Here is a 56,133-nt window from a genome sequence, read left to right as displayed (position 1 = left end):
CGGCCGGATGGGATCGCCACCCGGCTCCGGACCGTCCGGCGGCTGACCGCTGCGGTAGCGCAGCAACGCTTCCAGGCAGTAATACTGGAACCACAGCCCCGTGAACACGAACACCAGCACGTACAACCAGATCGCGCCGGCAGCCAGCAGCGGGAAGAAGATCACTGACAATGCCCCGCCCAGCCACAACAGCGTGGGTGCGGCGCCCATGGCGCCGGCGATGGTGCCGATCACCAGCAAAGGCCAACGGTGCAGGCGCAACACTGCGCGGCGCTCGTCGGCGCTGGCGTAGTCGGCCAAGGTGTCGTAAGCCATCACACGATAGGTCAGCCAGCCCCATAGCAAAGGGTGGATAACGAAGGTCAGCGGCGGGATCAGCGACACCGGCAAGGTCACCAGCCAGCCGACCACGAACACCGCGAAGCACCACAGCGAAGTCCACAGGCTGCCCCACCAGCTGCCACCCCGGCGCAACTCCAGCATCGGGTAATGGCGGGCGCCGATATGGCGGGCGATGGCGGGAATGGTGAACAGGCCGACGAAGACCAGCGCCGTCAAAATCATCAGCGGCAGCAGCGCCCACATCGCCAGCATGGGCACGATCACCGTCTTGAGGGTACCCATGCCGAACCAGTTCAACACGGTGCCAGCGATGCCGAACATGCTGTGGACCACGAAGTAGTCCTGCAGCCAGTCGATCATCGGCTGCAGCCCCAGCCACAGGCATACCGTCCAGATGCCGACCGAGAACACGAAAGGAAGCACCGTCAGCAACAGCATGCGGATGTGCAACTGCGACAGCAGCGCACGTCCGAAGGAAGACAGCAGGAGCCGCATCAGCGCGCCTTCTTGCGCGAGAATTCGACCAGGCGCTTGATGCCCAGCCATTGCTGCATCCAGAAACCGCGCCCGTAATCGCGGCCCTTCCCGGCTGGCGGCGGCAACTGGTCGCGCACACCGGTATGGGCGAAACCTTCCCCGAAATGCGCGGTGCCGAACAGCATGTCCCACACGGGAAACAGCACGGAGAAATTATGCCCGCCCAGCGAATTGCGGCCGTGGCTTTCGTGGCCGATACCGATGGCATGGTGCAGCCGGTGGAAGCGCGGCGACACCAGCAGGCGGTCGCCGATGCGGCCGAAATGGATGCGCACGTTGGCATGCTGCAGGCTTTGCAGCATGCGCGACAGCGACACCAGCAGGATGTATTGCGAAGGCTCGACGCCGATCAGCAGCGCCACCAGGCCGAGGAAGATGTCATGTACCAGGTCGTCCAGCACATGGTTGCGGTCGTCGCTCCACAGGTTCATGTTCTGCTGGCTGTGGTGCAGGCTATGCAGCGCCCACATCCAGCGCACGTTGTGCTGGGCCCAGTGGTACGCGTATTCGCACAGGTCCAGCACCACTAGGTAGAGCAGGAAGCTGACCAGCGCGCGGTCGGTCACGCCCGGCCAGATCTGGTCGATGTTAAAGGTGCCCCAGCCTTCCAGGTGCAGCAGCTCGGCCGCGTACGATAGCGCGGGGTCGAGCAGCAGGAAAGCGATGATGGGGATCACGCCCAGGCGCTGCAGCATGGTGTAGATGAAATCGTTCCAGCGTGCGTAGGGATCGGTGATCTTGTGCACCGGGATCATCGATTCCAGCGGGCGCAGGATGAGGAAGAGAATCACCAGCTCGCAGATCCCGACCAGCACCCACTCGGTGCCGGTGAACGCTTCTTCGACGAACTCCCCCATGCCGATGAAAAACACCAGCGGCTGTACGATGGTTTCGAACAGCCAGCCCTGGACGGTGGCAAAGAGGTCTGAAATGGTCTGGATCATGAGTCTGTCTTTACGTATCGTGCCGTGAGGCCTTGCTCACGCCCCCGTTTCGATCAGGGACGCCGTTGCGTGTTCCCCGCCCCTGCAAACAAATGCCGGTAAGCCGGATGGTCGCGCAGCGTGGCAAAGCAAAATCCCTTCTGCTCCAGCCCCGTGACCAGCGGCTCCAGCACGGCCGGCGCCCAGGCATCCTGGCGCGACCAGATGCCCATGTGCGCCAGGAAGATATCGCCGTCCTTCAGGCCGTTCAGCGCCTTCTTCAGCAGCATATCGTTGGGAAACTTGTCGCTGGGCAGTTCATCGCCGGAAAAACCGGCCGGCGCCCACGCCACGTGCGCATAACCGCATGCCTGGCCGGCCTTGAGCAGATTCGGAGTGAGCTTGCCGCCCGGCGCCCGCCACAGCGGATCGAGCTTGCGGCCGGTCAGCGCCTCGAAGCGCTTGTCCACGCGCTGCATTTCTTCGCAATACTGCGCGGGCGTCCACTGCTGCTTGCGGCCGGCCTGGGCGCCGAACTGCGGGCGCACCTCAATTTTACCGTCCGGCAAGTCGCGCACCACGTAGACGTGGTCGAAGGTATGCGTACCGAAGGCATGCCCCTCTTCGGCCAGCCGCTTCCAAAGCGGCTGCCAGCCGGGATCCAGGGAATAGTCGCCGTGGATGGTCTTCTCGTTGGCTAGGAAAAAGGTCGCCTTGATATGGTGACGCAGCAGCGTCTGCTCGATCAGTTCGGCCTGCGACTGGCTGCCGGTATCGAAAGTCAGGTAAATCGTGCCTTTGCAAGCGGCGGCCGTGGCCGATGCCTGGGCCGGTTGCTGCGCTTGTGCAAAGGCCTGGCCAGCCGCCAGGATGGCGCCCAGAACCAGGCCGTTGAGTTGTCTTTTGGGAAAAGGATATTTCATCGAGCCATCGCACTCAAGCCATGCGCTCAGACATCGGGCGCACGGTTATACAGGTAGATGCCATGCGGAGAACGTCCGACCGGGATCACCTTGGTGACCGAACGGCTGGCCAGGTCGATCACCGCCACCTTCTTGATCCAGCGCAGGGTCACCCACATGGTCTTGCCATCGTCGGTGACTTCCATGCAGTCCGGGCCGCCCGGCACCTTGATGGTGCCGACGTTTTCCAGCGTCTGCATGTCGACCACGTTGATGGTGTTGGAAACGCGGTTGGAGACATAGACAAAGCGCTTGTCGCCCTGGGCGCGGAAGTTGTGGGCGCCGGCGCCGGTCTTGATCTGCTTGACCAGTTTCTGGGTACGCCAGTCGATCACTTGCACATAGTCGCTGCCCATGATGCCTACCAGCAAGTATTTATTGTCGGGCGTCATCATGATGCCCGCCGGCAGCTTGCCGACCGGAAGCGTCCATTTCACCTGCTGGGTAGCCAGGTCGATGGCGCTGATCTCATCGCTCCCCTGCTGGGTAATAAAGGCCGTGGTGCTGGCACTGTCGAAAGCAATGTGGCTGGGCGTCCTGGCCAGCGGAATGCGCTTGGACAGCTTGAGGTCGGTGCCGTCATAGCTGTAGACGTCGACGCGGTCCAGGCGCAGGCCGGTGGCGACGAACCATTTCTGGTCCGGTGAGAAACCGATCTGGTAAGGGTCGACGATATTGCGCAGGCGGCGCTGGACTTCGCCGGTCTTGGGATCGAGGAACAACAGCTGGTTACCGGTGGCGCTGGCGACGATCAGGGACTTGTTGTCCGGCGTGGCCATCAGGTGGTGCGGCTCCTTGCCGACCGAAAAGGTGGAAATTTCCTTGTGGGTGGTCTGGTCCAGCAGCGAAACCGAAGCATCGCCGGAATTGAGCACCACGACCACGTTCGCCTGGGCGGAAGCCGCCAGGATGGCCGAAAGGCATGCTGCGCGGAGAAAAACAGAAAAAAGTTGACTAAATCGACGCAACATGACGAACTTTACACAAAAAAGCCTGATCTCATCGTGCGGAAGGCACGTCCAGCCACCTTAACGCATGCAAATACGATCCGGCTGACAGAGGGCTGACGCATTCTGAAAAAAATCCCGGTTTTGGTTTACACTGCCTGCCGTTCCGGTCGACTCCCGCAGCCGGAGCGGCAGGCAGCGCCCAGCAAGCCAAGGAAAAAGGGCTGCCCGCTCCGGCCGAATCGACCGCAATCCCCTCCATCCAGAAAGGAACACGATGTCTACAGTCACCACAGCTTCCGGGCTGCAATACGAAGAAATCACCGCCGGTTCGGGCGATGAAGCCAAGGCCGGCAGCCACGTCACCGTGCACTACACCGGCTGGCTGCAAAATGCCGACGGCAGCGCCGGCAGCAAATTCGACTCCAGCAAGGACCGCAACGACCCGTTCGCGTTCCCGCTGGGCGCCGGCCACGTGATCAAGGGCTGGGATGAAGGCGTGCAAGGCATGAAGATCGGCGGCGTACGCAAGCTGATCATCCCGGCCGACCTGGGCTACGGCGCGCGCGGCGCGGGCGGCGTGATCCCCCCCAACGCCACGCTGATCTTCGAAGTCGAACTGCTGACCGTCTGAGCTGCCCGGAGGAGACGACGATGAGCACCCTGCAAGAGCAATTCGAAGCTGCTGTCGCGCAGTCCAAAAACCTGCCCGAACGCCCCGACAACATGACGCTCCTGAAGATGTACGGCCTGTACAAGCAAGGCAGCAACGGCGATGTGACCGGTGAACGTCCCGGCATGACCGACTTCGTGGCACGCGCCAAATACGATGCGTGGGCCGCGATCAAGGGCACTGCCCAAGCCGACGCGCAGCAGCAATACATTGACCTGTTCAACGACTTGAACGGTTGACTTACGCACTCCCGCCCTCACGGCGGGAGACGGCGAAGCAAACAAAACGGGCGCGCCTGCCATGCAAGCGCGCCCGTTTTCCATTCCAGCCCGGTTGAATGCCTATCGGGCCTTGACGACATCCGGATTGAGCAGGTTGGGCGGCGTCTGCCCCGACAAGGCGGCGATCAGGTTGTCCGCCGCGCAATTGGCCATGGCAAGGCGGGTCGGCGTCGAAGCGCTGGCGATGTGGGGCGTGAGCACCACGTTGGTCAGCGACAGGAATTCCGGCTTGAAGGCCGGCTCATTCTCGAACACGTCGACGCCGGCAGCAGCGATACGACCGGCGCGCAGCGCTTCGATCAGTGCCGCATCGTCGACGATGCCGCCGCGGGCAATATTGGTCAGCGTCGCAGTCGGCTTCATCAGCGCCAGTTCCGCCGCGCCGATGGTGTGGTGGGTTTCCTTGGAATACGGCAGCACCAGCACCACGTGGTCGGCGCGTTTCAACAGTTCTTCCTTACCGACATATTGCGCGTTGTTGGCATGTGCTTCCTGCTCGGGCTTCAGGCGCGAGCGGTTGTGGTACAGCACCTGCATGTCGAACCCCAGCGAACGGCGTGCGATGGCCTGGCCGATGCGGCCCATGCCGATGATACCCAGCGTCGCGCCATGCACATCCGGACCGACGAAGCTGTCGTAGCTCCACTTCTTCCATTGGCCGGCGCGCAGGAAATGCTCGGACTCGGTGATGCGGCGTGCGGTTGCCATCATCAGCGCCCAGCCGAAGTCGGCGGTGGTTTCATTGAGCACGTCGGGCGTATTGGTCGCCATCACGCCGGCCTGGGTGGCGGCGGCGATGTCGATGTTGTTGTAGCCCACCGCCATGTTGCACACCGCTTTCAACTGCGGATTGGCGGCGAACAACGCAGCCGTCGCCGGCTCGCTGGGCGTGGTGAACAACCCGTCTTTTCCCTTTGCCTTGGCCAGCAGTTCGTCGGCACTGAAGATGCGGTCTTCCTGGTTCGATTCGACATCGAAATGCTGCTCCAGGCGCGCCAGGACTTCAGGAAAAATGGCGCGTGATACGAAGATCTTTTGTTTCATTGCTGTCTCTCTGCTGGTTCGTGGTAGTTCGGTTCAGGCCGGATGGTGTACCGGGCCCTAAATGAAAAAGATAAAGGTCATGACGATAAACAACGGCACCAGGATGCCGCAGGACCACGCCATGTAACCGAAGAAGGACGGCATGCGGATGCCGCGCTCTTCGGCAATGGCCTTGACCATCATATTGGGCGCATTGCCGATGTAGCTGTTGGCGCCCATGAAGACAGCCCCTGCGGAAATCGCCGCCAGCGTCGACGCCATCGCCCCCATCAGCTCACGTGCATCGCCGGAGGCAGTGTTGAAGAACACCAGATAGGTAGGCGCGTTGTCGAGGAAGGACGAGAGCAAGCCCGTCATCCAGAAATACATGGCGTCGTTCGGCCGGCCATCCGGGCCGGTCACCGCGCGCACCACCGCCGCGAAGGCCCCCTGCTCGCCGGCGCGCAGCATGGCAATGACCGGCACGATGGTCAGGAAGATGGCGGCGAACAGCTTGGCCACCTCCAGCATCGGTCCCCAGCTGAATTCGTTGCCGGCGCGGGCCGCCGCCGGCGTCAGTTTCAGCGACAACAGGATCACCGCGACCAGCGCCACATCGCGCACCAGATTCTGCAATTCCAGCGGTGTCCCCATCACATCGAAGGCCACGCCCGGCGACCAGACCCCGCTCATGAGCACCAGCGCCACGATGACGGCCAGCAGCACGAAATTGAACTTGCCTTCAAAGCGGATGGGCGAATCCGGCGTCGGATCGGAGCCGGCCGGCTTGCGCTCCTCCCGGTTCAGGAAGTAATGGCGGTCAAGGAAGTAAAAGATGGCCAGCAACGCCACGCACAGAAATGCCATCGATGGAAAAACATGGTGCGCAGTCCAGAAAAAATCGACGCCCTTGAGGAAACCCAGGAACAGCGGCGGATCCCCCAGCGGCGTCAGCGAACCACCGGCATTGGCCACCAGAAAGATGAAGAACACGATCACATGCACCACATGCCTGCGATTGTCATTGGCGCGGATCAACGGGCGGATCAGCAACATCGAGGCGCCGGTAGTGCCCATGACGCTGGCCAGCACCGTGCCCAATGCCAGCAACCCGGTATTGAGCGCAGGGGTGCCATGCAGGTTGCCGCGCACGCAGATGCCGCCGGCCACGGCAAACAAGGCGGCCAACAGGATGATGAAGGGAAGATACTCGGCCAGCAGTGCATGTATTGTCACCGCCAACGCCGCATGCGCGCCCGCCGCGGCGGCGAAAGGCAGCAAGAAGGCCAGCCCCCAGCCGGCAGCGATCTTGCCGAAATGGTGGTGCCACAATGCCGGCGCCAACAGCGGCAGCAATGCGATCGACAACAGTACGCCGGCAAACGGCAATGCCCATGTCACCGACAAGCTTGCGCCGTTTAATTCAGCGGCCTCACATGTTATTGGAAAAATGGCGGCCGCAGCCGCCACAGTCACAAAAGCTCTAATCTGCAAATTCCGGCCCCAGCGCGTTGACAAATGTCGAAAATGGAAACCGGCCTGATGTCATTCGACGGAAACCGGCGGAGTCACACTATATCAGGCACGACATCTGTAACGACCAAAATTGTCACGGCTCAAAAATTTTTCAACTATGGTCGCCAGATGTGAAAGATTTCGCCCAGAGTATGGGCTTCCGGCCATGCCAACGACAGAATGAAGCCAGCGCCCCCAACGAATACGAGCAACGCGAGGAAGGGACGAATTGTGTGTTGCAACGCAGTTTCCAGCCAGTGGCGCGTTACCTTATAGCGAAATCGCCGATACAGTCCGGCAGCCAACACGCCATCGAAGAGCAGCTCGGCAAATAACAGCGGTGCCGCACCCACCAAATTGAACGCCGCGTAAAACAATGCTCCACATGCAGCCAGCAAGGCAACAGCGAGCGCCAGCAATACCAGCGGCGCACCCAACTCGCCGACATCAACAGAGGAAATAGCATCACTGCCGCTGCTCCCCAACACAGATCCTCCTGCATCAATACCGGTATCGGGCATTAGCCCGGCGCCCCCATCCATGGAGCCGAATTCCACATTGGCGCTAGCGCCTCCTCCATCGAAATTTCCTCCAGCCCCAACAAAAGCAGGGTCTGTTGGCGCACGCCGAACTACGGTCGCGCTGGCACCAGCAACATCTAATGCCAAATCGATGGTGCTGTCACCTAGTGCCGCATCATTGTCGACAGCCCATCGCGACAGCCTCAACCAAGCCCAAAGCATGAGCAAGAAAAAAAGATAAGCTAACACGCAAGCGATGGCGTAACGCCATCCCATGTTGAGCATCCCGGCGCGTAACATTGACACCGAAGACAAGAAGCCGATACCCGCAGTGAGCGTCACTAGCAGCAGCATCAACAAGCGTGGGAAACCTCTGTATTCAATCCGACGGCGCAGCCGCTCTACCCGCAGGCGACGAAACAATTGCGGTTTCTTCAAGTGATTGTTCCGTCCAGAGTAACCAAGACTTCTTCTCAGCCCTTGATCTCAAACACCTGCCGCAGGTAATTCACATAAGCCAGGTCGTCGCACATGTTCTTGGACGGCGTATCGGACAGCTTGGCGACCGGCTGGTCGTTGCAGCGAACCATCTTCATGACCACCTGCAACGGCGTATAGCCAAGGTCGTTGGTGAGATTCGTGCCGACGCCGAAGGCCACACGCGCACGGTCCTTGAAGCGCAGGTAAAGCGCGCGCACCTTGTCGAAATCCAGGCTATCGGAAAACACCAGCACCTTGCCGGCGGGGTCGACGCGGTTGTCGCGGTAGTGCTGGATCAGGCGCTCGCCCCATTCGAACGGGTCGCCCGAATCATGGCGGGCGCCGTCGAAGAGTTTGCAGAAATACATGTCGTAGTCGCGCAGGAAAGCGTCCATGCCATACACGTCGGACAGCGTGATGCCGAGGTCGCCCCGGTATTCGCGCGCCCATATCTCGAAAGCAAAGGTCTGCGAATCGCGCAGGCGCGGGCCCAGCGCCTGGCAGGCTTGCAGGTATTCATGCGCCATGGTGCCAAGAGGCGTCAAGTCGTGCTGCATGGCGAACATGACGTTGGAGGTGCCCGCAAAGTGCGTGCCCATGGTCTGCTTCATTTCGGCGATGACTTCGGCATGCCAGCTGCGCGAGAAGCGGCGGCGCGTGCCGTAGTCGGCGATGTTGCAGCCGGCCAGTTCGGGATCGTCGGTGATCAGCGAGATCTTCTTGCGCAGGCGCTCGCGGCCTTCGGCCAGGTCGGGCGAGCGCTGGGTGCTGCGGAAATAGACTTCGTTGACGATGGCCAGCACCGGCACTTCGAACATGATGGTGTGCAGCCACGGCCCTTTGACGCTGATCTCGATTTCGCCATTGCCCGATGCTGCCGGCTGCACCGTGATGTATTTCTCGTTGAGGTGGAACAGGTCGAGGAAATCGACAAAGTCGCTCTTGATGAAACGCAGGCTGCGCAGGTAATTCAGTTCCTCTTCCTTGAAGCGCAACCGGCACATGGCGGCGATCTCGGCGCGGATCTCATCCACATAGGGAGTCAGGTCGACGTTTTCGTTGCGGCACTTGAAACGGTATTCGACCTGGGCGCCGGGGAAATGATGCAGCACCACCTGCATCATCGTGAATTTGTACAGATCGGTATCGAGTAAGGAGGTGATGATCATGAAATTCCGATGCGGCCGCCGCCGCATGCTGAGGTGTTGATGATCGGCGTGGCCTGCGACAGGTTCCGAGAACCGCCAACCGAGTCCGGGATGAGCCAGATTACGCCGTGGCCGCTATCTTAACCCGGATCGAAAGAACCAATTCCCCGCAACGCATGGGGCTTTTGCTTGCGCGATGCCTATTTCATGGCCGAAGTGGGGCGACGGCTGCGCACATAGACGGCATTGGGCATGTAGGGTGCGCCGTCGAGATAGCGCCAATTGCTCATGGTGCTGTGGCCATCTTTCTGGGATACCTGGCCGACGAAGGCCCCCATCGAGGCCTGCTGGTCGAGCGCGCGGAAGGCGATCGGCCCCAGCGGCGACTCCAGTTGCAAACCGCGCAGCGCGTCGACCAGCGCTTCGCCGTCGGCGGCATCGGATTTCTTCAGGCCGGCGGCGATGGCCATCATCGTGGTGTAGCCGAATATCGACGACAGCTGCGGACGCTGGTTGAACTTCTTCAGGTAAGCCTCAAGGAAGCGCTGGTGCTCGGGCGTTGCAATCTGATCCCAGGGGTAGCCGATCGCAATCCAGTCGCGGATGGCTTCGCTCTGCGCCGGGTCCAGGCTCTGGGCGCCAGCCGAAGCCATGGACACCACGCGCGTACCAGCAAACAGTTGCTGGCGGTTGCCGGCCTGGACGAACTTTTGCAGGTCGTCGCCGAAAGTGGCATTGAAGATGGCATCCGGACGGGCCTGGCGAATCGCCCGCACCACATCGTCGGCCTTGATCTTGCCCAGCGCCGGCCACTGGTCGTTGACGAACTCGACATCCGGGCGCGCCTGCTTGAGCAACAGCTTGAAGCTGGCCACGGCGCTTTGGCCGTATTCATAGTTGGGCGCCACCACCGCCCAGCGGCGGCCCGGCATGCGGGCGGCCTGCTCGGCCAGCATCGCGGCTTGCATGTAGGTGGAAGGCCGTACCCGGAAGGTGTAGCGATTACCCTTGTCGAGCGTAATGGCATCCGACAAGGCATCGCCGACCACGAGCACTGTCTTGCCACGCGCAGCCTCGCGCGCGACCGCCAGCGCAACATTGGACAACATGGTGCCGGTCAGCACCGCAACGTGCTGGTCGCGCACCAGTTCGCGCGCGTTGCGGGCGGCCTGGTCGGCATCGCCGTTGTCGTCGCGCACCACCAGTTCCAGCGGCCGGCCGCGTACGCCGCCGCCGGCATTGATTTCTTCCAGCGCCAGCGCCAGGCCGTTGCGGTAAGCCTGGCCGACCGTCGACAGGCTGTTGTGGCTGTTGATTTCACCAATGCGGATGGCGTCAGCGGCGCGTGCTGCCGGGGCGAGGCTCAAGGCAACGGCAGCAGCCAGGCCAGCCAGCAGGGAGGGAAATCGGAAACGATATGCTTGTTTGGGCTGTTCAGCGTTCACGCCGGGACATCCTTTTCTTGAATCAGGCGGTTCATCAGCGTACTGCCCCGCCCTGCCTGCACGCGTCGGCAACCCGGCCCAAAGGGCCTGATGGCGGCGTGCGACTGGCATTGGCGGCGGCTTTTTCTATCGCTGCATTATTTATTTACTTATACGTAATCTGTATAAGCCTCATTTGTGGGAAAAATCGAATTACCTTAAAATACAAGGCTTTGCAGCAGGCTGCGCAAGGGATTTTCGGCCGTCGGAAACGACATCGAAACAGCGATAACCGGCAGAGAATCAGCATAGCGCCAGCCAGCCGCAGAATGATTTTAACCGTGCCATATTGCCATCAATTGCGGCGCAGTTAGCCATCGGTTTTAAGAATATTTACAGATAGGACAGTTATGACCCACGTTGTCACCGATTCCTGCATCCGTTGCCGCTATACGGATTGCGTGGATGTTTGCCCGGTAGATTGTTTCCGCGAAGGCCCCAATTTCCTCGCGATTGATCCGGACGAATGCATCGACTGCGCAGTATGCGTCGCAGAATGCCCGGTCAACGCAATTTACGCGGAAGAAGACGTTCCTGCCGACCAGCAGCAATTTATTGCGCTCAACGCCGACCTCTCCCGCAACTGGCCTTCCATCACCAAGACCAAGGCCCCGCTGGCCGAGGCTGAAGAGTGGAAGGACAAGACCGACAAGCTGCAATACCTGCAGCGCTGATCGTCACCACGCTTCAGGACGCGAAACTGGTCCCTAACAGCTTCAGCATTGCGGTTGCGCATCCAGCCAGGCTCTTCACCGCCAGCCAGATGCGCAACCGCTTGCATTTTGCTTTCAGATAATTGAACAGGAATATCAGGAAAATCATGGAAAACAACGTCAAGGGTGCAGTTGCCCAAGGCCCCATCGAAACCGATGCCATCATCATCGGCGCCGGCCCGGTCGGCCTCTTTCAGGTGTTCGAACTCGGTTTGCTGGAAATCAAGGCGCACGTGATCGATTCGCTGCCGGTGGTGGGCGGCCAGTGCGTTGAACTGTATCCGGACAAGCCGATCTATGACATCCCGGCCGTGCCTGTGTGCACCGGCCAGGAACTGACCGACAACCTGTTGAAGCAGATCGAGCCGTTCGAGCCGACCTTCCACCTGGGCCAGGAAGTGACCGTGGTGCAAAAGCGCGAAGACGGCCGTTTCGATGTCGAAACTTCCACCGGCACCCAGTTCATCACCAAGACCATCTTCATCGCCGCCGGCGTCGGTTCGTTCCAGCCGCGCACGCTGAAGGTCGATGGCATCGAGCAATTCGACGGCTCGCAGGTGTTCTACCGCGTCAAGGATCCCTCGAAGTTCGAAGGCAAGAACATCGTCATCTGCGGCGGCGGCGACTCCGCGCTGGACTGGGCGCTGAACTTCGTCGGCAAGGCCGAATCGGTGATCCTGCTGCACCGTCGCGAAGAATTCCGCGCCGCCCCGGCATCCGTGGCCAAGATGAAGGAGCTGTGCGAACAGTATGAGATGCAGTTCCTGGTCGGCCAGGTCACCGGCACCGAAATCAAGGACGGCAAGCTGGCCGAGGTCAAGGTCACCGGCGCCGACGGCGTCACCCGCCGCCTGCCGCTGGACATGCTGCTGGTGTTCTTCGGCCTGTCGCCCAAGCTGGGCCCGATCGCCGAGTGGGGCCTGGACATCGAGCGCAAGCAACTGAAGGTGGTCGACACCGAGAAATTCGAGACCAACGTGCCGGGCATCTTCGCCGTGGGCGACATCAACACCTATCCGGGCAAGAAGAAGCTGATCCTGTCTGGCTTCCACGAAGCCGCGCTGGCCGCTTTCGGCGCCGCGCCTTATATCTTCCCGGAAAAGAAGATCCATATGCAGTACACCACCACCTCGCCCAAGCTGCACAAGATTCTGGGCGTGGAAACTCCGGTGTTCGACTAAACAGGATCGGCTGTACCAAGCCTTTTCGATATTACCCAACAGCAAAAAAATCTCTCAAGCCCCTGCCATGCAGGGGCTTTTTTCATTTCCGCGCCGTGAATCTATCGCAGCACGCCAAACTTTCATCCGATTTTTCTGTATTTGGTCTTACCAGCATAAAAGCCCCAAGATAAAGCATGCTATCCTACTGCGTCGCAACATGAACAAGTTGACAACGATGCAACTTCACGCATTTCGTCATCCTAAAACCATCGCCAAACGTTTGTTGCACATGCTTGCTCCCGCGCAATCCGCCACCAACGGGGTCATGAGCTCCGCCGGATGGCGAGGCCAGCCAGCGCTTGTATAAAGGTCAGCTATGCTTTATCAACTGCATGAATTCAACCGCGCGTTTCTGAACCCGATGATGCAATGGGCGGAAACCTCAGCAAAACTGTTTTCCGATCCAGTCTCCCCGCTCGCCCACACTCCCTTCTCGCAGCGCATCGCTGCCGGTTACGAGCTGCTGTACCGCCTGTCCAAGGAATACGAAAAGCCGCAGTTCAACATCCATGAAGTGGAAGTCGACGGCAAGCCCACCGGCATCGTCGAGGAAGTCGTCGAGAACAAGCCCTTCTGTCGCCTGATCCATTTCAAGAAGGATCTGAGCGCACGCCAGGTCGCCGCCCTCAAGCAGCCCACCGTGCTGCTGGTGGCGCCGCTGTCCGGCCACCATTCCACCCTGCTGCGCGAAACCGTGCGCACGCTGCTTCAGCAGCATGACGTCTATATCACCGACTGGGCCGATGCCCGCATGGTCCCGGTCGAACAAGGCGACTTCCACCTGCACGACTACGTCTACTACGTGCAGGACTTCATCCGCCTGCTGGGTCCGGACGTGCACGTGATCTCGGTGTGCCAGCCGACCGTGCCGGTGCTGGCGGCCATTGCGCTCATGGCCAGCGACAACGATCCCAAGCTGCCCAAGACCATGACCATGATGGGCGGCCCGATCGACGCCCGCAAATCGCCCACCGCCGTCAACGACCTGGCCACCGAAAAACCCTATTCGTGGTTTGAAAATACCGTCATCTACAGCGTGCCGGCCAACTATCCCGGCTTCGGCCGCAAGGTCTATCCGGGCTTCCTGCAGCACGCCGGCTTCGTGGCGATGAACCCGCGCCGCCACGCGCAAAGCCACTGGGACTTCTACATGCACCTGCGCGACGGCGACGACGCCTCGGCCGAGGAGCACCGCAGGTTCTACGACGAGTACAACGCCGTGCTGGATATGCCGGCCGAGTTCTACCTCGAGACCATCAAGATCGTGTTCCAGGATTTCGACCTCGCGCGCGGCACCTGGAAGATCGAAGGCAAGCCGGTGCGTCCGCAAGACATCAAGTCGGTGGCGTTGTTTACCATCGAAGGCGAACTGGACGACATCTCCGGCTCAGGCCAGACCGAGGTGGCGCACGCGCTGTGCAGCGGCATCCCCAAGGCGGACAAGCAGCATTTCACCGTGCCCAAGGCCGGCCACTACGGGATTTTCTCGGGCCGCCGCTGGCGCGAAATCGTCTGTCCCAAGATCGCCGAGTTCATCCGCAGCAAGGCCTGATCCGGCAGATCCGCAAGTACGGCATGGAAGAGCCGGCGTCCGCTGTCATGGCGGCGCCGGCTCTTTTTTTGTGCGGCAAACCTGCTCAATGCGCGTGCAGGCCATGCGCGCGGCGATCCCTGGCGCGGCGATAATCCTTCCACGCCTGCGCCGCCACACCGATAGCCAGCATCGACGCAATCGCGGCCAGATCTGCCATCAGGCCCGACCAATTCCCCGGCCGCCCACCTGTGGCGAGATACAGGAGAATATCGGCCAGCAGCGAGATCATCGTCCCCGAGACAAAACACACCAACCCGTTCCGGCCAACCGTCACCACCAGCGGCAGGCGCTCGGCCAATTGCAGGATCCAGCCCTGGCGGACCATCATCGCAACCAGCCACAACACCGCCATGAAACTGCCCACGCGCAGCGACGACAGGTTCTGCTTGAAGACCGGACCCGGATCGAACTCGACGAATATGCGCACGCACAGGAAAACGACCGCCACCGCCGCGGCGATGCGGGTCAGCTTGCGCCGACGCAGCACGGCGTCGGCATCCTCGCGCTGGTAGCTCTTCAGCGGATGCAGGCGGCATACCACCCCGATCACGAACAGCAGTTGCCAGGCGAAGGGATTGAAGGTCCAGCCGGTGGGCGACACCGTAGGCAGCAGCCGCGCCAGCAACGGCGCCACGCCCCACAACGCCAGGCTGGCCGCCACTGCCAGCCAGGGCCGGCGGCGCACCGCAGGCACGATCACCGGAGAGGCCAGCGCAAACAGCATGTACATCGGCAGGATGCTCGACAAATAGGGCTGGCGCGCCAGCCGGATCATCTCTACGCCGATCTGCAGAGGTTCGTGAATAAAGGTGCCGATATCGGTGTATTCGATCGTAGGCGCGTGCAGCCGCAAGGCGGTGAATAACAGGCCCATGGCCAGCATCAGCGCCACGGTCAGCAGGAAGGAACGGTAGAGCTGCCAGCCGCGCTGCAGGAACCGCCAACGTGCGGCTTCATTGCCTTTCTCGTCGGCGATGGCGGTATAGGCGGCTGCAGTGGCGTAGCCGGCCAGGAAGACGAATACCTCGGTGGCATCGAAGATGGCGAAGCGCTGCAAGGTGAACTGGCCCAGCATGCTGCCCGAAATGTGGTCCACCACGATCATCAGCAGCACCACGCCGCGGAAGAAGTCGACTTCAAGGGAACGTCCACCTGCCATCGGGCGTGGGAACTTGATCATGATGCGCTCTCGCCGGGCCGTGCTGATGTGGTTGGGAGACGGATGCCGTGCCGCGCATCCGGATACTGAAAGTGGATAGCCTCGGCACGTCGAAGTTCAGCCAAATAACCAACCGTTCTAAGCCGGATGGATGATCTTGGCGCAGGCAGCGTCTGCCAGACGGCATGACTTCGCGCCGATTTCCCCGGATAATGTGGCCTTTGAGTTGTTTGCCGAACTGCCTCAACGTGCCGCCATCCGCCACCACACCGTCTGCCCTGCCCGGTCTCGCCGACCGGATCGAAGACCTGCTGCCGCAAACCCAGTGCACCAAATGCGGCTACCCGGCCTGCCGCCCCTATGCCGAAGCGATCGCCGATGGCCGCGCCGCCTATAACCAGTGTCCGCCCGGCGGCGCCGAGGGCATTGCCCGGCTGGCGCAATTGCTGGGCCAACCCATCCTCCCGCTCAATCCGGCCAATGGCCGGGAACAGCCGCGCCTGCTGGCGGTGATCGACGAACAGGCCTGCATCGGTTGCACGCTGTGTATCCAGGCCTGCCCGGTAGATGCCATCGTCGGTGCGGCCAAGCAGATGCATACCGTGGTTGATGACCTCTGCACCGGCTGCGAACTATGCGTGGCGCCCTGCCCGGTCGACTGCATCGCCATGGAAGAAGCCACGCCGGGACGCACTGGCTGGCAAGCCTGGACACAAGAACAGGCCAACGCCGCACGTGCGCGCCACGATTTGCGCAGCGTCCGCCTCAAACGCGATAAGGCGGAGAATGACGCCCGCCTCGCGGCCAAGGCCGCCGCCAAGCTCAAGGAAGTGGAAGCCGCCGAAACCGGCACGCCCGAGCAGCAAGCCGAGCAGGCCCGCAAAAAGGCCATCATCCAGGCGGCGATGGAGCGCGCCCGCTTGAAAAAACTGCAAGCTGAACAGGAAAAAGCGGCCAAACCCTGAGCCCTTGCGTGCGGCTCTATTTCCCTTTTCCCATTTCCTTTTCTCGCCGACAAACGATACAAGAAAAACGACATCCATGAACCCGACCAAACGCCGCGAAATATTCGAACGCCTGCGCCAGGCCAATCCAACGCCAACCACCGAGCTGGAATACACCACACCGTTCGAGCTGCTGATCGCGGTCTTGTTGTCGGCCCAGGCCACCGATGTCTCGGTCAACAAGGCCACGCGCAAGCTCTACCCGGTGGCCAACACGCCCCAGAAAATCTACAAGCTCGGCGTGGACAAGCTGATCCCCTATATCCAGACCATCGGCCTGTTCCGTACCAAAGCCAAGAACGTGATCGAAACCTGCCGCATCCTGATCGAGCAGCATGGCGGCGAAGTGCCGCAAACGCGTGAGGAGCTGGAAGCCTTACCGGGGGTAGGACGCAAAACCGCCAATGTGGTCTTGAATACCGCCTTCGGCCACCCGACCATTGCGGTCGATACGCATATCTTCCGCGTCTCCAACCGCACCGGCCTGGCGCCGGGCAAGGATGTGGACGAGGTGGAGCGCAAATTGATGAAGTTCGTGGCGCCGGAGTTCATGCAGGACGCCCACCACTGGCTGATCCTGCATGGCCGCTACACCTGCATCGCGCGCAAGCCGCAATGCTGGAACTGCGTGATCGCCGACCTGTGCGAGTTCAAGCAGAAGACGCCGCTGCCGCAAAAGGGCGTATAAGAACGGCGGAAAGGCATGCTGCGCCTCTCAGCGCACCGCCGTCCCGCTATTGATCTGCAGTACCGGCACCCAGCGCATGTCCTGTACCTCATACATGGTGAATATCGGGTTGAGCAGGTCGCCTTCATCGTTGAAGGCGATAGTACCGCTCACACCATTGAAACGCAGCTTGTGCATCTCTTGCACGATGGCGGCCGACTCCGTGCTGTTGGCCTGGCGGATGGCATTGACCAGCGCCTGCGCGGCGTCATAGGCGAAGGTGGCATACAGGTCGATATCGGTATCGAAATTCTGCCCGTAGCGCTGGCGGAAAGATTTCCAGCCCGGCATTTTGTCCAGCGATGGCCCCGGCTCCAGCACCAGCGCGCCATTGCCATCGGCCCCGGCTTGCATCAGGAAGGGCAAGCCTACCGTCCCGGCCGAGGCCATGAGCCGGCTATTGATCTTCAGGCGCTTGATGGCCTTGGCGAGCAGCCCGGCCTGCCAGTCAAGGCCGCCGAAGAAGATGAGGTCGGGGTTGCGCTTGCGGATTTCGATCAGCGGCGCGTTGAAATCCGAGGTCTTGTCGCTCACCGAATAACTGCCGATCACTTTAATGCCCTGGTCGCGCGCAGTCCGGGCGACCTGTTCGGCCAGCCCCTGGCCGAACGGCGTGCGGTCGTCGATGGTGGCCAGCGTCTTCACGCCCAGCTTTTGTACCGCATATTCGGCTGAGAACTGGCCTACGGCATCGTTGTTGGCAATCGTGCGAAACACCCCCGGATATGCCTGGGCCGTGAACTTGCGGCTCATGGTCGCGGGCGATATCTGCACTATGCCCGCGGCGTGATACACCGGAGCCGCCGCCAGGCTGGCGCCGCTGTTCCAGTGGCCGACCACGCCGACCACATGCTGGCTCACCAGATAGCGCGCGACGTATTCGGCGGTGGCGGGATCGGCGCGGTCATCCTGCGCCAACAGCTTGAAACGGTAATTCTTGCCGGCGATGCGCACGCCGCGACGGTTGGCTTCGTCCAGCGCCAGCTGCACCGCGTTCTGCATGCTTTTACCTACGCCGGCGGATGGCCCCGACAAAGGACCGGCAAAACCGACCGGCAGTATGGCGCCCTCGTCGGCAGCGGCATCGCCCACTACCGCCGGCGCACGATCAGCCGCCTTCCTTTCCGCAACCGGCTTGGCCTGCCCCCCGAGCGCCACGAACACGCCGGCGGCCGCCAGCAGAACAATGGCGGCGCAACGAAAATGAAAGCGGCGTAGCAAACGGAGGTGCGCTAAGAAGCTGCCTGCAGGACGCATGCGATTTCCCCTCTCTGTGCCCGGCCTCCCTGCTGGCAACATGTACCGAGTCGGCCGGGTTCTGCTTATAAGTAGAACGCATTTCAGCAATCAAACAGGGAACGTTCACACCCTCGATGATTGAGGCAATGCGCTCTTTGGGCTCCCCGCAAGAATATTACTTCAAGACAACCCCGCCGTGGCGATCCAAAATGACCTCCATCAGATTCCCTTGGCGCATGCCTGTCCTGAAACCGACCGCGATGCGGCGTAAAATAGAGGTTTGAACTTTCGTTTCCCTGCACCATGTTCACGCCCTCCCAGCACGATGTCCGCCGCTTTTTCTGCGATGCTTACCGCAAGCATCGGGGCCACGAAGTCCTGACCCCGATCGAAGCGATCGCACGCGACTGGATCATCCAGCATCCGGAATATGAAGAAGCGCTGGGCGATGTCGAACAGGCAATCGCCACCGACTATTCGGTGGAACGCGGCCAGTCCAATCCTTTCCTGCACTTGTCGATGCACCTGTCGATTACCGAACAGATTTCCATCGACCAACCGCCTGGCATCCGTGCCGCGTTCCAGATGCTGGCACAGCGCCGCGGCTCCGAACATGAGGCACATCACGAAATCATGGAATGCCTGGGCGAGATGATCTGGAATTCCCAACGCAATGGCCTGCCGCCGGATGGCGCGGCCTATATCGACAGCATCAAACGCCGCGCGCAAAACTGACTTCCGGCGCCACCAGACGAAAAAGCCACGCAACAGCGTGGCTTTTTCATTGCGCCGGCAATTGCGCCGCTTACTTGTGCACCACCAGCGTACCCGGCAGGCTATGCAGGTAGGCGGCGATATTCTGGATATCCTGATCGGTCAGCGGCTTGGCCTGCGCCGACATGATGGCGTTGGTGCGGCCATTCATGGCGGTGTCGCCGCGGCGATACGCCACCAGGGCATGCTTGAGGTAATCCGCATGCTGGCCGGCCAGCTTGGGGTAGGAAGGATCGATCGGCGAGTTGTAGTCCTTGCCGTGGCAGGAAGCGCAGTTGTACTTCTCGACCAGTGCACGGCCGGCGGCCAAGTCGGCGGCCTGGGCAGGCAAAGCAACGGCGGACAATACGGCCAACGCCGCGGCCATATGGGTAAGAATATTTTTCATCTCGTGCGTCCCCTCACTTCTGCTGCGAATAGTAGGCGGCCAGGTCGGCGATATCCTGGTCCGACAGGCTGGCGGCGATGCCCCGCATCGACGGATGCTTGCGTTCGCCCTTCTGGTAGGCGCGCAGCGCGTTTTCGAGGTATTTGGGGGATTGGCCGCCCAGCATGGGTACCTGGTAGACCTCAGGGAACGAGGCTTTGTAGCCGGGGATGCCGTGGCATCCGATGCACATGGACACTTTATTTTCAGCAGCCTTGGCATTACCGACGATGTCTGCCGCAGACGCACTGCCGACAACGCCACTCAAGGCAAGAAGCACGAGGTGTTTTTTCATGTTCGCAGGGTAAGTAAATTGGACTTAAAACCTGCTCACGACCTCGCCCGGGGTTGTCCAAATGTTCTTTCAGGCGGTCTGCGTCGTTGCAAAGCCTCCCCGGGCCAACCGGCCCGGCTGCGTTTTGCGCCTTGCACCCCATCCTGAAATGACATTAGCCCAACTCCCGGCGAGATCGTGAACAGGTTCCGAAACGAATCTTTTGCAGCCAGTGGCATTTTTCTTACTGATTCAGTTGCACTGGTTCGGCAGGTTTGGCTGTTTTACTGTGGCTCAACCGTTCTTTCGGCTTAAGCGTGTCTCTCCACTCCCCCTGCTTACGCAAAAAACCGTTTGATTCTAACCTAATAAACTCGGCATAGTCATCCCTTCCCGGGTGCCCCGAAAATCGGCCGCAACAGCCCGCCTGGTGCAGGCTTGCAGGAAATACCCCAATATATGCACTGCAATATGACGGGTATAGCCTTGGTAATCAATCAATACTCATCCATGCCGCCGCAATCCCTCGGGATGGACGTTGCGCTCGCTGTCACGGGCGCTCTCACCGGGCCATTCGGCCTGCGTTTGCGTGTCGTTGCCGATATCGATGGGAGTCGCGCTGCCGCCGTCCCCGCCGTTGTCCCTGTCTTCATCCTCGCCACTGCCTTCCTCATCGTGCACCGCCGCATCGACGCCCGCCCCAGCGCGTTCAGGAAAAATGAAGAATGCCGGCGCAGTGACGAAGCGGCGCAACACTTCCCGCTGGACGAAACGCCGCATGCGGCGCGGCACATCACGCGCGCGCAAGGCCAGCGTCAATGCGCAGGCGAACGCCACGCCCACACCCAAGAACGCACTGATGGCAACGCCGCCGGCAGCCAGCCAGAATTCCGGCGTGGCCAGCGATTGCCAACCGAGGCTGAATGCCGCTGCCGCCAACGTGCCGGCAGCCAGCGTCACCTGGCGCACGTCCAGCGGCAGGCCGAAGAACTCCGCCAGCACCGGCGTCATCCCCAGCAGCAGACCCAGCACCATGCTGCCGGAGATGGTTGCGACATTGCGCTCCAGCCAGGCTGCGCAACGCTCGGCGCGCAAGGGGCCGAGCGCATGCACCAGGCGGCGCTGGTTGGACATGATTTCGCGCACGCGGCGCAAGGCGAACCAGTTGTCGGCGAACCCCGCCGCCAGGCTCGACAGCCACAGCAGTACGCCGGTCAGCGCGGCATAGAGCGGCGTGGGGCCGACCAGCGACAGGGAAACCAGCTCGGCATGCGCCTGTTCGGTTCTCATCGGCACCACGCCGAACAGGAACCAGCCGGCAGTGCAAACCAGAGCCACCACCGGCGCCACCGCCAGCAGGTTGCCGAAAATGGCCGCCGATTGCGAACGCAGCAGCAAGCCCGCTTCCGCGATCAGGCCACGCATGCCGTCGGCGTCCAGCTCGCCCATATGCGAAGCCAGCATCGGCGCCGCCACAGCCGGCTGGCGCGTGGCCAGCACACCGCCCACGGCGGCAATCAGCAGGAAGCTCGCCGCATAGTTGAGCGACGCCAGCGCACCCTCGAAGAAATGCGCCGACCCCAGCCTGGCCACCCCGATCTGCAGCAGCGCCGTGCCGGCCAATACCGCACCGCCCAGCAAGCCGCCCTTCAATACCTTGCGGTAGCCGGCAGCATCGCGCGCGATGGCCTGTTCGCCGTGATTGGCATTGCGCTCGACCATCTTGCGCGCCAGCAGCGCGAAGCTGCGGCGCATCAAGCCGCGCACCGAACCACGGTTGTGGTGCGCGGAAATCAGGTCGGCCAATAACAACTGCACACGCCCCGCTCCCGGTTCGCCGGGAACGGCCGCGCGCACATCGATCAGGCGGCCGATGCGTTGCAGATGCGCACGCATGCGCTCGATGCGGTACACCAGGCTGACCGAGACGCCGTATTCGTCCAGGTGAGCATAAATGCGGTCAGTCTGCGCATGGCACACCGCCACCAGCATGCGCACGCTGCGCAATGCGGCCTGATCGTAAGGGTTGGTGCGCAACCATGCCTCTATCTCGCGCCGCAACGCCAGGAAAGGCGTGGCGCGCATGGGCATCTTGGGTTCCAGGCGCTGGCGGAAGGCCGGGCTAATGCCGTCGGCGATCACCGTCGTGGTGAGGTAGGTAATCGCCTCTTCGATCTGCTGCCAGTACATGTGCGAAATGCCGTCATCGGCAAACAGCTTCCATAGCCGCACCAGCAGCTCATTGTCCAGCTCGAGCAACCAGTTGGCATCGTCCGGATCGGGAAACAGCGCGGTGAAAAGCGAAGACAGGTCGGTTGGGGAAAGGTGGCGCGGCAGGACCATGCGCGCCAGGCGTTCGACCAGTTCGCCGAAGAAGCCTGGCTCATGCGGCAGGCCGGTGGTGGAAAACAGCTCCGGACCGTTGGCCTCGCGCAGGGTCTTTTGCATCGCATTCTGCACGTTGCGGCGCACGTCGCGGTGCTGGTCGAGCCAGTCCAGCATGGTCGCCAACCGCTGGCTGCGGACCTTGTTCCAGGCCTGCCGGTCCAGCAGGGACACTGCCGGCCGGTGGCGCAGCCACTCGGCGACGTCGATCAGCCAGTTGGCGCGCTCATGCCAGGCCGATGCGGGATCGACGCGGCGCATCAAACTGTCGAGTTGCCGCCCGACATCATGGCGGGCCATGTAGCGGGCTTGCATGCCGTGCCGCAGGCGTCTCCACACCACCAGCATTTTGAAGAACAGGAATTTCATGTGTCTTGTCAGCGTTATGCATGCGGAATCCCATACATAAGGGCGAATCCGCGAATTTCAACCCGACTGAGCCAGCCGGGGTTTTCCCTTATACTCGTTTAAATTGACAAGCCGATGTCTTGCGCCGCAGCACCATGCGCAGGAAGTTGGCGGCACAGAACGACATCACCAAGGACCGCGCCCATGCACGACCATTCCGCACGCCCGGAACGCTTCACCGGCTCCGACACCTACGTCGCCACCGACGACCTCAAACTGGCCGTCAACGCCGCGCTTACGCTGCAGCGCCCGCTGCTCATCAAGGGCGAGCCCGGTACCGGCAAGACCATGCTGGCCGAGGAAGTGGCCGCGGCGCTGGATCGCCCGCTGCTGCAATGGCACATCAAGTCGACCACCAAGGCGCAGCAGGGCTTATATGAATACGACGCGGTCTCGCGCCTGCGCGATTCGCAACTGGGCGACGAGCGGGTCAAGGACATCCACAACTACATCGTCAAGGGTGTACTGTGGCAGGCGTTCACTTCGCCCGAACCGGTGGTGCTGCTCATCGACGAGATCGACAAAGCCGACATAGAGTTCCCCAACGACCTGCTGCGCGAAATCGACCGGATGGAGTTTTACGTCTACGAGACGCGCGAAATGGTGAAGGCAAGGCACCGGCCGCTGGTGGTGATCACCTCCAACAACGAGAAGGAATTGCCTGACGCCTTCCTGCGCCGCTGCTTTTTCCACTACATCAAGTTCCCCGACAAGGACACCATGCAGCAGATCGTCGACGTGCACTTCCCGCACCTCAAGCGCGAGCTGCTGGCGCAGGCGCTGCAAAGCTTCTACGAAGTGCGCGACGTGCCCGGCCTGAAGAAGAAACCTTCGACCTCGGAACTGATCGACTGGCTCAAGCTGCTAATGGCCGAAGATATCCCGCCCGAGGCGCTGCACAGCAAGGATGGAAAGGCCGCCGTGCCGCCGCTGCACGGCGCGCTGCTCAAGAACGAGCAGGACGTTCACCTGTTTGAGCGGCTGGTGTTCATGTCGCGCAACAACCGCTAGCTTTCTACCTGCCCCGGAGACGCCATGCAATTCCTCTCGCCGATCACGCTCAAAGGCCATTTCGTCAATGTCGAACCGCTTTCCCTTGAGCACCACGATGCGCTGATCGCCGCAGTCTCCGACGGCAAGCTGTGGAAGCTCTGGTACACCTCCGTCCCCAAGCCGGAGAACATGCGCGCCGAGATCGAGCGCCGCCTGCACCTGCAGCAGCAAGGCAGCATGCTGCCCTTCGTGATCCGGCGCAACGACACCGGCGCGCTGTGCGGCATGACCACTTACATGAACGCAGACGCCGCCAACCGCCGCGTCGAAATCGGTTCCACCTGGTACGCTGCCAGCGCCCAGCGCACCAGCATCAATACCGAATGCAAGCTGATGATGCTCACGCACGCCTTCGAAGACATGCACTGCATCGCCGTCGAATTCCGCACCCACTGGATGAACCAGCAGTCGCGCACTGCCATCGCCCGCCTGGGGGCCAAGCAGGATGGCATCTTGCGCAACCACCAGCGCATGCCGGACGGCTCGCTGCGCGACACCGTGGTGTTCTCCATCATCGAATCCGAGTGGCCCGCCGTGCGGCGCCACTTGCAGTACAAGCTGGGGCGCTGAACGCCCGAACCTGTTCAAAGTCTCGGCGGGAGTTGGGCCGATGTCATTTCAGGATGGGATGCAAGGCGCAAAACGCAGACGGGCCGGTGGCCCGGCGAGGCTTTGTAACGCAGCAGACCGCCTGAAAGGGCATTGGGACAACCCCGACGAGATTTTGAACAGGTTCGTATATCCATGCTGATCGATTTTTTCTTCACCGTGAAAGACGCCGGCGTGCCGGCTTCGATCAAGGAATTCCTCACCCTGCTGGAAGCGATGGACAAGCAGGTCATCGCACCCTCGATGGATGAGTTCTACTATCTTTCGCGCCTCACGCTGGTCAAGGACGAGGCCAACTTCGACAAGTTCGACCGCGCCTTCGGCGCCTACTTCAAAGGTATCGACACCATCTTTGAGAAGAAGCCCGAGATTCCGCTGGAGTGGCTGCTGAAGAAACTGGAGCGCGAACTGACGCCCGAACAGAAAGCGGCTATCGAGAAGTTCGGCTACGACAAGCTGATGGATCGCCTGAAGCAACTGCTGGAAGAACAGAAGGAGCGCCACGAAGGCGGCAGCAAGTGGATCGGCACCGGCGGCGTCTCGCCCTTCGGGCATGGCGGCTACAACCCGGAAGGTATCCGCATCGGCGGGGTCGGCAAGAACCGCAGTGCGGTCAAGGTATGGGATGCGCGCGAATACAAGGACTATGACGGCGAGCGCGAACTGGGTACGCGCAATATCAAGGTGGCCTTGCGCCGCCTGCGCAAGTTCGCCCGCGAAGGGCTGGAAGAAGAACTGGCGCTGGACGACACCATCCGCGCCACCGCCAGCAATGCCGGCTATCTCGATATCCGCATGCAGCCGGAGCGCAAGAACAACATCAAGGTACTGATGCTGTTCGACGTCGGCGGCTCGATGGACGACCACATCGCGCGCACCGAGGAGCTGTTCTCGGCCTCGCGCACCGAGTTCAAGAACATGGAGTTCTTCTACTTCCACAACTGCGTCTACGACTATCTGTGGAAGAACAACCGCCGCCGCCACGCCGAACGCTTCCCGACCTGGGATGTCTTGCGCAAATACACGCCGGACACCAAGCTGATCTTCGTCGGCGACGCCACCATGAGCCCTTACGAAGTGGTGCAGCCGGGCGGCTCGGTGGAATACAACAACGCCGAGGCGGGTGCAGTCTGGCTACAGCGCTTCACGGCCACCTTCCCGCACTTCGCCTGGCTCAATCCCGAGCCGGAAGGCTTGTGGCAATACCGGCAATCGATCGCGCTGATCCGGCAACTGATGAATGAGCGCATGTTCCCGCTCACCATCGATGGACTGGAGCGGGCGATGCGGTTGTTAAGCAAGTAGAAATGCCCTCCTCAAGCCGTTCAGGCTGCCACCGGCGTATAACCGGCATCGGCAATCGCCTCGGAAAAATCCTGTGCCGGAAAGGCGCTGTCGATGACGACGCGTTTGTCGGCCACGGCGATTTCAACCCTGGCGTTGGCGTCCACATCCTTGACGGCCTTGGTGATGACGCTGGCGCAATGGTTGCAGGTCATATCGTTGACGGTAAAAACGGTACTCATGGCGAAATCCTTTCAGTAAGTGGATAGTATGTCTGCAAGCTTAAACCTTCCCACAATGGCAAGGTCAAGCTCCCATTTTTCGCATCCGTGCGACAATCCTGCTTGACCTTACCATCATGGGAAGGATGATGATGGCATCGTGACCACCATCCTTCCGGAGCTTCCACCATGACAAGCACCTCCCCCACCGCTATTGCCCGCGAGTTCAGCCTCGACATCGAAGGCATGAGCTGCGCATCCTGCGTCAACCGCGTTGAAAAAGCCTTGCGCGCTGTCCCCGGCGTAACCGACGCCGCCGTCAACCTGGCCACCGAACGCGCCACCGCGCAAGCCGCTTCGAACGTCGATGTCGCCCAACTGGCGGCGGCGGTCGAGAAAGCCGGCTACCGCGTCAAGGCCAGCCACGCCGAACTCGACATTGCCGGCATGACCTGCGCCTCGTGCGTCACGCGTGTGGAAAAGGCCTTGAAGAAAGTACCGGGCGTGTCTGCCGTCAGCGTCAACCTCGCCACCGAAACCGCCAGTATCTCGATGCTGGGCGACATCCCCCTGCCAAGCCTGATCGCCACCGTCGAAAAGGCCGGCTACCAGGCCAGCGCGCATGCGCAGCCAGGTGACGCGACACAGAAAAAGAAAACACCCGCCCTGCCCTCCTGGTGGCCGGTGGCACTGTCGGCAGCCTTGTCGCTGCCGCTGGTGCTGCCCATGCTGCTGATGCCCTTCGGTATCCGGCTGGAACTGCCGCCGATGTGGCAATGGCTGCTGGCCACGCCAGTGCAGTTCTGGCTCGGCTGGCGCTTCTACCGTGCCGGCTGGGGCGCGCTGCGCGCGCTGTCGGGCAACATGGACTTGCTGGTGGCGCTGGGCACCAGCGCGGCTTACGGCCTGTCGCTGTACCAATGGCTGGGTACACAAGCCATGCCCGATCACCCGATGGCGGCACCCCATCTCTACTTCGAAAGTTCAGCGGTGGTGATCACGCTGGTGCTCCTGGGGAAATGGCTGGAAACGCGCGCCAAGCGCCAGACCGCCGATGCCATCGCCGCGCTCAACGCATTGCGGCCGGACCGCGCGCGCGTGCGCCGCGACGGGCGCGATGTCGACGTGGCGCTGGCGGAAGTACGGGTCGGCGACCTGGTAGTGCTGCGCGCCGGCGAACGGGTGCCGGTCGACGGCGTGGTGCGCGAAGGCCGCAGCCACCTGGACGAAGCCATGCTGACCGGCGAAAGCCGTCCACAAGATAAGGAACTCGGCGACAAAGTGTCCGCCGGCGCCATCAATGCCGATGGCGTGCTGCTGGTCGAAACCACCGCCGTCGGCGCCGAGACCGTGCTGGCGCAGATTGTGCGCATGGTGGAACAAGCCCAAGCGGCCAAGGCCCCGATCCAACGGCTGGTGGACCAGGTCAGCGCCGTCTTCGTACCGGCCGTGCTGGTGATTGCGCTGGTCACATTGGTGGGCTGGGGCTTGTATGCAGGTGACTGGGAACAGGCACTGCTCAATGCCGTGGCGGTACTGGTGATCGCCTGCCCTTGCGCGCTGGGCTTGGCTACACCGACCGCAATCATGGCCGGCACCGGCGTAGCCGCGCGCCACGGCATCCTGATCAAGGACGCGCAGGCACTGGAGATCGCGCATCGCATCAATGTCATCGCCTTCGACAAGACCGGCACGCTGACCGTCGGCCGTCCGCGCCTGACCGAACTGCATGCAGCACACGAAGGGCAAGCGTCGCAAGACCGGATGCTGGCGCTGGCCGCCGCGCTGCAGGCCAGTAGCGAACATCCGCTGGGCCGTGCCGTGCTCGACGCTGCGGCTGTGCGGGATGGCCTGCCGCAAACGCAAGCTACCGAAGTACGCAGCGTGGCTGGACGCGGTATCGAAGGCAATATCGATGACCACCAATATTGCCTGGGCAGCAGCCGCTGGATGCAGGAACTGCAAGCGCCAATGCAAGCGCTGGAACTGCGCGCCAATGAACTGCAACAGCAAGGCCGCACCCTGTCCTGGCTGGCGCGCAGGGATGGCGAGCGCGCCGAGATCATCGGTCTGCTGGCGTTCGGCGACGAGGTCAAGCCGGGCGCTGCCGACGCCGTACGCAGCCTGCAACGACTGGGCATCGCCACCGTCATGCTGACCGGCGACAACCGCGGCGCCGCGCAGCAAGTAGCGGCGCAGCTCGGCATCGACGATTTCCGCGCAGAGGTGCTGCCGGCCGACAAGGCGCAGGCAGTCGATGCGCTGCGCGCGCAGAATGGCAGCGACGGCAAGCCCGCGGTGGTGGCAATGGTCGGCGACGGCATCAACGATGCGCCGGCACTGGCCGCTGCCGATGTCGGCATCGCCATGTCCACCGGTACCGATGTCGCCATGCAGGCGGCCGGCATCACGCTGATGCACGGCGACCCGGGCCTGGCTGCCGACGCCATCGACATCTCGCGCCGCACCTACAGCAAGATCCGCCAGAACCTGTTCTGGGCCTTTATCTACAACCTGGTCGGCATTCCGCTGGCAGCCTTCGGCCTGCTCAACCCGATGCTGGCCGGCGCGGCGATGGCGTTCTCCAGCGTCAGCGTGGTCAGCAACGCACTGCTGCTTCGCCGCTGGAAAGCCCATCAAGCAAAACACGGAGTGAAAGCATGAACATCGGAGAAGCGGCCGCCGCCTCGGGCGTATCGGCCAAGATGATCCGCCATTACGAGGAGACCGGCCTGATCCCCAAGGCCGGACGCACCGACGCCGGCTACCGCGTCTACAGCGAACGCGACGTGCACCTGCTGCGCTTCATTCGCCAGTCGCGCCTGCTCGGCTTTTCAATGAAGCAGATCGCCGACCTGATCGGCCTGTGGCTGGACCAGTCGCGTTCCAGCCGCAAGGTCAAGCAACTGGCCGAGGCGCATATCGGCGAGCTCGACCAGCGCATCCGCGAACTGCAGGCGATGAAATCGACGCTGGAAACACTGGCGCACAATTGCCACGGCGACAACCGGCCCGACTGCCCCATCCTTGATGCGCTGGGCGCCGGGGACGGATGCTGCGCGCACACGTCCAAGGCCGCCGCATGAAGCCGCTACGCTGGGGCATCATCGGCTGCGGCGCCGTCACCGAACGCAAGAGCGGTCCCGCTTACCAGAAAACAGCCGGCTTCGAATTGGCGGCCGTCATGCGGCGCGACGCGGCGCTCGCGGCCGACTATGCGCACCGCCACGACGTGCCGCGCTGGTTCGACGACGCCGACGCGCTGATCGCCGATGCCGATATCGATGCCGTCTACATCGCCACGCCACCCGACACGCACCTGCACTACGCGCTGAAGGTCGCCGCCGCCGGCAAGCCCTGTTGCGTCGAAAAGCCGATGGCGCCCAGCCACGCCGAATGCCTGGCCATGGTCGAGGCGTTCGAGCGGGCCGGATTGCCGCTGTTCGTCGCCTACTACCGGCGCTCGCTACCGCGCTTCGAACAGGTTCGGAAATGGCTTGCAGATGGCCGCATCGGCACGCCGCGCCATCTCCATTGGCAACTGGCGCGCACGCCGGCCGCGGATGACCTCAACGGCACTTACCGCTGGCGCACCGACGCGCGCATTGCGCCTGGCGGTTATTTCGACGACCTGGCCAGCCACGGCCTGAACCTGTTTTCCCATTTCTTCGGCGAAGTCGTGCAAGCTTCCGGCAGCGCTACCAACCAGCAGGGCCTGTACAGTGCATGCGATGCAGTTGTCGCCAGCTGGCTCTACGCATCGGGAGTGACCGGCAGCGGGAGCTGGCACTTCGGCAACTTCGAACGCGCCGACCGGGTGGAAATCACCGGTAGCGCAGGCAAGATCGATTTCTCGGTATTCGAAGAGCAGCCGCTTCAATTGACGACGGCTGATGGTATCGAACGCATGGATATTCCCAATCCGGAAAACATCCAGTTGCATCACGTTGCCAACATGCGCTCACACCTCGCCGGCGGTGCGCGCCATCCGTCCTGCGGCGACAGCGCCGCGCACACGGCGTGGATGATGGATCGCATCCTGGGCAAGACAGCAGGCTGACGGCAATGGCTGGCGTGCCGTGCCTTGCATGAGGAAATTTCATCCCGGCCTGCCTTTTTTACATTGTCCCGGTACGGCACTGCTGCGATGATTCACCTGAGGTCTGCAGTATCTACAGAGAGTATCGCCGCATCCATCGGAGAACGCCTGCCATGCCGCAAAGCAACCACCTGAGTTTCATCGACACCGACAAGTTGCGCATCGCCTTTGAAGAAAGCGGCCCGGCCGATGCGCCCGCCGTGGTACTGGTGCATGGCTGGCCGGACGATGTGCGCACCTGGGACCACTTCCTCAAACCCTTGCGCGCGGCGGGCTATCGCGTCATCCGTCCGTTCCTGCGCGGCTATGGGCCGACGCGCTTCCTGTCCGCGGACACCCCGCGCAGCGGCCAGCTGGCCGCGCTGGGTTCCGACCTGATGGCCTTCGTCGACGCCCTGGGGCTGCAGCGCTATGCGCTGATCGGCCACGACTGGGGGGCACGCGCCGCCTATATCGCCGCGTCGCAGACACCGGACCGCATCAGCCATTGCATCACCCTCTCGGTCGGCTGGGGCACTAATACCGCGGATCAGAAATTGTCGCTGCAGCAGTCGCGCAATTACTGGTACCACTGGTTCTTTGCCACGCCGCGCGGGGCCGAGGAACTGAAACAGGACCGCCGCGGCTTTGCGCGCTTCATGTGGAATACCTGGTCGCCGTCGTGGTCCTTTGCCGACAGCGAGTTCTCCAACACCGCGGCCTCCTTCGACAATCCCGACTGGGCCGATATCTGCCTGCACTCCTACCGCCACCGCTGGGGCTTTGCCGAAGGCGATCCGGCCTATGCCGGGCTGGAGGCCAAACTGGCGCAGACACCCGCGATCATGGTGCCTACCCTGATGCTGCATGGCGGCGAGGATGGCGCCAACCATCCCTCGACCTCGGAAGGCAAGGACAAACTGTTCGGAAACGGCTACCGCCGTGTGGTGATCGATGGCGCCGGACATTTCCCGCAACGGGAAAAGCCGGATGAGGTAATCGCGGAAGTGATGGCTTGGCTGGCGCGCTGATACTCGCCTGAACAGCATGGAGGTACGAAGGAGGCGCAACGCCGCCCTCGTCCCGCCATGCCCTCCGGTCAGTGGCAGCCGCCGCCGTGGCTGCCGAGATTGGCGGGCTTCACATCGTCGGGCAGATTCGCCAATCCCTGCAGGATGCCGCAGTCGCGCGACGGCTGGTCGGCGTCGCATTGCGCGCGCAGCACGTGCAATTGCCCCTGCAAGGCTTTCAATTGCTCAATGCGCTGGGCCACGTGGCCGATGTGCTTGTCCAGCAACGCATTCACCTCACCGCAATTCTGCTCGGGCGCGTCGCGCAGGCGCAGCAGCTCGCGCACTTCATCCAGCGTCATGTCCAGCGAACGGCAGTGGCGGATGAATTGCAGCCGCTCGACATGGCGCGCGCCATACAGCCGGTAATTGGCCTGCGAGCGGGTCGGCTCGGGCAGCAGGGTTTCCTTCTCGTAATAGCGGATGGTTTCGACCGGGCAATCGGCCAGCGTTGCCAGTTCGCCAATTTTCAGTGTATCCATGATGCGCTTGACCTTGTAGTTACTTCAGGGTTTTTAATATACCTTGTAAACAAATCCGCTGCACTGGAGAAAAGGACAAACCGATGGCCGAACACAAGCATGGACACCCCCACAGCCATGACCATGATCATGCGCATCATGCTCACGACCACCATTCCCATGATGCCCAACAAGGCCATGCGCATGCCGATGTGAACGGCAGCTGCTGCGGCGGCCATGTGCATGAGGCGCTGCAAACGGCAATGCCGGCGGCCCAGCGCCTGGCGGGCGACACCGAAGAGGCGGTGTTCTTCATCCAGAAGATGGACTGCCCCACCGAAGAAAAGCTGATCCGCGAGCGGCTGGGGCAGATGAATGGCGTCGGTGCGCTGGAGTTCAACCTGATCCAGCGCGAACTGACGGTACAGCACCAGTTGCCGTCCATTGCCCCCATCGTCGACACCCTGAAGGCATTGGACATGCTGCCTGCCGTCAAGTCCGATTCGCTGGATGCCTCCGCACAGGCAGACGCCATCGACCAGGCCGCGGCCTACCGCATCCCGGCGCGCCGCTGGATCCTGCTGGGGCTGGCCGGCTTGGCCGCGCTGGGTTCGGAAATCATGGCCTGGACCAGCGGCGACGAGCGTTCGCTGCCGGTGATCGCGCTGGCCCTGCTGGGCATTGCGCTGGGCGGGCTGGGTACGCTGAAGAAGGGCTGGATCGCACTGCGCAATTTCTCGCTCAACATGAATTTCCTGATGTCGCTGGCGGTCATCGGCGCGGCCGTGATCGGCCAGTGGCCGGAGGCGGCGGTGGTGATCGTGCTGTTCACACTGGCCGAGATGATCGAGGCGCTGTCGCTGGACCGCGCACGCAATGCCATCGCCGGCCTGATGGCGATGGCGCCCGACCTCGCCACCGTGCGCGGCGCCGACGGCAGCTGGACCAGCACACCTGCGCGCGAGGTGGCGGTGGACGCCATCGTCCGCGTGGCGCCGGGCGAACGCGTGCCGCTGGATGGCGTGATCACCGAAGGCGCAACCAGCATCAACCAGGCGCCAATCACCGGCGAAAGCATTCCGGTCGCCAAGCAGCCGGGCGATGCAGTGTTCGCCGGCACCATCAACGAGCATGGTTCATTCTTGCTGCGCGTCACCGCCGCCCAGGGCGATTCCACACTGTCGCGTATCGTCAAGAGCGTGCAGCAGGCGCAAGGCCAGCGCGCACCGACGCAGCGCTTCGTCGACCGCTTCGCGCAAGTCTATATCCCGGCCGTGGTCGCCATGGCGGTGCTGGTGGCGGTACTGCCGCCGCTGCTGATGGGCGCCGACTTCCATCCCTGGCTGTACAAGGCGCTGGTGCTGCTGGTGATTGCCTGCCCCTGCGCGCTGGTGATCTCCACCCCGGTCACCATCGTCAGCGGACTGGCGGCGGCGGCGCGGCACGGCATCCTGATCAAGGGCGGCGTCTATCTCGAACAGGGCCGCAAGCTGCGCGCGCTGGCGCTGGACAAGACCGGCACCATCACCTTCGGCAAGCCGGTGGTGACCGACGTGCCATCGCTCGCCCCTTCTGCCAACCAGGAGGTCTTGCTGCAACTGGCGATCTCGCTGGCCACCCGCTCTGACCACCCGGTCTCGCGCGCCATCGCCGCGCAGGAAGGCGCCGCTGCGCTGGAGGTGAGCGACTTCGAAGCGCTGGCCGGACGCGGTGTACGGGGACGCATCGGCGGCGAACTCTATCATCTGGGCAACCACCGCCTGGTGCATGAGCTGGGCATGTGCAGCCCGGAGCTGGAGGCACGCCTGCAAGCCTTCGAGAAGCAAGGCAAGACCACCACCCTGCTGTGCCGTGGCGCACAGCCCGAACTGCTGGTGGCGGTCGCCGACACGGTACGCCCAACCAGCCGTGAGGCGGTCGCCGAGTTGCGGCAACTGGGCGTGCACGTGGTCATGCTGACCGGCGACAACGCGCATACCGCGCAAGCCATCGCCGCCCAGACCGGCATCGACGACGCCCGTGGAGACCAACTGCCGGATGACAAGCTCAAGGCCGTCGAAGCGCTGGGTACGCAATATGGCGAAGTCGGCATGGTCGGCGACGGCATCAACGATGCGCCGGCGCTGGCACGCGCCCAGATCGGTTTCGCCATGGGTGCGGCCGGCACCGACACGGCGCTGGAAACCGCCGATGTTGCGCTGATGGACGACGACCTGCGCAAGATCCCCGACTTCATCCGCTTAAGCAGCAAGGCGCATCGGGTGCTGGTGCAGAACATCACCATCGCGCTGGGCATCAAGGCAGTGTTCCTGGCGCTCGCGCTGGCCGGCATGAGCTCGCTGTGGATGGCGGTGTTCGCCGACATGGGCGCCAGCCTGATCGTGGTGTTCAACGGCCTGCGGCTGGTGCGCGGAGTGCCGTCGCGGGTCGGGTAAGCGCCTGGTGCTATACTTGCCGCCATGATCCTGCGCGCGAAAATTTTCCTGCTGTGGCTGCTGGCGCTGGCGATCCCCGTCCAGGGGTTCGCCGCCGCGCTGCAGGCATGCGCGCCGGCCATTGCGCAAACGGCGGCTGCCGGACACGGCGCGCAAGCGGCGCATGGCTTGCAACAGGACGCACAGGCGACGGCACACCAGCATGGCCATCATGCGCAAGCCGAGCCGGTCGCCGAGACGATCACCGATGCAGCGCCCGCGCACGACACCCACCACGCGCAGCACAAGAATGCTTCCTGCAGCTACTGCGCCGCCTGCACCACGGGCGCGGTACTGCCGCTGGCGCTGGACGCTCTCCCCGCCCTCGATCTTCCCTCGCGCGAATTCATCGCGCTGCCGGCCACCGGCTTCGTCGGCTACCTGCCGGAAAATCCCGACCGGCCTCCCTCCTTCCTCTGATGCCTGATCGCGCACGCTAGAGCGTGCGCCCACCCCGCCCGGGTACACCCGCGGCGGATGACGATCATCATCAGAAGAGGATTCCATGACTCCCCTAGTTTCACGCCCCCTGCGGGCGAGCGCGCTGGCCGCCTGTGCGTTGCTGGCCGGCTGCGCCTCATTCTCCGAGGATGGCGGTTTCGGCCAGGTGCAAGGCATTGCCGCGCAAAAGCTTGGCAAAGAAGCCGCCTGGAACCGCACGCCCGAGGATGCCCGCCGTGCCGAAGCGCGCGTCGCACAGCTGCTGCACGCCGACGGCCACAGCCAGGCCCGCCTGGCCAGCGCCGACGACGCGGTGCAGATCGCACTGTTCAACAATCCTGAACTGCAGGCCTCCTTCGCCGATCTCGGCATTGCCGAGGCCGACCTGGTGCAGGCCGGCCGCTTGCCCAACCCGGGCTTCTCGTTCGCCCGAACGCATTCCGGCGGCGATATCAAGATCGAGCGCAGCCTGTCGCTGGCATTAATGCAGCTCTTCACCATGCCGGCGGCCTCCCGCATCGAGGCGCGCCGCTTCGACCAGGTGCGCCTGCTGCTGGCCGACAAGCTGCTGCGCACCGCCGCGCAAACGCGTCAGGCCTATTACCGGGCAGTGGCGTCGCAACAGGGCCTGGCCTATCAGGAGCAAGTGAACCAGGCCGCCGAGGCCTCGCATGAGCTGGCCGCCAAGATGGCCAAACACGGCAATGTCAGCAAACTCGATGCCGCGCGCGAGCAACTGTTCTATGCAGACACCCAGACCGGCCTTGCCCGCGCGCGGCGCGACGCGCTGCAGGACAAGGAAGTGCTGGCGCGCCTGCTGGGCATTGCCCCCGCCTTCACGTTGCCGGAACGGTTGCCCGACCTGCCTGTGCGGATCGAAGAAGCGGCCGATATCGAACGCCAAGCCATGGACCAGCGTCTCGACATACAAGCCGCCCGGCTGGAAGTGGCCGGCCTGCAGGATTCGCTGGGCCTGACGCGCGCCACCCGCTTCATCAACGTGCTCGACCTCGGCGCACTGCGCACGTCGGAGACCGGCAAGGCGCCCGAGATCGGCTACCAGGTCGATATCGAGATCCCGCTGTTCGACTGGGGCCAGGCGCGCGTAGCCCGGGCCGAGGCCATCTACATGCAAAGCGCCCACAAGCTGGCCGCCACCGCGCTCGATGCCCGCTCGCAGGTGCGCCTGGCCTGGCGCGAACGGCAGGACGCCTTTGTGCTGGCGCGCCGTTACCGCGACGCCATCGTGCCATTGCGCCGCCAGGTATCCGATGAAAACCTGCTGCGCTACAACGGCATGCTCATCAGCGTATTCGAGCTGCTGGCCGATGCCCGCGAGCAGGCCGCCACGGTCAATGCCGCCATCGAGGCCGAGCGCGATTTCTGGATCGCCGACGCCGGACTGCAACTGGCGCTGGGCGGTCCGGCCACGACCGACAACCGACAAGGAAAACAACCATGAGCGATACCAACATCAGCCGCCGCACCTTCCTGCAAGGCTCGGCCTTGGCGGTGAGCGCATCGGCCGTCAGCCGCGTGGGAGCGGCCAGCCTGCCTGAAGCGCCGCTGCAGCAAAGCGCGCAGACCCAGCCACCGCTGGCGCCCAGCAATGGCCGTCCCTACCAGCCGGTGGTGACACTGAACGGCTGGAGCCTGCCCTGGCGCATGAAGAATGGCGTCAAGGAATTCCACCTGGTGGCCGAACCGGTGGTGCGCGAGATCGCGCCCGGCATGAAGGCCAACCTGTGGGGCTACAACGGCCAGAGCCCCGGCCCCACCATCGAGGTGGTCGAGGGCGACCGGGTGCGTATCTTCGTCACCAACAAGCTGCCCGAAGCGACCTCCGTGCATTGGCACGGCCAGCGCCTGCCCAACGGCATGGATGGCGTGGCCGGACTGAACCAGCCGGGCATCCCGCCGGGCAAGACCTTCGTCTATGAATTCACCGCACGCCGTGCCGGCACCTTCATGTACCACCCGCACGCCGACGAGATGGTGCAGATGGCGATGGGCATGATGGGCTTCTGGGTGACGCATCCGAAAGACCCGAACTTCATGCGCGTGGACCGCGACTTCGTGTTCCTGCTCAACGCCTACGACATCGAGCCGGGCGCGGCCACGCCCAAGGTCAACACCATGCTCGACTTCAACCTGTGGACCTGGAACAGCCGCGCCTTCCCCGGCATCGATCCGCTGGTGGTGCGGCAGAACGATCGCGTACGCATCCGTGTTGGCAACCTGACCATGACCAACCACCCGATCCACCTGCACGGCCATGAATTCACCGTCACCGGCACCGACGGCGGCTGGACGCCACCGGCCTCACGCTGGCCGGAGGTATCGGCCGACATCGCCGTGGGCCAGATGCGCGCCATCGAGTTCGACGCCACCGAGGAAGGCGACTGGGCCCTGCATTGCCACAAGGCGCACCACACGATGAACGCCATGGGCCACAGCGTGCCGACCATGATCGGGGTCGACCAATCCGGCGTCGCCGCAAAGATCGGCAAGCTGATTCCTGACTACATGGTCATGGGCGACAAGGGCGGTTCGATGGATGGCATGGAAATGCCGCTGCCCGAGAACACGCTGCCGATGATGGCCGGCAATGGCCCGTATGGCGCCATCGAGATGGGCGGCATGTTCAGCACCGTCAAGGTGCGCAAGAACCTGGCGCGCGGCGATTATCGCGATCCCGGCTGGTACCGGGCGCCAGCCGGCAGCGTGGCCTACGAATGGAAAGGCGGCCAGCCGCCGCCTCCATACCACGCGCCGGAAGCAAAAACCGGCCACGGGCACTGAACCCCTCCCCATGACATGCATTGAACCGACACTCACTGAAAGGAAATACGATGAAACTCCTGAACACCACCACCGCCCGCCTGCTGGCAGCAACGCTGCTGGCAACCGCAACCCTGCCCTCGCTGGCTGCCGGCATGCAAGGCATGAACCACGCCCCGCACCAGCATGACGCCGACGATGCCGCCATCGGCCGTCCCGGCAAACCCGGGTCGCCTGCGCGCATCGTCAAGGTCGACATGACCGACGGCATGCGCTTCTCGCCCGCCAGCGTGCAGGTGAAACAAGGCGAAACCATCCGCTTTGTGGTCACCAACAGCGGCAAGCTGCGGCACGAGCTGGTGCTGGGCAGTGCCGACGACCTCAAGGCCCATTACGCGGCGATGCTGAAGAACCCCGACATGGAACATGCCGACGCCAACCAGATCACGCTGGACGGCGGCAAGCGCGGCGAGCTGCTGTGGCAGTTCGACCGTGCCGGCACCGTGCAATTCGGCTGCCTGCAACCCGGCCATTACGATGCCGGCATGAAGGGCAGCGTGACGGTTGCCGCCGCCCGTTCGCGCTGATCGAATCCCAAGCCCAACGGAGAAGACATGCAACGACGACACTTCAACCTGGCCGCATTGGCGGCGCTGGCCCTGCCCGCCCTGGCGCACGCGCAGCCATCCCGGCCGCGCATTGAGGTCTACAAGGATGCCAACTGCGGTTGCTGCAGCCAGTGGGTGACACACCTGCAGGCATCCGGCTTCGATGTCGCCAGCAGCGACGTTGACGACACCGGCGTCTACCGCCGCCGCTTCGGCATGCCCGAACGGCTGGCTTCCTGCCACAGCGCGCAGGTGGCAGGCTATGCGATCGAAGGCCATGTGCCGGCGGCCGATATCCGGCGCCTGCTCAAGGACAAGCCACGCGCCATCGGCCTGGCCGTAGCAGGCATGCCTGCCGGTTCGCCCGGCATGGAAGACCCGCGCAACCCGAAGGCGCGCGCAGCCTATGACGTGCTGCTGGTCGGCAAGGATGGCGCGACCTCGGTCTATCACCGCTATCCCGCCGTGACCGGATGAGCGGAAAACGCTTCCATTCACTCTATTTTCCAATCGAAAGGACAAGATGAAAACTCCCGCTACCGCCCTCACCCGCCTCCTCCTCGGCGCCGCGCTGGCGCTGCCCATGCTGGCTGCTCTGGCGCAGACCTCTCCACCGCCGCAAGTCGAAGGCGAGATCCGCAAAGTCGACGTTGCCGCCGGCAAGCTCACCATCCGCCATGGCGAGATCCCCAATCTGCAGATGCCCCGCATGACCATGGTCTTCAAGGCCTCCCCCGAATTGCTTGGCAAGGCGAAAGAAGGAGAAAAAGTGCTCTTCACCGCCGACCGGGTCGATGGTGCGCTGACCGTCATTTCGTTGGAAGAACGACAATAGGCGAAAAGACTCCGGCGCAGGTTGCCGTCTATAAATTTCGTCGTCAGCAAGACAATCGGGGGTTACCGTTAGCGTTATCATCTGACGCTTGGAACCTGCTCACTCGTGCCGGGAATTGTGCGAGAGCGTGAACAGGTTCTTATTCCAAAAACAGGTTCGCGGCGTTCCAGACGCCACAGGAAACCAGAGGAGAACGGTATGCCCCAACCCATCAGCACAACCCCTTCAGCCTATGGCTATCCCCTGCTGATCAAACAATTGCTGCACAGCTCGCTGGCCACTGCCGCGGACCAGGAAATCGTGTACGGCGAGCGCCGCCACAGCTATGCCGAGTTCTACCGCCGCGTACAGCGGCTGGCCAATGCCTTGAAGGAAATCGGCCTGCGCCCGGGCGATACGGTCGCCGTCATGGACTGGGACAGCCACCGCTACCTGGAATGCTTTTTCGCCGTCCCCATGATGGGCTGCGTGCTGCAGACGGTGAACGTGCGCCTGTCGCCGGAGCAGATCGCCTATACGCTCAACCACGCCCAGGCCGACGTGCTGCTGGTCAATTCCGACTTCATGCCGGTGTTGAAGCAGATCCGCGGCGAACTCAGCACGCTCACCCGCTGCGTGCTGATCACCGACGACGGCACCCCGCCGCCCAACGGCCCGGGCTTCGCCGGCGAATACGAGGCGCTGCTGGCGCAAGCCGAAGCCGCATACGAGTTTCCGGACTTCGACGAAAACACGCGCGCCACCACCTTCTACACCACCGGCACTACCGGCCTGCCCAAGGGCGTCTATTTCAGCCACCGCCAGCTGGTGCTGCACACGCTGGGCGCGACCGCCGGCCTGGCGCTGGCGCCGCAGCAGGGCCGCCTGCATCGCGACGACGTCTACATGCCGCTCACGCCGATGTTCCACGTGCATGCCTGGGGCCTGCCCTACGTGGCAACCATGGCCGGGCTCAAGCAGGTCTATCCGGGCCGCTATGTGCCGGACAACATCTGCCGGCTGATCGTGCGCGAGAAAGTCACCTTCTCGCACTGCGTGCCGACCATCCTGCAGATGGTGCTGGGCTGCGAGGCCGCGAAGGAGGCCGACCTGTCCGGCTGGAAGATGATCATCGGCGGTTCGGCCATGACCAGCAGCCTGGCCCAGGCCGCGCGCGAACGCGGCATCGATGTCTTCACCGGCTACGGCATGTCGGAAACCTGCCCCATCCTGACGCTGGCCCATGTGCCCACCGATGAGCTCGGCGGCGAGACCGATGCCGCCCTGCGCGTCAAGACCGGCCGGCCGTTGCCGCTGGTGGATATCCGCACGGTAGACGAAGACCTGCGCGACTGCCCGCGCGACGGCCACAGCACTGGCGAAGTAGTGGTGCGCGCGCCCTGGCTGACGCAAGGCTACCTGCACCAGCCCGAAGCCTCGGAAGACCTGTGGCGCGGCGGCTGGCTGCATACTCAGGACATCGGCAACATCGACCCGCGCGGCTACCTGCAGGTAACCGACCGCATCAAGGACGTGATCAAGACCGGCGGCGAGTGGGTATCGTCATTGCAGATCGAAGAGATCATCGCGCGCCATCCGGGCGTGGCGGAAAATGCGGTGATCGGGATACAGGACGGCAAATGGGGCGAACGTCCGGTAGCGCTGGTGGTGCTGAAGAAGGACGCCGCCGGCAAGGTAACCGAAGAAGACATCCGCAACCACGTGACGGCCGCCTCCGAAAGCGGCCAGATCTCGCGCTACGGTGTGCCGGACCGGGTTCAGTTTGTCGCGGAACTGGTGCGCACCAGCGTGGGCAAGCTCAACAAGCGGGTGATGCGGGAACAGTATCCAGGGGCATAAGGTCTTTCGATCCGCGCCAAGGGGGCCTGGTGCAATAAAAAACGCCGTCCGGCTATCAAACCGAACGGCGTTTTTTCATGGCAAGGCGGCAGAAAACGATCAGTTGAAGATCACCGTCTTGTGCCCGTTCAACAGGATGCGATGCTCGGTGAACCACTTCACCGCACGCGCCAGCACGACCGATTCGATATCGCGGCCGATCGCCGTCAGCGTGTCCGGGCCCATGGAATGGTCCACGCGCTCGACGCCCTGCTCGATGATCGGGCCTTCGTCCAGATCGCTGGTGACAAAGTGGGCGGTGGCGCCGATCAGCTTCACGCCGCGGTCATGTGCCTGGTAATACGGCTTGGCGCCCTTGAAGCTGGGCAGGAAGGAATGGTGGATGTTGATGGCGCGGCCGCGCAGGGCTTCGCACATCTCGGGCGACAGGATCTGCATGTAACGCGCCAGCACCACCAGGTCGATCCGGTTGGCGTTGACGATTTCCATGATGCGCTCTTCCTGCGCACGCTTGTCCTCCGCCGACGCGCCGGTGGCCAGCGGCAGATGGTGGAAGGGAATGTTGTAACTGGCGGCCAACTGGTAGAAATCGGTGTGGTTGGACACGATGGCGGGGATCTCCACCGGCAGCAAGCCGCTCTTGTAGCGGAACAGCAGGTCGTTCAGGCAATGGCCGATCTTGGACACCATCAGCATGACGCGCGGTTTCTTGGCCGCGTCATGCAATTGCCAGTTCATCTGCAACGCGTCGCCCAGCACGCCGAAATCGGTGTGCAGCTGGGCGTCGCTCATCGCAGCGTCTTCCGACGAGAAATGTACGCGCATGAAAAACAGCTTCGACTGGCCGTCGCCGAACTGGGCGGAGTCGATGATGTTGCAGCCGTGGTCGGCCAAAAAGCCCGAGACGCGATGCACGATGCCGCGCTGGTCCAGGCAGGACAGGGTGAGGATGTATTCCGGGTGAGCCATGAGAATGAACTAAAAAACGCCAACGTCCAGCCGCGCGGATGATCCGGCAAGCCGCTGCCGGCGGATTCCCTGCCAGCAAAAAGACGAAAGGCGCTATTGTCGCATGGCGAACCCATGCAGACAAAATCCCACCCGGTTTTATGGCAATGCAAGGGCGAATGCCCCGGTTTCCTGGGTCATTCGCACCAAACATTTCAAAAAAGAAACAAAAATGACGCCGCCCAGGCGACGCCCGACTTCCCGCCGGCAAAAGCGGGCAGCCCAGCACCAGTCGGCGCTCTCAGGCAGTCTTGACCGCAGCCTGCAGCAATTCCTTCTGTTCCTGGCCGCCGACCTGGAGGTCGCCCGACAGTTGGCCGCCCTCTTCGATGACCAGCTTGCCGTAGCGGATCTTGCCGGTGACCTTGCCGCTGGCGTAGATCACCAGTTTCTGGCGCACCGTCAGGTCGCCATCGAATTCGCCGCGGATCTCGGCCAAGTCGATTTCTGCCGAACCCTTGAAAGCACCGCGTTCGGCAATTTGCACCACACGGCAATTGATGGTGGCCTGTACACGGCCCTCGACGACCAGCGTGTCGCAATCTTCGATCTCGCCCTTGACCTTGATGTTGGGGCCGACGGTAAGCTTGCTGCCGGTTTCCTCGCTGGCGGGCGCCGTATTGCTGACCGAGGAAGGATATTGGCCAGGCTTCTGCACGTTGGAGACGGTGCTGCCCGATGGTTGGGCGACGGCGCTGCCGGCATTGCTGAAGGGGGAATTGGTCGAATTGGTTTCACGTTTGCCGAAGAGGGATTCTGAGCGAAGCATGTGATCTCCTGAAATTGAAAGAGCGTGCAAAACGGGAAGCACGAAAGAAACAAGGCGGCGCGCATATGGATCGAATAATTCGCATGCAGATGCTGTGCTGATTCGAAAGACCTTCTGGTCGGGTCCGGATAGCAGATGCGCGCCGCGGCACAAACAGGTTCATGAATTTGCAGGACGCCGGCGATATGTCGGAAATGCTTGCCATGCAAGAAACCTGTGCGGTTCGGCAAAGTACTTTTTCGAAAGTTCACGAGAATTTTGTAACAGCAAAACGCTGTTTCCACATTCGCGAAAAACATCATCGCGAACGCCAACCTCGCTGATGTTCCGCGATGCTCGAAAAGGTAAAAATGGAGTGAAGTCCAGACGCTTCACAAAGGTGCCGCTGCCGAAATTTGCGCGATAGACGCAGCACAAATTATTTATATTTCGGTGCGTCTTGTAACTAAAAAAGATGTAACAGTTGGCGGGAAAAATCGTCGCCTGCAGGCGACACCTCATGTGCGGAAACACGCATCTCTACTGACGTTGCGGATGATCGTAATTTTTCTCTTCTGTACATGGAGGCGACAAGTCTGCAATGGTGGATCAATAAAAATGGAGACAGCCTTTGGGCAAGGCTGCAATATTCACACGGCAAAAAACATCTCGTAGTTCAGCGCAGTCTGTGCTCATCCATAAGTACCGCAGCACCGTCCTTCGAGCTTGATTTCCATACCGATCACAAGCCGTGAACCGACGGCCAGGCGTCCTGGATTTTGTGACACGTTGTAAGCGGTGAAAGTGAATGTCATACGGCCTGCGCGCGCAGCCAAACCGCTTTATCATGCAACGATTGCGTAGCCGCCCCTCTTTCCGGCACCGGCTTGCGCCGCAACGCCAACGCTATCTCCCGGACCACACCATGAGCAATCACCAGATCCCTCCACCGGAGTCGCTGGACTCTTTCGGTTCCAACATCTTCCCCGCCGAAGGCACTTCGCATGCTGCGCGCGCCCTGGCGGCGGTGATCGCAACGATCAGCTGGTTCGCCTTCGTTGCGCAGACCGACATCACCTTCAATCGCCTGCTGTCGCATGGCGGCGGCTTGCTCGATGGGCTGGACCGGCTCTCCATGTACCTGACCAACCTCACCATCCTGATGGGAGCGTTGTGCTTCACTTCGCTGGCGCTGTCACTGAAGACGCCGGTCAGCCGCTTCTTTCGCCAGCCCTCGGTGATATCGGCCGTGGTGGCCTACCTGACTTTCGTCGGGATCGCCTATAACCTGCTGCTGCGCCAGCTGTGGGCGCCCACCGGGTTTCGCTCGCTGGTCAATGAGAGCTTGCACACGGTGGTGCCGCTCCTTGCGATCGTCTATTGGATTTTCTTTGTACCGGTATTCCAGGCTTCGCTGAAGAAATCCCTGCTGTGGCTGGTCTATCCGTTGGGCTACCTGGTCATCACGCTGTGGCGCGGCGCCCTGTCGGGCTTCTATCCCTACCCCTTCATCAACGTCAGTACGTTGGGATATCCGCGCGTGATCCTCAACTCCAGCCTGCTGTTTGCAGGTTTCCTGGCGTTGATGGCCTTGTTTATCGTGGTCAACCGTTCCGGCAAGCCGGCCTTCCTTCGCAAATGAAGAAAGCCTCGCGTGCCTGTACGAACGCCGGGATGGCGTTCAGATCAGCGGTTCCGTGAGCGCCAGTAGCAACATGAACAGTATGCAAGCGCTGAAACCGGCGGTAATGACGATGTATTGAAAAGTCTTGAGCAGCATGGATTCCCCAAAAAAATCGATGCTTGCCATCAGTGCCGGACACTGAACCAGGAGCCTGGCGGCCCCTGCACAAGACTGCGTTCCCACGCGGCCTCGCCCTCATCGGCGTCCGTTAATGCCTATGCAAGTCACGGGATTTTAATTGACTTGTCACATCAAATTATGGCAGCGACGCTATATTTACCTCATTTTTCGCCGCTCCGCCTGTCCGTCTTGAAATCGCGCTCCCAAAACCTGTCGGTCTGCAAATAGTCTTGGATGCCGTGTCTTTGAAAAGACACATTCTTGTCATACGGCCGCGCTATCCTCCTCCCGTTCCGCGCCTTCATCCACAACAATATCCGACAGGAAACATCCATGAGCATCCACGACGAGTCCGCCCATGGCGGCAGCATTCCGTCCGATCCTGACCAGCAGGACACCACGACTTCCGCAGCCCCGCAGAACAATAGCCGCCGCCGTTTCCTGGGCGGCATGGCCGCCCTCGGCGCCGGCAGCGCCTTGACCGCCTGCGCCACCGATGGCCAAAACGGCAGCGTGCCATACCCGAACGGCAACCCGGCTGACGCCGCCGCGCTGGACAAGGCCCTGCGCGACAACGTCAAGACCATTGTCGTGATCTACGCCGAAAACCGCAGTTTCAACAACCTGTTTGGCGACTTCCCCGGCGTCGAAAAGCCGCTGTCCGCGCTCAAGCCCGCCGACTATACCCAGCGCGACCGCGACGGCAGCGTATTGAAGCAATTGCCGCCGGTCTGGAGCGGCGTGGTCGGCCAGGAGCAGGTCATCGAAGGCGTGACCTACGAGGCCGGCAAGCAATACCAGAACAATCTCCCCAACGCGCCCTTCGCGCTCAAGGGCCCGCAAGGCGAAGCGCTGCCGCTGGGCCTGGTCACACGCGACCTGTGGCACGTGTTCTACCAGAACCAGATGCAGATCAACGGCGGCAAGAACGACGGCTTCGTCGCCTGGGCCGATTCCGGCGGCCTGGTGATGGGCCACTACGCCGATACCCGCTACAACCTGCGCCTGTGGGATATCGCGCGCGAATTCGTGTTGTGCGATAACTTCTTCCAGGGTGCTTTCGGCGGTTCCTTCCTGAACCACCACTACCTGATCGCTGCGACCGCCCCTTACTATCCGAATGTAATGAGCTCGGTCTCACGCACCCAGGTGGCCAAGACCGTCAACAATGATCCGCTGGGCACTGAACTTGTACCTTCCGAAGGCAGCCCGGCCGGCGCCATGCAAGGCGCCCCCAAGTTCGGCCCGAGCGCGCTCACTCCCGACGGCTACGCGGTCAACACCATGGCCCCGCCGTACTGGCCGACCTGGACGCGCGACCGCAACAATCCGGCCTATTCCGAGCCGAACCAGCCCAGCGTGCTGGTACCTCAGACGCACGAACACATCGGCGACAAGCTCAACAAGAAAGGCATCGACTGGGCCTGGTACGCCGGCGCCTGGCAAGCCACGCTGGATGAATTCAAGGATTCCAAGGGTATCCCCAAGATCCCCAACTTCCAGTACCACCACCAGCCGTTCAATTACTTCAAGAGCCTCGGCCCGGAAAATCCGGCCGAGCGCAACAAGCGCCTGCGCGATGGCGGCCTGGGCGACGAAGCCCGCACCAACCGCTTCCTGGCCGATGCCGAAGCCGGCCGCCTGCCGGCGGTGACTTTCTACAAACCGCAGGGCAACCTCAACATGCACGCCGGTTATGCCGACGTCACCTCCGGCGACCGACACATTGCGCACATCGTCAAGAGCCTGCAATCCAGCCCGCAATGGAAGAACATGGTGGTGGTCATCACCGTCGATGAAAACGGCGGCTGGTGGGATCACGTGGCGCCGCCCAAAGGCGATCGCTGGGGTCCCGGCACGCGCGTCCCGGCGCTCGTGGTGTCGCCGTTCGCACGCAAAGGCAGCGTCGACCATACTGTGTACGACACCGCCTCCATCCTGCGCCTGGTCACCCGTACCTTCGGCCTGGAAAAACTGGATGGGCTGAAACAGCGTGACGACGCCATGATCGCGCGCGGCCAGAAGCCCATGGGCGACCTGACCAACGCGTTGCAGTTCAAGGCCTGATCGATCTTCTGCGCCTCCAATAAAAACGCCGCCGCGAAAATATCGCGGCGGCGTTTTTTATTGCCGTCGGCATGACGGGATCCGCCAGACTCCTGCGCCATTATACCAGCCAGGGCGGCGCAGTCTCGCGCAAATCGAGCTTCTTCGGGATCAGCTTGAGATTGAGGAAGGTATCGGCGATCTGCTGCTGTTCATCCAGAATGGCATTGGTGATGGCGACGGTACCGAAGTTATAGCGCCCCACCGCGACCTCCAGCACGCTTTTCGGCAAGCCCAGCACGCTGGCCAGTTCCCCTGCGAATTCTCCCGGCTTGGCCTTGGCCCAGTCGTCGATCCTGCCCAGTTCTTCCAGCGCGATCTTGAAGATGTCGGGATTGTTCCTGGCAAACTCGCGCGATGAAAAGTAGTACGCGCGGTTCTTCACTACCCCATCGGCATCAGCCAGGATGCGCGCCTGCAGAGTCTGTTGCGCCGCCGCCAGGTAAGGCTCCCAGATCACCCAGGCATCCACCGAACCCCGTTCGAAGGCCGCACGCGCATCGGCCGGCGCCAGCCATACCGGCGTCACGTCCGTGTATTGGAGGCCATGCTTTTCCAGCAGCTTGACCAGGAAGTAATGCACGTTCGAGCCCTTGTTGAGCGCGATGCGCTTGCCCTTGAGATCAACCGGCTTGTTCAGCGCCGACTCCTTCGGCACCAGCACCGCCTCGACGAAGGGACGCGGCACCGTCGCAGCCACATACACCAGCGGCGTACCGGCCGCCTGCGAGAAAATCGGCGGCGCCTCGCCGACGTCGCCAAAATCGATCGAGCCCGCGCCCAATGCTTCCAGCTGCACCGGACCGGCGCTGAACTCGACCCACTTCACCGTCGCCCCCAGCGGCGCGAGGCGCTTCTCCAGCGCGCCGCGTGCACGGATGATGCTCAGTACCCCCTTCTGATACCCCACCCGCAACTCACGTGCGGCAGCACGCGCCGGATGCGGCGCCAGCGCGGCCGCCGCACCGGCGGCTCCCAGCGCGATGCCTGCCTTGAGCAGTCGCCGTCTGCGGCTTTTTTCAATGTACGCGATCGTTTCCTGTCTTTTGCTTTCTGCCTGGCTCATGCCTTCTCCGTCAAACCATATCTGGGGATCCGAGCGTAGCCAGCATCGTGAAGAATGCGAACGAATACTTCCGCCGCTGTATAGAAGGAAAGCGGATATGCAATGCGGACACGGCACAACACCAACGTACAAGAGGCGCTCAATTTATATCACATTGTGATATATTTTCTTTTTTCCCCAATCTGCACACCGGTCTTTCCAAAAAATGAATGGGCAAGGCCGGCCCGGCCCCATCCGCAATGAAACACAAACGCGACTACACGGCGGACAACCGCCTGCTCTATCTCTCCCCTATCGCGCTATGCATCGGCGCGCTCAGCACCGGCGCGGCATGGATGCTGCTCAAGCTGATTGCCCTGTTCACCAACCTGTTCTACTTCCAGCGCTTCTCCTTTGCCGGCGCCTCGCCGGCCACGCATACGTTGGGCTGGATCGCCATCTTCCTGCCGATCGCCGGCGGCCTGATCGTCGGCCTGATGGCACGCTACGGCAGCGAAAAGATCCGCGGCCACGGCATCCCCGAAGCAATCGAGGCCATCCTGTTCGGCAAGAGCCGCATGTCGCCCAAGGTCGCCATATTGAAACCGCTGTCTTCGGGTATCGTCATCGGCAGCGGCGGTCCGTTCGGCGCCGAAGGCCCCATCATCATGACCGGCGGTTCGATAGGCTCGCTCCTGGCGCAGTTCCTGCACCTGACCGCCGCCGAACGCAAGACCCTGCTGGTGGCCGGCGCCTGCGCCGGCATGACGGCCATCTTCGGCACACCGGTAGCGGCGCTGCTGCTGGCAGTCGAACTGCTGCTGTTCGAACTGAAACCGCGCAGCCTGCTGCCGGTGGCGCTGGCCTGCGCGGTAGCCGGCTTCCTGCGGCCGTGGATAATCGATGCCGGCCCGCTGTTCGCGATGCAGATCGCCGCACCGGGCGCCCTGGCCTTCGCCTCGTGCATCGCCGCCGGGCTGGCCAGCGGCGTGCTGGCTGTCGTGCTGACGCTGGCCTTGTACCGGGTGGAAGACTGGTTCCACCGACTCACGCTGCACTGGATGTGGTGGCCGGCCATCGGCGGCGTGGCGGTCGGCATCGGCGGATGGCTGCAACCGCGCGCACTGGGTGTCGGTTACGACGTGATCTCGGATCTGCTGCATCACCACATGCTGCTGTCGGCGGCCTTGTCGTTGCTCGCAGTCAAAGCCGTCATCTGGCTGATCGCGCTCGGTTCCGGCACATCCGGCGGCGTGCTGGCGCCGTTGCTGATGATGGGCGCCGGGCTCGGCCTGGTACTCTCCCCCTGGCTGCCCGGCGCCTCGCCCGAATTGTGGGCGCTGGTGTGCATGGCCGGCGTACTGGGCAGCGTGCTCGGCGCGCCGCTGACGGCTATCGTCTTCGCCTTCGGCCTGACGCATGCCAGCGAAGCGCTGCTGCCGCTGATGACGACCGTTGCCGTCGCCTACGGCGTCAACGTGCTGCTGATGAAACGCTCCATCATGACCGAGAAGATCGCACGCCGCGGCCTGCATGTGCATCGCGAATACGGCATCGATCCGCTCGAACGCCAGCATGTGGATGACCTGATGACGCGCGCGCCGCAAAGCATCGACATCGGCATGCGCGCGGCCGACGCGCTGGCGCTGTGCCGCAGCGGCAGCCATACGCACCGCTACTATCCCGTGGCCGACAGGGGCCGGCTGGCCGGCATGCTGTCCTTGCGTACCCTGGAACAGGCCGATCCCGGGCAGCCCTGCCGCGAACTGCTGATGCCGCCCACAGATACCGGCGAACCGTTCCTGCTGCCGCAGATGAGCGCGCGTATCGCCGCCGGTGCGATGGCGCGCCTGCAAGCCGGACGCCTGCCGGTGGTAGCCGACCGCAAGCACATGAAACTGGTCGGCATCCTGTCGCTGTCAGACCTGGCGCGCGCCAGCAGCACACATGCCGAAGAAGAGTCGGTGAGGGAAAAACTGCTGGGATTCTGAACGGGCAGAACGCGAGTCAGTGCATGCTGCCGTCGATGAACTCCTTGGACCATTGCAGTCCCGCGGTGCGCGCGCAATTGAAATCGGGATAGACATTGTCGCGGTCGCGCCAGAGCGCCATCGGCGGACGTCCCCATTTGTTGATCTGCACGGACAAGCGCCAGCCGTCGGCCAATTGGAGGCCCACGATACTGATATCGAAGTTCCGATACTGCGCGGCGTAGGTAAGCGAATGTATTTTCTTGTTTTCCATGGGCAACTTTCGCGACCTTGCATTATACGGTGCAAAAATCGCGAACGGATATGGGCGAAAACGGGGTGGAAAAGATAATTTCCGCGCTCTTGTCAGGCATGCATCGAAAACGCCGTCGAGGTTGCAAAGCCGTCAGCGCCGGCCCTGCCGGAAAATCGGCACAGCGGTTTTTCCCCTGTGATGCAAGACCGCATGGCTCGCGCCCCGGTACTGCCGTTGCTCATGGCAAAAACAGGTATTGCATATGCATATTGTTAAATGTCATTGGCGTAACTTTTAGGCACACGGTATAGTCGCTCCCAGAGTTGATTCACAGAGCGGCGCCACTTTTCAGATAGAACTGGGCGCCGCGAATCGCTCTCCATCGCCTGTTTCCCGCCTCGCCTCACTCCCGTTTCACCCCCATTGCCGGCAGGTATTTTCACCGCCGCCGACACCGTCCGCGCATTTTTGATAGCATGCCGGCATGGATACCTCGAACACCCCCGAATTGAGCGCCCTGGCCGATACGGCGGGGTTGGGCTTGTCCGCCGTCGTCGCCGGACTGCGCACTTCGCGCGAAGTCACCAACAAGATCCGCTACCGCGGCGAAATCCGCGAACTGCCCTCGCGCGAGGCGATGCAAAAGCTGTTGCAAAATTTGCAAGCGGCGCTGTTCCCCACCCATTACGGCCACACCGACCTGTCCGACGAGACGATCGACTATTTCGTTGGCAGCCAGCTCAATGCCGCACTGTGCGTATTGAAGGAACAGGTGCGCCGCGGACTCTATTTCGCCTCCGACGAACAGCAGGATGAAGTGGAACTGCGCACCCGCGCGGCTGTCATCACACGCGATTTCGCGCACCAGTTGCCGGCCATCCGCGACCTCCTGGTCAGCGACATCCAAGCCGCCTATCATGGCGACCCGGCCGCCTCCAGCATTTCGGAAATCCTGCTGTGCTATCCCGGCACCACCGCCATCATCTACCACCGTCTGGCGCATGCGCTGCACAAGCTGGGCACGCCGTTGCTGGCCCGCCTGGTGGCTGACATCGCTCATTCGGCAACCGGCATCGATATCCATCCTGCCGCACAGATCGGTCCCAGCTTCTTCATCGATCACGGCACCGGCGTGGTGATCGGCGAGACCACCATCATCGGCCGCAACGTGCGCCTGTACCAGGCCGTCACCCTGGGCGCCAAACGCTTCCCGTCGGAGCCCGACGGTTCTCTGGTGAAAGGCATCCCGCGCCATCCCATCGTCGAAGACGACGTGGTGGTCTATGCCGGCGCTACCGTGCTGGGCCGCATCACCATCGGCCAGGGGTCGGTCATCGGCGGCAATGTCTGGCTCACGCACAGCGTGCCGCCGGGCAGCAATGTCTCGCAGGCAGAAATGCTGAGCGAGTGCTCCAAACTATAAAAATGAAATTGCGGCCGGCGCTCAGCCGGCCAGCGGGAAGCAGCGCTGCAGGAAGAACAGGCCGCCCAGCAGTGCCAGCCCGAGGAAGAAGATCGCGCCGATGAGTTTCCTCTCGGTCGGCTGCAGCGGTTCGATGGCGATAGGGCCGAGTTCCTGATGAAGGTAGTGGTCAGTCATGCTGGCTCCGGATGTCGTGGCGCCCGCCGCCAAGGTATGGGGCAAGCTATGCGCCATCCTAGCCAAGATCCCTGCCCGCAGGAACGAAGCGATCCGCGCATGCATATCCGCCACGCGCATAAGCGCGATATCCCGCCCTACCAGAGTCCGTTCATCAATGTTCGGTCGTGGCCGTGGCGGGTGCTGCTTGCGCCTGCACCGGTTCGCGGCCGCAGGCCAGTGCCGCCAGCGCCAGCGCGGATGCGGCCAGGCTGTATAGCCACAGCGACGACATCACCGGCAGCAGCAAGCCCGCCATGATCGGCCCCAGCCCGGCGCCGATATCGCGCCAGATGGCCCGGCCGGCCAATGCATGAACCCGCTCGGCCGGCGGCGTGCGTGCCGCGACGATGGGTGGCAACAGCGGCAACTGCAAGGCGCGCAGCACCACGATCAGCCCGGCGGACAGCCACAGCGCACCGCCGCCGAAACCGACCAGCGCCGCGCAAGTCGCCAGCGACAGCACCACCAGCACCCGCACCGCGCCGAAACGTTCGGCCAGCCAGCCGCCCAGCGGGCTCAATACGATCTCGCCGAAATAGCGCAAGGCCATCAGCACGCCGGCAATCAGCTCGGCATGTTCGGAAAACGATTGCTTGCTCATGTACGACAGGCCGACGATGAACAGCCCGTCCAGCGTCAGGCCCTCCAGGAAAGACCACCAGTCCAGCGCATTGGGCATCTTCCAGCGCCGCGCCGGTGGTTCCGGATAGGCGTGGGCCGGCAGGCGGCGCGCAGCCAGCAAGCCGAGCGTGGCGCTCAGCGCCACCAGCGCGAACACCATGCGCGGCCCGTAATGGCTGGCCAGCAGCGCCGCCAGCGGCAACCATAGCATCGGGCCGATGGCGATCACGCCACGCGAGCGGCCGGAGCGGCGTGCCGCGCCGATCGGGTTGGCCGTCGACATGGCCTGGGTCGAGAGGTTAAGTCCGGCAAATGCCATGCCCCACAGCAGGCGCAACGGCAGCAAGGCCCAGAAGCCGTTGGCCACCGTGTAACCGAGTGCGCACAGGATCGCGGCGCAAACCGCCAGCATGCAAGTTGGGCGGTCGCCGCGTTGGGCATAGAAACGCGCCACCCAGCGATAACCGGCGATGCGCACCAGGCGGTTGGCCGCCAGCAGCAACCCGACTTCGGCCAGCGTCACATGGAACTGCTCCGCATACATCGGCAGCAGCAGGTAGAGCACGATATCGCAGGGCAAGGCGGCCGACAGCGAGAATGCAGCGTGGCGCGAATCGAGATCGGCCTGGCGAAGTTCGGGAGAGGTCATGGATGCCATGATGCGGCGCGCGGCGGTGGCCTGACAAACGATATTAATTCCATCCATGCGTGATAAAATCTGACGCATGGCCGACCTCACCCTCCCGCTCAACGCCATCCGCGCCTTCCTCGCGGCCGCGCGCCACCAGAGTTTCACGCTGGCGGCGCAGGAACTCAACGTCACCCACGGCGCCGTCAGCCGCCAGATCAAGAACCTTGAAGATTACCTCGGCATGCCGCTGTTCGAGCGCCGCATCCGCCAGGTGGCGCTGACCGAGCGCGGCCGCCAGTTCTTCGAAGAAGCCAGCCCGGCGCTGGAGATGCTGGCCGCCGCCGCGCGCCGCGTGATGAAAGATGCGCCGACGCGCTCGGTGAGCATCAACGTTCGCCCCTCCTTCGCGGTGCGCTGGCTGATCCCGCACCTCTCGGAGTTCGTCGAGCGCTATCCAGGCATCGAACCGCAAGTAGTGACCAGCGTGGCCACCGTGGGCCGCGCGCCCTCGCCGTTCGACATCGCCATCAGGCGCGGTGAAACCAACTGGCCGGAAACGTTGAAGATGCAGCGCTTCCTCGAAGACGAACTGCTGCTGGTGGCCTCGCCCGCACTGCTGAAGAATACGCCGCTGCCCGACATGCGCGCCATCGCCGGCCACACGCTGCTGCTCTCGCGCAGCAGGAACCGCGACTGGGACGACTGGAAAAAATATGCCGGCCTGAAGCGCTCGCGCGCACAGGCCATGCTGCATTTCGACCACCTGCACTTCGTGCTGCAGGCAGCGGTGGATGGCCTGGGGCTGGCGCTGTCGCCGGTCTCGCTGGCCGACAACGACCTGCGCTCCGGACGACTGGTATGCCCGCTGCCGGAAATGCGCATGCCGCTGGCGCCCTACTATCTCGGCATCAGCCAGCAGGCCGGCGCCGAAGCGCAACTGTTCGCCAAGTGGCTCAGCGGTGCGACCGCCACGGTGTAAGCGCATCCGACAAGCGCCGCATCGCCAGGTCGAACAGGTAAGCAATCAAACCGATCAGCACGATCCCCATCACCACCACATCGGTGCGCAGGAAGTTCGACGCATTGAGCACCAGTTGGCCCAGCCCTGCCGTAGCCGCCACCATCTCCGCCGCCACCAGCGTGGTCCAGCCGAAACCGATGGCAATGCGCAGGCCGGTCAGGATGTCCGGCAATGCCGCGGGCAGGATCACGTGGCGCAGCAGTTGCCAGCGGCTGGCGCCCATCGACAGCGCGGCATGCAATTGCTCGCTCTGCACCCCGGCCACGCCCGCCCGAGTGGACACCGCAATGGGTGCAAAGCAGGCCAGGTAAATCAACAGAAACTTGGCGGTCTCATCGATGCCGAACCAAATCACGATCAGCGGCAGGTAAGCCAGCGGCGGCAGCGGCCGGTAGAACTCCAGCAAGGGATCGACGATACCGCGCGCCACCCGGTTGGTGCCCATCAGCAGCCCCACCGGGACTGCTGTCACGGCCGCCAGCAGGAAGGCGCCGAACACCCGCCACAAGCTCCATGCGATGTGCTGCAGCAACGGCAAACCACCCTGCACATTTCCTTCCCAGGCCTGCACCGCCGCCAGCCACACCGCCGACGGCGGCGGCAGGAACAGCGGCGCGATCAGGCCGGCGGCCGTCACGCCCCACCAGCCCAGCAGCACTACGATCACGGTAGCCACCGTAATGGCGGTAGTGGCGCCGCTGCCGGGGTGCGGATAAGTACGTGCCGGCGGCAATGCTGCCGATGCAGTTTGCAGGCTGTCGGCGCCGATAGCGATGCCTTGCGTAGTGGAATTGGCATTGCTCATGCGTTGCGTCCGTGGACCAGTTGCAGCAACCGCTCGCGCCAGGCGATGAAGTCAGGCGACGACTTGACCGCGCGTGCGTCACCGGTCTCGATATAGCGGTTCAGGAAAGGTAATTCGAAATCGTGTTCGATGCGGCCCGGCCGCGGCGACATCACGATCACGCGGCTGCCGAGAAACAGCGCCTCTTCGACGCTGTGGGTGATGAAGAAAATCGTCTTGCCGGTACGCGCCCACACCTGCGCCAGCAGCTCTTGCACCGACTCGCGGGTAAGCGCATCGAGCGCCCCCATCGGCTCGTCCATCAGCAGCACGCGCGGATCGTTGGCCAATGCGCGGGCGATGCCCACGCGCTGCTGCATGCCGCCCGAGAGCTGGTAGACGGGCGACGCCGCATGGCGCTCCAGCCCGACCAGCTTCAACTTCTCATGCGCGACCGCCAGCCGTTGGGCGCGCGCCAGACCGCGAAAGCGCAAACCCAGCGCAACGTTTTCCTCCACGTTCAGCCAAGGCATCAGCGCATGCTTCTGGAACACCACGCCCAGCGCCGGGCCAGGCCCTGCCACCGGCGCGCCATCCAGCAGCACCTCGCCTTGCGAAGGCCCGATGAAGCCGGCCAGGCAATTGAGCAAGGTGGTCTTGCCGCAGCCCGACGGCCCCAGCGCCACCACGAATTCGCCCGGCGCGATGGACAGGTCCACCCCGGCCAATGCCAGCGGATCGTCCGGCCGCGCAGACGCAAAACGTACCGACAAGCGGTGCGCCTCAAGCCGGCCGCCGGCCAACGTCCCGGCGGCGGCACTTGCTGCCTGCGTCACTGCGCCGCCTTGCGTACCCATGTGGCGTTCACTCCGGCCGAATAATCCGGCAACACGTTCTGGATGGTGCCCTGGCCCTTCAGGAAAGCTGCGGTGGCCGCCAGCGACTTGGCCGCACCGCCGCTCAGCCATGCCGGGGAAGCCTGCTGCTGCAAGGTCGGGAATTCATACAACGCCAGGCTGGCCGGCACTTCAGAAGCTTCCGCGCCGGACCACTTGGCCACCGCCTTCACCTGTGGCGAATCAGCCGTCCAAGCCACCTTGTTCTTGCGGTAGTTGTCGTCGGTGTCGGCCAGCACCTTGACCAGCTCGGTCAGGAAAGCATCGTTCTGCTGCGCGAAGGCCTTGCTGACGACGATGCCGTCGAAGGTCGCCTTGCCGGTCTGCTGCGCGATCTGCCCGGAAGTGATCAGCACCTGGCCGCTTTTCTTGGCCTTGGCCAGTACCGGGTCCCAGATGAAGGTAGCGTCGATGTCGCCACGCTCCCACGCTGCCGCAATCTCAGGCGGACGCAGGTTGACGATCTTCACGCCGCGCGGATCGACCTTGGCGTTTTCCAGCGCCAGCAAGGTGTGAAAGTGCGAGGTAGACACGAAAGGCACTGCCAGGCGCTTGCCCTTCAGGTCGGCCAGCGAATTGACGCCGCTGCCGTTGCGCACCACCAGCGCCTCGGCATCGTTGATGTTGTCGAGGATCCAGAACAGCTGGATGTCCAGCCCTTGCGACAAGCCGGAAGCGATCGGGGCCGAACCGGCCTCGCCAATTTGCACCGAGCCCGAAGCCAGCGCGCGGATGACGTCGGCGCCGCTGGCCAGTTTGCGGAAAGTCACCTTGTAGCCGGTCTTCTTTTCCAGCGCCTGCGCATCCTGCGCGTAACGCCACGGCACCACCATGTCCTGGTAGGCAATGACTACCTCTTTCGACTGGGCCTGTGCGTTGGTTGCTATCAGCAGGGTGGCCGAGATTGCCAGGGTCTTCAGGAATTTCTTCATTTGTGTTTTTGTTCTGGGAATTTGGGGAGTCCAGTATAGGAAGGCTGTTTTTCTTGAGACACGAATATTTCTGTGCATGCTTATGCGGTTTGTTTTTGTTTTGTTGTTTTGGGTAGTCTGGTTTTGCTGCGTGCAGATGTACTGGCTTTATG

At 62.7% G+C, this 56,133-nt stretch carries 53 protein-coding genes (1 of these 53 only partly in view); 28 read left to right on the top strand and 25 right to left on the bottom strand.

Translation table 11 applies throughout. The features are described from left to right. The 4 genes in view from AKL28_RS05855 to AKL28_RS05840 are tightly spaced (at most 53 nt apart) and all read right to left on the bottom strand, a layout consistent with a single transcriptional unit that may run on beyond the window. A protein-coding gene (locus AKL28_RS05855) for an EI24 domain-containing protein (protein ID WP_050467157.1) crosses the window boundary here: on the bottom strand, positions 1–837 show its 5' portion. 33 nt of this gene lie to the left of the window's left edge; only the first 837 of its 870 coding nucleotides appear in the window; its start codon is at positions 835–837; the stop codon falls past the left edge of the window. Beyond that, on the bottom strand, positions 837–1,823 hold the full coding sequence (locus tag AKL28_RS05850; protein WP_050467156.1) for a sterol desaturase family protein: 987 nt from the start codon (positions 1,821–1,823) through the stop codon (positions 837–839). Before AKL28_RS05850 ends, AKL28_RS05855 begins: the two co-directional genes overlap by 1 nt. Before the next feature lie 53 nt (positions 1,824–1,876). Continuing rightward, positions 1,877–2,725, bottom strand: a complete 849-nt coding sequence (locus AKL28_RS05845; RefSeq protein WP_050467155.1) for a polysaccharide deacetylase family protein — start codon at positions 2,723–2,725, stop codon at positions 1,877–1,879. Positions 2,726–2,751: 26 nt separating this feature from the next. Beyond that, positions 2,752–3,735, bottom strand: a complete 984-nt coding sequence (locus tag AKL28_RS05840; RefSeq protein ID WP_050467151.1) for a YncE family protein — start codon at positions 3,733–3,735, stop codon at positions 2,752–2,754. A gap of 253 nt (positions 3,736–3,988) precedes the next feature. Between AKL28_RS05840 and AKL28_RS05835 the strand changes: the two genes are divergently transcribed. Then, on the top strand, positions 3,989–4,345 hold the full coding sequence (locus AKL28_RS05835) for an FKBP-type peptidyl-prolyl cis-trans isomerase (RefSeq protein ID WP_050467147.1): 357 nt from the start codon (positions 3,989–3,991) through the stop codon (positions 4,343–4,345). A 20-nt stretch (positions 4,346–4,365) separates the two neighbouring features. Then, positions 4,366–4,623 carry an acyl-CoA-binding protein gene (locus AKL28_RS05830; protein WP_050467145.1) on the top strand — a complete coding sequence of 86 codons (258 nt, stop codon included), beginning with the start codon at positions 4,366–4,368 and terminating at the stop codon, positions 4,621–4,623. A 102-nt stretch (positions 4,624–4,725) separates the two neighbouring features. Here AKL28_RS05830 and AKL28_RS05825 read toward each other — a convergent pair whose 3' ends face one another. The 5 genes from AKL28_RS05825 to AKL28_RS05805 form a co-directional block, all read right to left on the bottom strand. Further along, positions 4,726–5,709, bottom strand: coding sequence for a 2-hydroxyacid dehydrogenase (locus AKL28_RS05825; RefSeq protein WP_050467143.1), 984 nt, complete (start codon positions 5,707–5,709; stop codon positions 4,726–4,728). A 57-nt stretch (positions 5,710–5,766) separates the two neighbouring features. Next, positions 5,767–7,176 carry a sodium:proton antiporter gene (locus AKL28_RS05820; protein ID WP_231602359.1) on the bottom strand — a complete coding sequence of 470 codons (1,410 nt, stop codon included), beginning with the start codon at positions 7,174–7,176 and terminating at the stop codon, positions 5,767–5,769. A 143-nt stretch (positions 7,177–7,319) separates the two neighbouring features. Further along, entirely contained in the window at positions 7,320–8,162 is an 843-nt protein-coding gene (locus AKL28_RS05815) for a hypothetical protein (protein ID WP_231602350.1), read from the bottom strand. A 35-nt stretch (positions 8,163–8,197) separates the two neighbouring features. Continuing rightward, positions 8,198–9,373 (bottom strand): nicotinate phosphoribosyltransferase, encoded by a 1,176-nt coding sequence (gene pncB, locus AKL28_RS05810; RefSeq protein WP_050467131.1) that lies wholly within the window; start codon positions 9,371–9,373, stop codon positions 8,198–8,200. Between the two features lie 179 nt (positions 9,374–9,552). After that, positions 9,553–10,797, bottom strand: a complete 1,245-nt coding sequence (locus tag AKL28_RS05805; protein ID WP_231602349.1) for an ABC transporter substrate-binding protein — start codon at positions 10,795–10,797, stop codon at positions 9,553–9,555. Between the two features lie 389 nt (positions 10,798–11,186). Here AKL28_RS05805 and fdxA point away from each other — a divergent pair, with 389 nt between their 5' ends. The 3 genes from fdxA (at position 11,187) to AKL28_RS05790 (ending at position 14,324) form a co-directional block, all read left to right on the top strand. Beyond that, positions 11,187–11,510 (top strand): ferredoxin FdxA, encoded by a 324-nt coding sequence (fdxA, locus tag AKL28_RS05800; RefSeq protein ID WP_050467130.1) that lies wholly within the window; start codon positions 11,187–11,189, stop codon positions 11,508–11,510. A 146-nt stretch (positions 11,511–11,656) separates the two neighbouring features. Beyond that, the gene (locus AKL28_RS05795) at positions 11,657–12,730 is read left to right on the top strand and encodes an NAD(P)/FAD-dependent oxidoreductase (protein ID WP_050467129.1); all 1,074 of its coding nucleotides are present in this window, start codon (positions 11,657–11,659) and stop codon (positions 12,728–12,730) included. Positions 12,731–13,088: 358 nt separating this feature from the next. Further along, positions 13,089–14,324: a polyhydroxyalkanoate depolymerase gene (locus AKL28_RS05790; RefSeq protein ID WP_050467128.1), complete on the top strand. Its 1,236-nt coding sequence runs from the start codon at positions 13,089–13,091 to the stop codon at positions 14,322–14,324. Between the two features lie 85 nt (positions 14,325–14,409). Here AKL28_RS05790 and AKL28_RS05785 read toward each other — a convergent pair whose 3' ends face one another. After that, a complete protein-coding gene (locus AKL28_RS05785; RefSeq protein WP_050467127.1) occupies positions 14,410–15,546 on the bottom strand; it encodes an OpgC domain-containing protein in 1,137 nt (378 codons plus the stop codon). Between the two features lie 227 nt (positions 15,547–15,773). On the opposite strand from AKL28_RS05785, the gene rsxB reads away from it, so the two are divergent. Continuing rightward, positions 15,774–16,490, top strand: a complete 717-nt coding sequence (gene rsxB, locus AKL28_RS05780) for an electron transport complex subunit RsxB (RefSeq protein WP_050467249.1) — start codon at positions 15,774–15,776, stop codon at positions 16,488–16,490. A gap of 76 nt (positions 16,491–16,566) precedes the next feature. Next, positions 16,567–17,217: an endonuclease III gene (gene nth, locus AKL28_RS05775; protein ID WP_050467126.1), complete on the top strand. Its 651-nt coding sequence runs from the start codon at positions 16,567–16,569 to the stop codon at positions 17,215–17,217. A gap of 27 nt (positions 17,218–17,244) precedes the next feature. Here nth and AKL28_RS05770 read toward each other — a convergent pair whose 3' ends face one another. Then, entirely contained in the window at positions 17,245–18,513 is a 1,269-nt protein-coding gene (locus AKL28_RS05770; protein ID WP_082221377.1) for a branched-chain amino acid ABC transporter substrate-binding protein, read from the bottom strand. 285 nt (positions 18,514–18,798) lie between these two features. On the opposite strand from AKL28_RS05770, the gene AKL28_RS05765 reads away from it, so the two are divergent. Next, a complete protein-coding gene (locus AKL28_RS05765; protein WP_050467125.1) occupies positions 18,799–19,230 on the top strand; it encodes a DUF1841 family protein in 432 nt (143 codons plus the stop codon). A gap of 70 nt (positions 19,231–19,300) precedes the next feature. Here the strand turns inward: AKL28_RS05765 and AKL28_RS05760 are convergent, their stop codons facing one another. The 3 genes from AKL28_RS05760 to AKL28_RS05750 form a co-directional block, all read right to left on the bottom strand. After that, a complete protein-coding gene (locus AKL28_RS05760) occupies positions 19,301–19,657 on the bottom strand; it encodes a c-type cytochrome (RefSeq protein ID WP_050467124.1) in 357 nt (118 codons plus the stop codon). 13 nt (positions 19,658–19,670) lie between these two features. Next, complete coding sequence (locus AKL28_RS05755; protein WP_050467123.1) at positions 19,671–19,991, bottom strand: c-type cytochrome; 321 nt, start codon at positions 19,989–19,991, stop codon at positions 19,671–19,673. Between the two features lie 483 nt (positions 19,992–20,474). Further along, positions 20,475–22,724, bottom strand: coding sequence for a site-specific recombinase (locus AKL28_RS05750; RefSeq protein WP_082221376.1), 2,250 nt, complete (start codon positions 22,722–22,724; stop codon positions 20,475–20,477). A gap of 183 nt (positions 22,725–22,907) precedes the next feature. On the opposite strand from AKL28_RS05750, the gene AKL28_RS05745 reads away from it, so the two are divergent. From AKL28_RS05745 to AKL28_RS05735, 3 genes are all read left to right on the top strand, one after another. Further along, positions 22,908–23,774 carry an AAA family ATPase gene (locus AKL28_RS05745; protein WP_050467122.1) on the top strand — a complete coding sequence of 289 codons (867 nt, stop codon included), beginning with the start codon at positions 22,908–22,910 and terminating at the stop codon, positions 23,772–23,774. Positions 23,775–23,798: 24 nt separating this feature from the next. Next, the gene (locus tag AKL28_RS05740) at positions 23,799–24,386 is read left to right on the top strand and encodes a GNAT family N-acetyltransferase (protein WP_050467120.1); all 588 of its coding nucleotides are present in this window, start codon (positions 23,799–23,801) and stop codon (positions 24,384–24,386) included. A 174-nt stretch (positions 24,387–24,560) separates the two neighbouring features. Further along, positions 24,561–25,730, top strand: a complete 1,170-nt coding sequence (locus AKL28_RS05735; protein WP_050467119.1) for a vWA domain-containing protein — start codon at positions 24,561–24,563, stop codon at positions 25,728–25,730. A 20-nt stretch (positions 25,731–25,750) separates the two neighbouring features. On the opposite strand, the gene AKL28_RS05730 is transcribed toward AKL28_RS05735, so the two are convergent. Then, complete coding sequence (locus AKL28_RS05730; RefSeq protein ID WP_050467118.1) at positions 25,751–25,951, bottom strand: heavy-metal-associated domain-containing protein; 201 nt, start codon at positions 25,949–25,951, stop codon at positions 25,751–25,753. Between the two features lie 168 nt (positions 25,952–26,119). On the opposite strand from AKL28_RS05730, the gene AKL28_RS05725 reads away from it, so the two are divergent. The 4 genes from AKL28_RS05725 (at position 26,120) to AKL28_RS05710 (ending at position 31,039) form a co-directional block, all read left to right on the top strand. Further along, positions 26,120–28,594: a heavy metal translocating P-type ATPase gene (locus tag AKL28_RS05725; RefSeq protein WP_082221375.1), complete on the top strand. Its 2,475-nt coding sequence runs from the start codon at positions 26,120–26,122 to the stop codon at positions 28,592–28,594. Next, entirely contained in the window at positions 28,591–29,016 is a 426-nt protein-coding gene (gene cueR / locus AKL28_RS05720) for a Cu(I)-responsive transcriptional regulator (protein WP_050467116.1), read from the top strand. Before AKL28_RS05725 ends, cueR begins: the two co-directional genes overlap by 4 nt. Then, positions 29,013–29,990, top strand: a complete 978-nt coding sequence (locus AKL28_RS05715) for a Gfo/Idh/MocA family protein (RefSeq protein WP_050467246.1) — start codon at positions 29,013–29,015, stop codon at positions 29,988–29,990. Before cueR ends, AKL28_RS05715 begins: the two co-directional genes overlap by 4 nt. Positions 29,991–30,142: 152 nt before the next feature. Further along, entirely contained in the window at positions 30,143–31,039 is an 897-nt protein-coding gene (locus AKL28_RS05710) for an alpha/beta fold hydrolase (protein WP_050467115.1), read from the top strand. Positions 31,040–31,107: 68 nt separating this feature from the next. Here the strand turns inward: AKL28_RS05710 and cadR are convergent, their stop codons facing one another. Then, the gene (cadR, locus tag AKL28_RS05705; protein WP_050467113.1) at positions 31,108–31,560 is read right to left on the bottom strand and encodes a Cd(II)/Pb(II)-responsive transcriptional regulator; all 453 of its coding nucleotides are present in this window, start codon (positions 31,558–31,560) and stop codon (positions 31,108–31,110) included. A 242-nt stretch (positions 31,561–31,802) separates the two neighbouring features. Between cadR and AKL28_RS05700 the strand changes: the two genes are divergently transcribed. From AKL28_RS05700 to AKL28_RS05665, 8 genes are all read left to right on the top strand, one after another. Continuing rightward, positions 31,803–33,974, top strand: a complete 2,172-nt coding sequence (locus AKL28_RS05700) for a heavy metal translocating P-type ATPase (protein ID WP_231602358.1) — start codon at positions 31,803–31,805, stop codon at positions 33,972–33,974. Positions 33,975–33,998: 24 nt separating this feature from the next. Beyond that, positions 33,999–34,433 (top strand): hypothetical protein, encoded by a 435-nt coding sequence (locus AKL28_RS05695; protein WP_050467111.1) that lies wholly within the window; start codon positions 33,999–34,001, stop codon positions 34,431–34,433. A gap of 85 nt (positions 34,434–34,518) precedes the next feature. Next, positions 34,519–35,916 carry a TolC family protein gene (locus AKL28_RS05690; protein WP_050467110.1) on the top strand — a complete coding sequence of 466 codons (1,398 nt, stop codon included), beginning with the start codon at positions 34,519–34,521 and terminating at the stop codon, positions 35,914–35,916. Continuing rightward, the gene (locus AKL28_RS05685; protein ID WP_050467109.1) at positions 35,913–37,256 is read left to right on the top strand and encodes a multicopper oxidase family protein; all 1,344 of its coding nucleotides are present in this window, start codon (positions 35,913–35,915) and stop codon (positions 37,254–37,256) included. The genes AKL28_RS05690 and AKL28_RS05685 overlap by 4 nt, the downstream gene beginning before the upstream one ends. Before the next feature lie 50 nt (positions 37,257–37,306). Next, positions 37,307–37,822 (top strand): cupredoxin domain-containing protein, encoded by a 516-nt coding sequence (locus AKL28_RS05680; RefSeq protein ID WP_050467108.1) that lies wholly within the window; start codon positions 37,307–37,309, stop codon positions 37,820–37,822. Positions 37,823–37,849: 27 nt separating this feature from the next. Beyond that, on the top strand, positions 37,850–38,320 hold the full coding sequence (locus AKL28_RS05675) for a DUF411 domain-containing protein (protein ID WP_050467107.1): 471 nt from the start codon (positions 37,850–37,852) through the stop codon (positions 38,318–38,320). A 46-nt stretch (positions 38,321–38,366) separates the two neighbouring features. Continuing rightward, entirely contained in the window at positions 38,367–38,678 is a 312-nt protein-coding gene (locus AKL28_RS05670) for a copper-binding protein (RefSeq protein ID WP_050467106.1), read from the top strand. Positions 38,679–38,876: 198 nt separating this feature from the next. After that, entirely contained in the window at positions 38,877–40,517 is a 1,641-nt protein-coding gene (locus AKL28_RS05665) for a fatty acid--CoA ligase (RefSeq protein WP_050467105.1), read from the top strand. A gap of 99 nt (positions 40,518–40,616) precedes the next feature. Here the strand turns inward: AKL28_RS05665 and purU are convergent, their stop codons facing one another. After that, on the bottom strand, positions 40,617–41,486 hold the full coding sequence (purU, locus tag AKL28_RS05660) for a formyltetrahydrofolate deformylase (RefSeq protein ID WP_050467104.1): 870 nt from the start codon (positions 41,484–41,486) through the stop codon (positions 40,617–40,619). Positions 41,487–41,766: 280 nt separating this feature from the next. After that, the gene (locus AKL28_RS05655; RefSeq protein WP_050467103.1) at positions 41,767–42,294 is read right to left on the bottom strand and encodes a bactofilin family protein; all 528 of its coding nucleotides are present in this window, start codon (positions 42,292–42,294) and stop codon (positions 41,767–41,769) included. A 904-nt stretch (positions 42,295–43,198) separates the two neighbouring features. On the opposite strand from AKL28_RS05655, the gene AKL28_RS05650 reads away from it, so the two are divergent. Continuing rightward, positions 43,199–43,915 (top strand): Pr6Pr family membrane protein, encoded by a 717-nt coding sequence (locus AKL28_RS05650; protein WP_050467102.1) that lies wholly within the window; start codon positions 43,199–43,201, stop codon positions 43,913–43,915. Positions 43,916–44,410: 495 nt separating this feature from the next. Continuing rightward, positions 44,411–46,144, top strand: a complete 1,734-nt coding sequence (gene acpA, locus AKL28_RS05645) for an acid phosphatase (protein WP_050467101.1) — start codon at positions 44,411–44,413, stop codon at positions 46,142–46,144. 100 nt (positions 46,145–46,244) lie between these two features. Here acpA and AKL28_RS05640 read toward each other — a convergent pair whose 3' ends face one another. Next, positions 46,245–47,249, bottom strand: a complete 1,005-nt coding sequence (locus AKL28_RS05640) for a sulfonate ABC transporter substrate-binding protein (RefSeq protein WP_050467100.1) — start codon at positions 47,247–47,249, stop codon at positions 46,245–46,247. A 239-nt stretch (positions 47,250–47,488) separates the two neighbouring features. Between AKL28_RS05640 and AKL28_RS05635 the strand changes: the two genes are divergently transcribed. Then, positions 47,489–49,219 (top strand): chloride channel protein, encoded by a 1,731-nt coding sequence (locus AKL28_RS05635; RefSeq protein ID WP_050467245.1) that lies wholly within the window; start codon positions 47,489–47,491, stop codon positions 49,217–49,219. A gap of 16 nt (positions 49,220–49,235) precedes the next feature. Here AKL28_RS05635 and AKL28_RS05630 read toward each other — a convergent pair whose 3' ends face one another. Further along, the gene (locus AKL28_RS05630) at positions 49,236–49,472 is read right to left on the bottom strand and encodes a hypothetical protein (RefSeq protein WP_050467099.1); all 237 of its coding nucleotides are present in this window, start codon (positions 49,470–49,472) and stop codon (positions 49,236–49,238) included. A gap of 466 nt (positions 49,473–49,938) precedes the next feature. Here AKL28_RS05630 and epsC point away from each other — a divergent pair, with 466 nt between their 5' ends. Next, entirely contained in the window at positions 49,939–50,877 is a 939-nt protein-coding gene (gene epsC, locus AKL28_RS05625; RefSeq protein ID WP_082221374.1) for a serine O-acetyltransferase EpsC, read from the top strand. A 21-nt stretch (positions 50,878–50,898) separates the two neighbouring features. Here epsC and AKL28_RS24800 read toward each other — a convergent pair whose 3' ends face one another. After that, positions 50,899–51,054, bottom strand: a complete 156-nt coding sequence (locus AKL28_RS24800) for a hypothetical protein (protein ID WP_169801823.1) — start codon at positions 51,052–51,054, stop codon at positions 50,899–50,901. 154 nt (positions 51,055–51,208) lie between these two features. After that, complete coding sequence (locus AKL28_RS05615) at positions 51,209–52,366, bottom strand: MFS transporter (RefSeq protein ID WP_050467243.1); 1,158 nt, start codon at positions 52,364–52,366, stop codon at positions 51,209–51,211. Positions 52,367–52,442: 76 nt separating this feature from the next. Here AKL28_RS05615 and gcvA point away from each other — a divergent pair, with 76 nt between their 5' ends. Continuing rightward, on the top strand, positions 52,443–53,327 hold the full coding sequence (gene gcvA, locus AKL28_RS05610) for a transcriptional regulator GcvA (protein ID WP_050467097.1): 885 nt from the start codon (positions 52,443–52,445) through the stop codon (positions 53,325–53,327). On the opposite strand, the gene AKL28_RS05605 is transcribed toward gcvA, so the two are convergent. From AKL28_RS05605 to tauA, 3 genes are read right to left on the bottom strand one after another with little or no spacing between them, the layout of a single operon-like run. After that, positions 53,302–54,174: an ABC transporter permease subunit gene (locus AKL28_RS05605; RefSeq protein ID WP_050467096.1), complete on the bottom strand. Its 873-nt coding sequence runs from the start codon at positions 54,172–54,174 to the stop codon at positions 53,302–53,304. The two genes, gcvA and AKL28_RS05605, sit on opposite strands and share 26 nt — an antisense overlap. Next, a complete protein-coding gene (locus tag AKL28_RS05600) occupies positions 54,171–55,010 on the bottom strand; it encodes a taurine ABC transporter ATP-binding protein (RefSeq protein ID WP_082221373.1) in 840 nt (279 codons plus the stop codon). The genes AKL28_RS05605 and AKL28_RS05600 overlap by 4 nt, the downstream gene beginning before the upstream one ends. Beyond that, on the bottom strand, positions 54,986–55,981 hold the full coding sequence (gene tauA / locus AKL28_RS05595) for a taurine ABC transporter substrate-binding protein (protein WP_050467095.1): 996 nt from the start codon (positions 55,979–55,981) through the stop codon (positions 54,986–54,988). The genes AKL28_RS05600 and tauA overlap by 25 nt, the downstream gene beginning before the upstream one ends. Positions 55,982–56,133 lie beyond the last annotated feature (152 nt).

It is taken from the genome of Herbaspirillum chlorophenolicum, from assembly GCF_001189955.1.
GTDB classification, from domain to species: domain Bacteria; phylum Pseudomonadota; class Gammaproteobacteria; order Burkholderiales; family Burkholderiaceae_D; genus Herbaspirillum; species Herbaspirillum chlorophenolicum.
Note: the sequence above shows the minus strand (reverse complement) of the source record. Positions and strands in the feature narration are given on the sequence as shown.

Excerpts from the sequence above, each read along its gene's own strand:
- AKL28_RS05730 (WP_050467118.1), bottom strand. The coding sequence starts at position 25,951 with ATGAGTACCGTTTTTACCGTCAACGATATGACCTGCAACCATTGCGCC.
- AKL28_RS05685 (WP_050467109.1), top strand. The coding sequence starts at position 35,913 with ATGAGCGATACCAACATCAGCCGCCGCACCTTCCTGCAAGGCTCGGCC.
- cueR (WP_050467116.1), top strand. The coding sequence starts at position 28,591 with ATGAACATCGGAGAAGCGGCCGCCGCCTCGGGCGTATCGGCCAAGATG.
- AKL28_RS05680 (WP_050467108.1), top strand. The coding sequence starts at position 37,307 with ATGAAACTCCTGAACACCACCACCGCCCGCCTGCTGGCAGCAACGCTG.
- AKL28_RS05605 (WP_050467096.1), bottom strand. The coding sequence starts at position 54,174 with ATGAGCAATGCCAATTCCACTACGCAAGGCATCGCTATCGGCGCCGAC.
- AKL28_RS05715 (WP_050467246.1), top strand. The coding sequence starts at position 29,013 with ATGAAGCCGCTACGCTGGGGCATCATCGGCTGCGGCGCCGTCACCGAA.
- AKL28_RS05830 (WP_050467145.1), top strand. The coding sequence starts at position 4,366 with ATGAGCACCCTGCAAGAGCAATTCGAAGCTGCTGTCGCGCAGTCCAAA.
- AKL28_RS05845 (WP_050467155.1), bottom strand. The coding sequence starts at position 2,725 with ATGAAATATCCTTTTCCCAAAAGACAACTCAACGGCCTGGTTCTGGGC.
- tauA (WP_050467095.1), bottom strand. The coding sequence starts at position 55,981 with ATGAAGAAATTCCTGAAGACCCTGGCAATCTCGGCCACCCTGCTGATA.
- AKL28_RS05770 (WP_082221377.1), bottom strand. The coding sequence starts at position 18,513 with ATGCGTCCTGCAGGCAGCTTCTTAGCGCACCTCCGTTTGCTACGCCGC.
- AKL28_RS05710 (WP_050467115.1), top strand. The coding sequence starts at position 30,143 with ATGCCGCAAAGCAACCACCTGAGTTTCATCGACACCGACAAGTTGCGC.
- AKL28_RS05635 (WP_050467245.1), top strand. The coding sequence starts at position 47,489 with ATGAAACACAAACGCGACTACACGGCGGACAACCGCCTGCTCTATCTC.
- AKL28_RS05700 (WP_231602358.1), top strand. The coding sequence starts at position 31,803 with ATGCCGGCGGCCCAGCGCCTGGCGGGCGACACCGAAGAGGCGGTGTTC.
- AKL28_RS05615 (WP_050467243.1), bottom strand. The coding sequence starts at position 52,366 with ATGACCTCTCCCGAACTTCGCCAGGCCGATCTCGATTCGCGCCACGCT.
- AKL28_RS05840 (WP_050467151.1), bottom strand. The coding sequence starts at position 3,735 with ATGTTGCGTCGATTTAGTCAACTTTTTTCTGTTTTTCTCCGCGCAGCA.
- AKL28_RS05850 (WP_050467156.1), bottom strand. The coding sequence starts at position 1,823 with ATGATCCAGACCATTTCAGACCTCTTTGCCACCGTCCAGGGCTGGCTG.
- AKL28_RS05650 (WP_050467102.1), top strand. The coding sequence starts at position 43,199 with ATGAGCAATCACCAGATCCCTCCACCGGAGTCGCTGGACTCTTTCGGT.
- AKL28_RS05750 (WP_082221376.1), bottom strand. The coding sequence starts at position 22,724 with ATGAAATTCCTGTTCTTCAAAATGCTGGTGGTGTGGAGACGCCTGCGG.
- acpA (WP_050467101.1), top strand. The coding sequence starts at position 44,411 with ATGAGCATCCACGACGAGTCCGCCCATGGCGGCAGCATTCCGTCCGAT.
- purU (WP_050467104.1), bottom strand. The coding sequence starts at position 41,486 with ATGGCTCACCCGGAATACATCCTCACCCTGTCCTGCCTGGACCAGCGC.
- gcvA (WP_050467097.1), top strand. The coding sequence starts at position 52,443 with ATGGCCGACCTCACCCTCCCGCTCAACGCCATCCGCGCCTTCCTCGCG.
- AKL28_RS24800 (WP_169801823.1), bottom strand. The coding sequence starts at position 51,054 with ATGACTGACCACTACCTTCATCAGGAACTCGGCCCTATCGCCATCGAA.
- epsC (WP_082221374.1), top strand. The coding sequence starts at position 49,939 with ATGGATACCTCGAACACCCCCGAATTGAGCGCCCTGGCCGATACGGCG.
- AKL28_RS05670 (WP_050467106.1), top strand. The coding sequence starts at position 38,367 with ATGAAAACTCCCGCTACCGCCCTCACCCGCCTCCTCCTCGGCGCCGCG.
- AKL28_RS05630 (WP_050467099.1), bottom strand. The coding sequence starts at position 49,472 with ATGGAAAACAAGAAAATACATTCGCTTACCTACGCCGCGCAGTATCGG.
- cadR (WP_050467113.1), bottom strand. The coding sequence starts at position 31,560 with ATGGATACACTGAAAATTGGCGAACTGGCAACGCTGGCCGATTGCCCG.
- AKL28_RS05690 (WP_050467110.1), top strand. The coding sequence starts at position 34,519 with ATGACTCCCCTAGTTTCACGCCCCCTGCGGGCGAGCGCGCTGGCCGCC.
- AKL28_RS05760 (WP_050467124.1), bottom strand. The coding sequence starts at position 19,657 with ATGAAAAATATTCTTACCCATATGGCCGCGGCGTTGGCCGTATTGTCC.
- AKL28_RS05675 (WP_050467107.1), top strand. The coding sequence starts at position 37,850 with ATGCAACGACGACACTTCAACCTGGCCGCATTGGCGGCGCTGGCCCTG.
- AKL28_RS05735 (WP_050467119.1), top strand. The coding sequence starts at position 24,561 with ATGCTGATCGATTTTTTCTTCACCGTGAAAGACGCCGGCGTGCCGGCT.
- pncB (WP_050467131.1), bottom strand. The coding sequence starts at position 9,373 with ATGATCATCACCTCCTTACTCGATACCGATCTGTACAAATTCACGATG.
- AKL28_RS05695 (WP_050467111.1), top strand. The coding sequence starts at position 33,999 with ATGATCCTGCGCGCGAAAATTTTCCTGCTGTGGCTGCTGGCGCTGGCG.
- AKL28_RS05795 (WP_050467129.1), top strand. The coding sequence starts at position 11,657 with ATGGAAAACAACGTCAAGGGTGCAGTTGCCCAAGGCCCCATCGAAACC.
- AKL28_RS05655 (WP_050467103.1), bottom strand. The coding sequence starts at position 42,294 with ATGCTTCGCTCAGAATCCCTCTTCGGCAAACGTGAAACCAATTCGACC.
- nth (WP_050467126.1), top strand. The coding sequence starts at position 16,567 with ATGAACCCGACCAAACGCCGCGAAATATTCGAACGCCTGCGCCAGGCC.
- AKL28_RS05825 (WP_050467143.1), bottom strand. The coding sequence starts at position 5,709 with ATGAAACAAAAGATCTTCGTATCACGCGCCATTTTTCCTGAAGTCCTG.
- AKL28_RS05600 (WP_082221373.1), bottom strand. The coding sequence starts at position 55,010 with ATGGGTACGCAAGGCGGCGCAGTGACGCAGGCAGCAAGTGCCGCCGCC.
- AKL28_RS05755 (WP_050467123.1), bottom strand. The coding sequence starts at position 19,991 with ATGAAAAAACACCTCGTGCTTCTTGCCTTGAGTGGCGTTGTCGGCAGT.
- AKL28_RS05835 (WP_050467147.1), top strand. The coding sequence starts at position 3,989 with ATGTCTACAGTCACCACAGCTTCCGGGCTGCAATACGAAGAAATCACC.
- fdxA (WP_050467130.1), top strand. The coding sequence starts at position 11,187 with ATGACCCACGTTGTCACCGATTCCTGCATCCGTTGCCGCTATACGGAT.
- AKL28_RS05740 (WP_050467120.1), top strand. The coding sequence starts at position 23,799 with ATGCAATTCCTCTCGCCGATCACGCTCAAAGGCCATTTCGTCAATGTC.
- AKL28_RS05665 (WP_050467105.1), top strand. The coding sequence starts at position 38,877 with ATGCCCCAACCCATCAGCACAACCCCTTCAGCCTATGGCTATCCCCTG.
- AKL28_RS05640 (WP_050467100.1), bottom strand. The coding sequence starts at position 47,249 with ATGAGCCAGGCAGAAAGCAAAAGACAGGAAACGATCGCGTACATTGAA.
- AKL28_RS05790 (WP_050467128.1), top strand. The coding sequence starts at position 13,089 with ATGCTTTATCAACTGCATGAATTCAACCGCGCGTTTCTGAACCCGATG.
- AKL28_RS05765 (WP_050467125.1), top strand. The coding sequence starts at position 18,799 with ATGTTCACGCCCTCCCAGCACGATGTCCGCCGCTTTTTCTGCGATGCT.
- AKL28_RS05725 (WP_082221375.1), top strand. The coding sequence starts at position 26,120 with ATGACAAGCACCTCCCCCACCGCTATTGCCCGCGAGTTCAGCCTCGAC.
- AKL28_RS05785 (WP_050467127.1), bottom strand. The coding sequence starts at position 15,546 with ATGATCAAGTTCCCACGCCCGATGGCAGGTGGACGTTCCCTTGAAGTC.
- AKL28_RS05745 (WP_050467122.1), top strand. The coding sequence starts at position 22,908 with ATGCACGACCATTCCGCACGCCCGGAACGCTTCACCGGCTCCGACACC.